General features: G+C 38.3%; 63 protein-coding genes and 1 other RNA gene (2 of these 64 running past the window's edge). 30 read left to right on the forward strand and 34 right to left on the reverse strand.

Annotated elements, in window-relative coordinates; genetic code table 11:
- A protein-coding gene (locus AC1M9N_RS00935; RefSeq protein ID WP_481954102.1) for a DUF2971 domain-containing protein crosses the window boundary here: on the forward strand, positions 1 to 128 show its final stretch. 823 nt of this gene lie to the left of the window's left edge; only the last 128 of its 951 coding nucleotides appear in the window; its start codon lies beyond the left edge, outside the window; its stop codon occupies positions 126 to 128.
- Between the two features lie 184 nt (positions 129 to 312).
- Here AC1M9N_RS00935 and AC1M9N_RS00940 read toward each other — a convergent pair whose 3' ends face one another.
- Genes AC1M9N_RS00940 through AC1M9N_RS00975 form a run of 8 tightly spaced genes read right to left on the reverse strand, consistent with a single transcriptional unit; the run spans position 313 to position 4,068 of the window.
- Positions 313 to 576: a hypothetical protein gene (locus tag AC1M9N_RS00940; protein ID WP_481954103.1), complete on the reverse strand. Its 264-nt coding sequence runs from the start codon at positions 574 to 576 to the stop codon at positions 313 to 315.
- Positions 573 to 1,001 (reverse strand): hypothetical protein, encoded by a 429-nt coding sequence (locus tag AC1M9N_RS00945; protein ID WP_481954104.1) that lies wholly within the window; start codon positions 999 to 1,001, stop codon positions 573 to 575. Before AC1M9N_RS00945 ends, AC1M9N_RS00940 begins: the two co-directional genes overlap by 4 nt.
- 11 nt (positions 1,002 to 1,012) lie before the next feature.
- Entirely contained in the window at positions 1,013 to 1,528 is a 516-nt protein-coding gene (locus AC1M9N_RS00950; protein ID WP_481954105.1) for a RusA family crossover junction endodeoxyribonuclease, read from the reverse strand.
- Positions 1,525 to 1,776, reverse strand: coding sequence for a hypothetical protein (locus tag AC1M9N_RS00955; RefSeq protein WP_481954106.1), 252 nt, complete (start codon positions 1,774 to 1,776; stop codon positions 1,525 to 1,527). Before AC1M9N_RS00955 ends, AC1M9N_RS00950 begins: the two co-directional genes overlap by 4 nt.
- On the reverse strand, positions 1,773 to 2,516 hold the full coding sequence (locus tag AC1M9N_RS00960) for an ATP-binding protein (RefSeq protein ID WP_481608502.1): 744 nt from the start codon (positions 2,514 to 2,516) through the stop codon (positions 1,773 to 1,775). Before AC1M9N_RS00960 ends, AC1M9N_RS00955 begins: the two co-directional genes overlap by 4 nt.
- On the reverse strand, positions 2,513 to 3,490 hold the full coding sequence (locus tag AC1M9N_RS00965; protein WP_481954107.1) for a hypothetical protein: 978 nt from the start codon (positions 3,488 to 3,490) through the stop codon (positions 2,513 to 2,515). The genes AC1M9N_RS00960 and AC1M9N_RS00965 overlap by 4 nt, the downstream gene beginning before the upstream one ends.
- 16 nt (positions 3,491 to 3,506) lie before the next feature.
- Positions 3,507 to 3,824 (reverse strand): hypothetical protein, encoded by a 318-nt coding sequence (locus AC1M9N_RS00970; protein WP_481954108.1) that lies wholly within the window; start codon positions 3,822 to 3,824, stop codon positions 3,507 to 3,509.
- Between the two features lie 10 nt (positions 3,825 to 3,834).
- Complete coding sequence (locus AC1M9N_RS00975; protein WP_481954109.1) at positions 3,835 to 4,068, reverse strand: hypothetical protein; 234 nt, start codon at positions 4,066 to 4,068, stop codon at positions 3,835 to 3,837.
- A gap of 121 nt (positions 4,069 to 4,189) precedes the next feature.
- Here AC1M9N_RS00975 and AC1M9N_RS00980 point away from each other — a divergent pair, with 121 nt between their 5' ends.
- The 7 genes from AC1M9N_RS00980 (at position 4,190) to AC1M9N_RS01010 (ending at position 10,452) form a co-directional block, all read left to right on the forward strand.
- On the forward strand, positions 4,190 to 4,933 hold the full coding sequence (locus AC1M9N_RS00980; RefSeq protein ID WP_481954110.1) for an XRE family transcriptional regulator: 744 nt from the start codon (positions 4,190 to 4,192) through the stop codon (positions 4,931 to 4,933).
- A gap of 51 nt (positions 4,934 to 4,984) precedes the next feature.
- Positions 4,985 to 5,506 carry a hypothetical protein gene (locus AC1M9N_RS00985; protein ID WP_481954111.1) on the forward strand — a complete coding sequence of 174 codons (522 nt, stop codon included), beginning with the start codon at positions 4,985 to 4,987 and terminating at the stop codon, positions 5,504 to 5,506.
- A gap of 55 nt (positions 5,507 to 5,561) precedes the next feature.
- Positions 5,562 to 5,888, forward strand: a complete 327-nt coding sequence (locus AC1M9N_RS00990) for a hypothetical protein (protein WP_481610554.1) — start codon at positions 5,562 to 5,564, stop codon at positions 5,886 to 5,888.
- Positions 5,889 to 6,432: 544 nt separating this feature from the next.
- Positions 6,433 to 7,398, forward strand: a complete 966-nt coding sequence (locus AC1M9N_RS00995) for a YqaJ viral recombinase family nuclease (RefSeq protein ID WP_481954112.1) — start codon at positions 6,433 to 6,435, stop codon at positions 7,396 to 7,398.
- Positions 7,399 to 7,414: 16 nt separating this feature from the next.
- Positions 7,415 to 8,569: a recombinase RecT gene (locus AC1M9N_RS01000; RefSeq protein WP_481954113.1), complete on the forward strand. Its 1,155-nt coding sequence runs from the start codon at positions 7,415 to 7,417 to the stop codon at positions 8,567 to 8,569.
- A gap of 130 nt (positions 8,570 to 8,699) precedes the next feature.
- Positions 8,700 to 10,145, forward strand: a complete 1,446-nt coding sequence (locus tag AC1M9N_RS01005; RefSeq protein ID WP_481954114.1) for a DNA cytosine methyltransferase — start codon at positions 8,700 to 8,702, stop codon at positions 10,143 to 10,145.
- Positions 10,146 to 10,230: 85 nt separating this feature from the next.
- Positions 10,231 to 10,452 carry a hypothetical protein gene (locus AC1M9N_RS01010; RefSeq protein WP_481954115.1) on the forward strand — a complete coding sequence of 74 codons (222 nt, stop codon included), beginning with the start codon at positions 10,231 to 10,233 and terminating at the stop codon, positions 10,450 to 10,452.
- Here the strand turns inward: AC1M9N_RS01010 and AC1M9N_RS01015 are convergent.
- Entirely contained in the window at positions 10,362 to 11,663 is a 1,302-nt protein-coding gene (locus AC1M9N_RS01015; protein WP_481954116.1) for a tyrosine-type recombinase/integrase, read from the reverse strand. The two genes, AC1M9N_RS01010 and AC1M9N_RS01015, sit on opposite strands and share 91 nt — an antisense overlap.
- Before the next feature lie 217 nt (positions 11,664 to 11,880).
- On the opposite strand from AC1M9N_RS01015, the gene AC1M9N_RS01020 reads away from it, so the two are divergent.
- From AC1M9N_RS01020 to AC1M9N_RS01035, 4 genes are all read left to right on the forward strand, one after another.
- Entirely contained in the window at positions 11,881 to 12,573 is a 693-nt protein-coding gene (locus tag AC1M9N_RS01020) for an HAD-IA family hydrolase (protein WP_481954117.1), read from the forward strand.
- Positions 12,557 to 12,997, forward strand: a complete 441-nt coding sequence (locus AC1M9N_RS01025; protein ID WP_035263651.1) for an RNA-binding S4 domain-containing protein — start codon at positions 12,557 to 12,559, stop codon at positions 12,995 to 12,997. Before AC1M9N_RS01020 ends, AC1M9N_RS01025 begins: the two co-directional genes overlap by 17 nt.
- Positions 12,998 to 13,143: 146 nt before the next feature.
- Positions 13,144 to 14,187, forward strand: a complete 1,044-nt coding sequence (recA, locus tag AC1M9N_RS01030; RefSeq protein WP_035263652.1) for a recombinase RecA — start codon at positions 13,144 to 13,146, stop codon at positions 14,185 to 14,187.
- Between the two features lie 119 nt (positions 14,188 to 14,306).
- Entirely contained in the window at positions 14,307 to 14,882 is a 576-nt protein-coding gene (locus AC1M9N_RS01035) for a regulatory protein RecX (protein ID WP_481951834.1), read from the forward strand.
- Positions 14,883 to 14,909: 27 nt separating this feature from the next.
- On the opposite strand, the gene ffs is transcribed toward AC1M9N_RS01035, so the two are convergent.
- Positions 14,910 to 15,006, reverse strand: an RNA gene (ffs, locus tag AC1M9N_RS01040) — signal recognition particle sRNA small type.
- A 285-nt stretch (positions 15,007 to 15,291) separates the two neighbouring features.
- Here ffs and AC1M9N_RS01045 point away from each other — a divergent pair.
- Positions 15,292 to 16,125: a YbgF trimerization domain-containing protein gene (locus AC1M9N_RS01045; protein WP_481954118.1), complete on the forward strand. Its 834-nt coding sequence runs from the start codon at positions 15,292 to 15,294 to the stop codon at positions 16,123 to 16,125.
- 46 nt (positions 16,126 to 16,171) lie between these two features.
- Here the strand turns inward: AC1M9N_RS01045 and lpxA are convergent, their stop codons facing one another.
- The 12 genes from lpxA to rimO all read right to left on the reverse strand — a co-directional run bounded on the left by lpxA (position 16,172) and on the right by rimO (position 28,483).
- Positions 16,172 to 16,960 carry an acyl-ACP--UDP-N-acetylglucosamine O-acyltransferase gene (gene lpxA / locus AC1M9N_RS01050; RefSeq protein WP_035263657.1) on the reverse strand — a complete coding sequence of 263 codons (789 nt, stop codon included), beginning with the start codon at positions 16,958 to 16,960 and terminating at the stop codon, positions 16,172 to 16,174.
- Positions 16,957 to 17,439 (reverse strand): 3-hydroxyacyl-ACP dehydratase FabZ, encoded by a 483-nt coding sequence (fabZ, locus tag AC1M9N_RS01055; RefSeq protein WP_035263658.1) that lies wholly within the window; start codon positions 17,437 to 17,439, stop codon positions 16,957 to 16,959. Before fabZ ends, lpxA begins: the two co-directional genes overlap by 4 nt.
- 1 nt (position 17,440) lies before the next feature.
- Positions 17,441 to 18,511: a UDP-3-O-(3-hydroxymyristoyl)glucosamine N-acyltransferase gene (gene lpxD / locus AC1M9N_RS01060; RefSeq protein ID WP_092766345.1), complete on the reverse strand. Its 1,071-nt coding sequence runs from the start codon at positions 18,509 to 18,511 to the stop codon at positions 17,441 to 17,443.
- 3 nt (positions 18,512 to 18,514) lie between these two features.
- A complete protein-coding gene (locus AC1M9N_RS01065; RefSeq protein ID WP_179998091.1) occupies positions 18,515 to 19,003 on the reverse strand; it encodes an OmpH/Skp family outer membrane protein in 489 nt (162 codons plus the stop codon).
- A 29-nt stretch (positions 19,004 to 19,032) separates the two neighbouring features.
- Positions 19,033 to 21,555, reverse strand: a complete 2,523-nt coding sequence (gene bamA / locus AC1M9N_RS01070) for an outer membrane protein assembly factor BamA (protein WP_481588191.1) — start codon at positions 21,553 to 21,555, stop codon at positions 19,033 to 19,035.
- Between the two features lie 41 nt (positions 21,556 to 21,596).
- The gene (gene rseP, locus AC1M9N_RS01075) at positions 21,597 to 22,952 is read right to left on the reverse strand and encodes an RIP metalloprotease RseP (protein ID WP_481592675.1); all 1,356 of its coding nucleotides are present in this window, start codon (positions 22,950 to 22,952) and stop codon (positions 21,597 to 21,599) included.
- A gap of 1 nt (position 22,953) precedes the next feature.
- The gene (ispC, locus tag AC1M9N_RS01080) at positions 22,954 to 24,150 is read right to left on the reverse strand and encodes a 1-deoxy-D-xylulose-5-phosphate reductoisomerase (RefSeq protein ID WP_481954119.1); all 1,197 of its coding nucleotides are present in this window, start codon (positions 24,148 to 24,150) and stop codon (positions 22,954 to 22,956) included.
- Positions 24,151 to 24,975 (reverse strand): phosphatidate cytidylyltransferase, encoded by an 825-nt coding sequence (locus AC1M9N_RS01085; RefSeq protein ID WP_481954120.1) that lies wholly within the window; start codon positions 24,973 to 24,975, stop codon positions 24,151 to 24,153.
- Positions 24,976 to 24,977: 2 nt separating this feature from the next.
- Entirely contained in the window at positions 24,978 to 25,724 is a 747-nt protein-coding gene (gene uppS, locus AC1M9N_RS01090; RefSeq protein ID WP_481587503.1) for a polyprenyl diphosphate synthase, read from the reverse strand.
- Between the two features lie 8 nt (positions 25,725 to 25,732).
- Positions 25,733 to 26,287, reverse strand: coding sequence for a ribosome recycling factor (gene frr, locus AC1M9N_RS01095; RefSeq protein WP_035263669.1), 555 nt, complete (start codon positions 26,285 to 26,287; stop codon positions 25,733 to 25,735).
- Between the two features lie 76 nt (positions 26,288 to 26,363).
- Positions 26,364 to 27,092, reverse strand: coding sequence for a UMP kinase (pyrH, locus tag AC1M9N_RS01100; protein WP_035263670.1), 729 nt, complete (start codon positions 27,090 to 27,092; stop codon positions 26,364 to 26,366).
- A gap of 47 nt (positions 27,093 to 27,139) precedes the next feature.
- On the reverse strand, positions 27,140 to 28,483 hold the full coding sequence (gene rimO, locus AC1M9N_RS01105) for a 30S ribosomal protein S12 methylthiotransferase RimO (RefSeq protein ID WP_481954121.1): 1,344 nt from the start codon (positions 28,481 to 28,483) through the stop codon (positions 27,140 to 27,142).
- Positions 28,484 to 28,844: 361 nt separating this feature from the next.
- Here rimO and glnL point away from each other — a divergent pair, with 361 nt between their 5' ends.
- The 3 genes from glnL to AC1M9N_RS01120 all read left to right on the forward strand — a co-directional run bounded on the left by glnL (position 28,845) and on the right by AC1M9N_RS01120 (position 32,189).
- A complete protein-coding gene (gene glnL / locus AC1M9N_RS01110) occupies positions 28,845 to 29,954 on the forward strand; it encodes a nitrogen regulation protein NR(II) (protein WP_481954122.1) in 1,110 nt (369 codons plus the stop codon).
- Positions 29,941 to 31,431 (forward strand): nitrogen regulation protein NR(I), encoded by a 1,491-nt coding sequence (gene glnG / locus AC1M9N_RS01115; protein ID WP_481591044.1) that lies wholly within the window; start codon positions 29,941 to 29,943, stop codon positions 31,429 to 31,431. The genes glnL and glnG overlap by 14 nt, the downstream gene beginning before the upstream one ends.
- Positions 31,432 to 31,535: 104 nt before the next feature.
- Positions 31,536 to 32,189, forward strand: a complete 654-nt coding sequence (locus AC1M9N_RS01120) for an aminotransferase (protein ID WP_481588197.1) — start codon at positions 31,536 to 31,538, stop codon at positions 32,187 to 32,189.
- A gap of 32 nt (positions 32,190 to 32,221) precedes the next feature.
- On the opposite strand, the gene prpC is transcribed toward AC1M9N_RS01120, so the two are convergent.
- Together prpC and prpB are read right to left on the reverse strand one after the other, a co-directional pair.
- Positions 32,222 to 33,352 (reverse strand): bifunctional 2-methylcitrate synthase/citrate synthase, encoded by a 1,131-nt coding sequence (prpC, locus tag AC1M9N_RS01125; RefSeq protein ID WP_481954123.1) that lies wholly within the window; start codon positions 33,350 to 33,352, stop codon positions 32,222 to 32,224.
- Positions 33,353 to 33,356: 4 nt separating this feature from the next.
- Entirely contained in the window at positions 33,357 to 34,241 is an 885-nt protein-coding gene (gene prpB, locus AC1M9N_RS01130) for a methylisocitrate lyase (protein WP_035263679.1), read from the reverse strand.
- Positions 34,242 to 34,460: 219 nt separating this feature from the next.
- Here prpB and AC1M9N_RS01135 point away from each other — a divergent pair, with 219 nt between their 5' ends.
- Together AC1M9N_RS01135 and argF are read left to right on the forward strand one after the other, a co-directional pair.
- Positions 34,461 to 35,114 carry a TetR/AcrR family transcriptional regulator gene (locus tag AC1M9N_RS01135; protein ID WP_092766355.1) on the forward strand — a complete coding sequence of 218 codons (654 nt, stop codon included), beginning with the start codon at positions 34,461 to 34,463 and terminating at the stop codon, positions 35,112 to 35,114.
- Positions 35,115 to 35,232: 118 nt separating this feature from the next.
- Positions 35,233 to 36,153, forward strand: coding sequence for an ornithine carbamoyltransferase (gene argF / locus AC1M9N_RS01140; protein ID WP_092766356.1), 921 nt, complete (start codon positions 35,233 to 35,235; stop codon positions 36,151 to 36,153).
- 49 nt (positions 36,154 to 36,202) lie between these two features.
- Here argF and AC1M9N_RS01145 read toward each other — a convergent pair whose 3' ends face one another.
- The 8 genes from AC1M9N_RS01145 to rpiA form a co-directional block, all read right to left on the reverse strand.
- Positions 36,203 to 37,495, reverse strand: a complete 1,293-nt coding sequence (locus AC1M9N_RS01145; RefSeq protein ID WP_092766357.1) for an MFS transporter — start codon at positions 37,493 to 37,495, stop codon at positions 36,203 to 36,205.
- A gap of 215 nt (positions 37,496 to 37,710) precedes the next feature.
- Positions 37,711 to 38,064: a YnfA family protein gene (locus tag AC1M9N_RS01150; RefSeq protein ID WP_481954124.1), complete on the reverse strand. Its 354-nt coding sequence runs from the start codon at positions 38,062 to 38,064 to the stop codon at positions 37,711 to 37,713.
- A gap of 61 nt (positions 38,065 to 38,125) precedes the next feature.
- Complete coding sequence (gene clpA, locus AC1M9N_RS01155) at positions 38,126 to 40,402, reverse strand: ATP-dependent Clp protease ATP-binding subunit ClpA (protein ID WP_481954125.1); 2,277 nt, start codon at positions 40,400 to 40,402, stop codon at positions 38,126 to 38,128.
- 9 nt (positions 40,403 to 40,411) lie between these two features.
- Entirely contained in the window at positions 40,412 to 40,825 is a 414-nt protein-coding gene (gene clpS / locus AC1M9N_RS01160) for an ATP-dependent Clp protease adapter ClpS (protein WP_035263688.1), read from the reverse strand.
- 16 nt (positions 40,826 to 40,841) lie between these two features.
- Positions 40,842 to 41,591, reverse strand: coding sequence for a DUF6776 family protein (locus AC1M9N_RS01165; RefSeq protein ID WP_035263690.1), 750 nt, complete (start codon positions 41,589 to 41,591; stop codon positions 40,842 to 40,844).
- Between the two features lie 76 nt (positions 41,592 to 41,667).
- On the reverse strand, positions 41,668 to 42,717 hold the full coding sequence (gene argC / locus AC1M9N_RS01170; RefSeq protein ID WP_481589944.1) for an N-acetyl-gamma-glutamyl-phosphate reductase: 1,050 nt from the start codon (positions 42,715 to 42,717) through the stop codon (positions 41,668 to 41,670).
- A gap of 648 nt (positions 42,718 to 43,365) precedes the next feature.
- Entirely contained in the window at positions 43,366 to 44,049 is a 684-nt protein-coding gene (locus tag AC1M9N_RS01175; protein WP_481954126.1) for a M48 family metallopeptidase, read from the reverse strand.
- A 112-nt stretch (positions 44,050 to 44,161) separates the two neighbouring features.
- Complete coding sequence (rpiA, locus tag AC1M9N_RS01180) at positions 44,162 to 44,833, reverse strand: ribose-5-phosphate isomerase RpiA (protein ID WP_481591051.1); 672 nt, start codon at positions 44,831 to 44,833, stop codon at positions 44,162 to 44,164.
- Between the two features lie 104 nt (positions 44,834 to 44,937).
- On the opposite strand from rpiA, the gene ilvA reads away from it, so the two are divergent.
- The 4 genes from ilvA (at position 44,938) to AC1M9N_RS01200 (ending at position 49,051) form a co-directional block, all read left to right on the forward strand.
- A complete protein-coding gene (ilvA, locus tag AC1M9N_RS01185) occupies positions 44,938 to 46,476 on the forward strand; it encodes a threonine ammonia-lyase, biosynthetic (protein ID WP_481595349.1) in 1,539 nt (512 codons plus the stop codon).
- Between the two features lie 114 nt (positions 46,477 to 46,590).
- Positions 46,591 to 46,938 (forward strand): hypothetical protein, encoded by a 348-nt coding sequence (locus AC1M9N_RS01190; protein ID WP_481587510.1) that lies wholly within the window; start codon positions 46,591 to 46,593, stop codon positions 46,936 to 46,938.
- A gap of 107 nt (positions 46,939 to 47,045) precedes the next feature.
- The gene (locus AC1M9N_RS01195; RefSeq protein ID WP_035263698.1) at positions 47,046 to 47,702 is read left to right on the forward strand and encodes a potassium channel family protein; all 657 of its coding nucleotides are present in this window, start codon (positions 47,046 to 47,048) and stop codon (positions 47,700 to 47,702) included.
- Positions 47,702 to 49,051: a TrkH family potassium uptake protein gene (locus AC1M9N_RS01200; protein ID WP_481954301.1), complete on the forward strand. Its 1,350-nt coding sequence runs from the start codon at positions 47,702 to 47,704 to the stop codon at positions 49,049 to 49,051. Before AC1M9N_RS01195 ends, AC1M9N_RS01200 begins: the two co-directional genes overlap by 1 nt.
- Before the next feature lie 241 nt (positions 49,052 to 49,292).
- On the opposite strand, the gene AC1M9N_RS01205 is transcribed toward AC1M9N_RS01200, so the two are convergent.
- Positions 49,293 to 49,616: a hypothetical protein gene (locus tag AC1M9N_RS01205; protein ID WP_481587511.1), complete on the reverse strand. Its 324-nt coding sequence runs from the start codon at positions 49,614 to 49,616 to the stop codon at positions 49,293 to 49,295.
- 187 nt (positions 49,617 to 49,803) lie between these two features.
- On the opposite strand from AC1M9N_RS01205, the gene AC1M9N_RS01210 reads away from it, so the two are divergent.
- From AC1M9N_RS01210 to AC1M9N_RS01230, 5 genes are all read left to right on the forward strand, one after another.
- A complete protein-coding gene (locus tag AC1M9N_RS01210; protein ID WP_180027793.1) occupies positions 49,804 to 50,703 on the forward strand; it encodes a LysR substrate-binding domain-containing protein in 900 nt (299 codons plus the stop codon).
- An 86-nt stretch (positions 50,704 to 50,789) separates the two neighbouring features.
- Positions 50,790 to 51,875, forward strand: coding sequence for a tRNA (uridine(54)-C5)-methyltransferase TrmA (gene trmA, locus AC1M9N_RS01215; RefSeq protein ID WP_481954127.1), 1,086 nt, complete (start codon positions 50,790 to 50,792; stop codon positions 51,873 to 51,875).
- A gap of 242 nt (positions 51,876 to 52,117) precedes the next feature.
- Positions 52,118 to 52,351 (forward strand): hypothetical protein, encoded by a 234-nt coding sequence (locus tag AC1M9N_RS01220; protein WP_035263705.1) that lies wholly within the window; start codon positions 52,118 to 52,120, stop codon positions 52,349 to 52,351.
- Positions 52,352 to 52,465: 114 nt separating this feature from the next.
- A complete protein-coding gene (locus AC1M9N_RS01225) occupies positions 52,466 to 52,702 on the forward strand; it encodes a hypothetical protein (protein ID WP_481954128.1) in 237 nt (78 codons plus the stop codon).
- A 147-nt stretch (positions 52,703 to 52,849) separates the two neighbouring features.
- Positions 52,850 to 53,437, forward strand: a complete 588-nt coding sequence (locus tag AC1M9N_RS01230; RefSeq protein WP_051586486.1) for a lecithin retinol acyltransferase family protein — start codon at positions 52,850 to 52,852, stop codon at positions 53,435 to 53,437.
- 218 nt (positions 53,438 to 53,655) lie between these two features.
- Here the strand turns inward: AC1M9N_RS01230 and AC1M9N_RS01235 are convergent, their stop codons facing one another.
- Positions 53,656 to 55,377: a glutamine--tRNA ligase/YqeY domain fusion protein gene (locus AC1M9N_RS01235; protein WP_035263709.1), complete on the reverse strand. Its 1,722-nt coding sequence runs from the start codon at positions 55,375 to 55,377 to the stop codon at positions 53,656 to 53,658.
- Between the two features lie 165 nt (positions 55,378 to 55,542).
- Here AC1M9N_RS01235 and AC1M9N_RS01240 point away from each other — a divergent pair, with 165 nt between their 5' ends.
- The 3 genes from AC1M9N_RS01240 to AC1M9N_RS01250 all read left to right on the forward strand — a co-directional run.
- Positions 55,543 to 56,052, forward strand: coding sequence for a peptidylprolyl isomerase (locus AC1M9N_RS01240; protein ID WP_035263711.1), 510 nt, complete (start codon positions 55,543 to 55,545; stop codon positions 56,050 to 56,052).
- A gap of 116 nt (positions 56,053 to 56,168) precedes the next feature.
- On the forward strand, positions 56,169 to 56,900 hold the full coding sequence (locus AC1M9N_RS01245) for a UDP-2,3-diacylglucosamine diphosphatase (RefSeq protein WP_035263713.1): 732 nt from the start codon (positions 56,169 to 56,171) through the stop codon (positions 56,898 to 56,900).
- Positions 56,901 to 57,035: 135 nt separating this feature from the next.
- On the forward strand, positions 57,036 to 57,397 hold the 5' portion of the coding sequence (locus AC1M9N_RS01250) for a hypothetical protein (RefSeq protein WP_035263715.1). 58 nt of this gene lie beyond the right edge of the window; only the first 362 of its 420 coding nucleotides appear in the window; it begins with the start codon at positions 57,036 to 57,038; its stop codon lies beyond the right edge, outside the window.

Genomic DNA, 57,397 nt, shown 5'->3' on the forward strand with positions numbered 1-57,397 from the left:
CTAATCTAATTTTATCAAAAGTTCAAAATGCTAATAGAGTCAATGGAACCAATATCCAAGTTTATCAATCTCGTATAAATTCACTTGAATATAAAATTGATTTTAAACATCCTTTAATTGATATGTAAAAAAATAACCCCTAAATTTAGGGGTTATTTTATTCTATAACTAAATTATCTCTCCCGAAATTTATTATAAAAACTAGCTGGCTTCTGACCTACATACTGAATCCAACCAAAGCCATCACGCCAAAAGAACCACTCGTTATTTTCGTTCTTCCACGGCGTGCCGTCATTCTCGATGTGGGTGTAGTCAGGTGGCATCATAATTCTTCAACCTCTCTTCTAACTCACATCCAAAATTGAAAGCATGCAGACGATCAGATAATCCAAGTGAAGTACTTGAGGTACGATCTTTCCATTCTGACGCCAATTGTTTAATAGATTCTAATCGCTTGTTTAACTCATCTATCTTGGCTTGTTGGTGATCCCATGCTTGCTCGGCACAGTATTCTTCTGGGCCTAAAACCACATCTGAAGAAACATAATCTTCCCAATACTTCTCAAATCCACTCACAACCCTAACTCCCGATCCAACTCATCAATTACCTGGTCACATAGACCACCATCTTCAAAAATATCTAACTGACCTAGCTTGTATTTGTAGGTCTGCCATTCCCCTTCACGCGGATAGCGCTCAATGCCTGTTTCCGTTTGCCACAGCTCGATAAATGCCGCGCCGTTGTCATAGTTTGGAATTCCACCTCTCGCCCATTCTGAGACTGTAGAAGCACCAGACACGGGCAAAATGAATGCGATCTTTTCATGCGTCCAACCAAAGTGATTGCACAAATCTAAGATCATACGGTTGAAGTCTGGACGCTTATATCCACGCTGTTTAACGCGAAATTCCTTAACCGTCTTTTTATTTTTTTGATTAATAAAACGCGCGCGCGCGCGAGGATCAGTGGCAAACGCTACAGAATCAACCGTCATATCCATATTTATTCCCCTTAAAGTTCCCAGACTTTCAAACGAATTAAGCCACCCTTAACGACACTTCCACGCTTGACATGAAGTTCATCGAACTGCTCATCGTCCTCACAAAAACCGCACTTCACTAAAGAATCGATAGTTGCTTTCAAATGGTTATCGATATCTCGTTTCTGATTGGTTGGAAAATGAAACGTCACTTCTAATTTCAAACGTGTGGAAAGTCTTAATGCTGGGATGAGTGCATTGACTACGGCGTGAAACTGACGCGCTTTATCGCTCAATTTCATGCCTTTGCCGTTACGCTCCCAGTAGTGATTCACACTTGGTGGAGTTGCAGCGATTTCACAAAATAAAACTTGCTTATCGTCATAGTCTGTATTTCGCTCTAAATTCGCTTGTATTGCGTTTTTCTTAGCTTGCTGTACCTTTGCTTGATTTTCTTGTTTAAGACGCTCACGCGCTAAACCTGATCGATTCTGATGTGCTTTCAGATGCGCTTGTAACTGTTGTTCGCTCCATCGAAGTGTTGTCATAAGCCCACTCCAAATGTTTGTTTCGCTTTCAGTGTTGGCACAAATCCTTGTGGTTGTTTGCAATCACCTTGAACATATCCATGTTTCTGCAATGAATTTAAATACCTTTGGACTGTTCTAGGACTTACTTCGGTTACGACATTTTCCATAATGTCTCGAACATAGGTTTTGTTAGGTCTACATGTGATGAAAAGTAAAATTTCAATCGTAAGTTCAAACATGTAGCCGTGAGACTGAGTAATGCTCATACAGCACCTCCCAAACGATGGTCATTCCAACCGCATTCGATAATGGTCAAAACGCCTTGTTGGAAACGTGACCAGAGGCGATCCCCAAGATCTTTTTTCAATTCACTCAATGGCATGTTCGATATCAGCATAGTCGGCTTCAATCGGTCATAACGTGCATACAAAACCTTGTGAACTAATTCACGGCGCTTATCACGGTCATGCAATCCATACTCATCAATGATCAGCAAGTCGTACTGCGAAAACTCATAAATCACCGACTTTTCAGTTTCATTCGGAGCATCCCATGCATCCATTATCTTTTGTGCTAAGTCTTCACTGGTGATGTAGCGTGTGTATTTACCCTTCTTGAGCAATGTTTTAGCCGTTGCACAGCTCAGATGAGTTTTACCTGTACCTGTACGACCTGCCATGATCAGGTTGTTTTTATCGCCGTTCAGAATGCTTTTCGCATAATTCACGGTTTTGTCTAACGCATACTTGTGGCCTTCATGCTCGACCAGATAGTTTTTAAAACCTGATTCAGCGTGACGTTCTGGAAGCATTGCACCTGTCATGTGTTTAACTCGTACCATCTCGTCTACAGATTTTTGATGGTTAGCGTTTGAGTTATTCACTGATTCCACTGCGCATTTCGGGCATGTTGTAAATGGACCTGCTTTGACCATTGCAACGTTGTGGATCTGACAAACTTGAGCAACGGTGTTGAGATCAAAATTGATTGATGACATCGCATTCATAGAAAATCCTCCGGTATGTCTACAGGTGCAGAAACTGGCTGATACTCAGCTTTTTCCCATGCTGCATTCACATCAAGATTAGTTTTCGGTTTTTGAGATTGTTTTGCTTTGCGTTGTTGAAAAGCCTGTTCCTCTGCATCGGTTTTAAGGTTTTTCATGAACGTGGTTAACCAGATCGACATCCACTTTTGAGGTGTATGTTTCCCCTTGTCTAACGACCATTGCGCCATGGTCTCGAGATTTTTATAAATTCGATCAACTGAGTGATTTGGAAAATTGGTTCTTGCCTGGTCTTGAAAATCGACTTGTGCTGGATATTTTTTGCAAAGGTCTTTGAAAGAAATGAAGTCGCTGTCTTCAGGATGATATTCAACGAAATTCAATGGGCGATTTTGAGCCGTGAATTTCTTATTATCTTTTTCTTTAATATTTTCTTTTAAATATATTTCTTTATCAGACCCACATGCCATGTAGGTACTACTACCAGCATGCTGTGTAGGTACACCACCCACATCAGATGTAGGTACTTCTTGTGTAGGTGCATGCAAAGTACCTACATGCTGTGTAGGTAGTCGGTCTTCAAAAGTAAGAAAATAGACGTTGCTTTTACCCTTCTCTTTTTGGATCTTGATCAGTTGGTATTTGGCCAGCTTAGACATATATTTTTGAACAGTACGCCCGTCTTTAATGCCAGTGATCTTCTTGATCAAAGTCTCAGACATTCCTTTGCTATTTAGATGAAAGCCATGAATATAACGGTTTAAGAACACTAGGCACTTGACAGCATCCCCATCAAGAACAGCCAGATAGCCCTCATCACAAATAAAATTAGGCAGCGGCGTGAAGCCGTCTTCATTTTTACGCGTATCCACGATCGCCTCTTGAATTAATGAAGGCTTTGGGAAGGCAATAACTTGAGCACCTCCCCCACTTTTGTCTTTTATTTGGTACATGTTCTGTGCTAAATTCGACATGGTTTACTACCTTCGTTTACTTGTCTGAGTGAACGGCAATAAGGCTCAACTGATCGCAACAGTTGGGCTTTTTTTGTGCCTGGGGTTTTATTGATGGTTCAGGTGTGAGCTCAAAAAATGGCGTATGCACTGTAGACACTGTATTCATAGCCAGGTCGAACTCTTTTGCTAGACAATGCAGATATTCCTCAGTTGCAGAAATATCCTTAATGAGCAAATCACGTAAATATTCAGATATTGAATTAAATTTTTTTACCCGAGCTATGGCTTCGCCCTTGCTCTTTTCTTCAAAAGAACAGCGCAAGGTTGCAACAGCATTTAATTTTTCTGACATTGATCAGCCCCTACTTTTCACTTGGCTGTTTTGGTTTTGCGGTCTCTCTCAACCAGTCTGCTGTAAAAACTCCATTACTATTTTCAGCAAGAATTTCCGCATACCGGGTCTCGCCGGTGTATTCAGTACGCGGAAGAGTTCCTCTAGTCTCCATCTTGCTAATCGCCATATAAGATCGATTAAGAAGTTTCGCGGCTTTTGTTCGGCCGCCAACAGATTCAAGTGCAAATTTAATTGGATTCAATTTAAGTATTCCTTATAGATTTCCACTTAAAATTAAATCATAGGTTTAACATTAATACAATCTATGGTTGCTTCTTATTTTTTCAAAAAAACTTAAAATTTAAACCAAAGGTTTTATTTGCATGTTATTAATTATGGATTCTTTAGTTGGACGTATTCAGAAAGCATTGGATCATGCGGGGGTGGCTTGGTCATCTGCCGCTGTACAAATTGGGTTATCAGCTCAAGCTGCTACAAATTGGAAAAAAGGGAAAATAGGTAAAGAGACCCTTAAAAAGTTAGCTAAATTGACTGGTGTAAATGCTGGATGGTTATTAGATGGCAATGGATCAATGCTTAATACCACAGAAGCAAGTGCAGAAATAACAGATATAGAAGTTATTACTTATGAAGATGGGGATCCCATTCCTGATGGATATGTAGCAATTGATTATTATGATGAAGTATTTGTAAGTGCAGGTGGCGGATATTTAAACATACAACAGCCCAGCACTAAAAAAATGTTATTTCCTATGTATTTAATTGCGGAATGCAATGTAAATACAAGTACTACCAAGGTTATCCGAGTGCGTGGCGAAAGCATGCGTCCAGTCTTCTCTGATGGGCAGCCAATTTCAGTTGATATGTCAGCAACTAAAGTTTACGACGGTGAAATATATGCTTTTCAGGTAGGTGAAGATACTAAGGTAAAGTACTTATTTAATTGGAATGATCAAGGGTTTGGCGGATTTAAAGCCGTCTCCCGCAACGAGGATAAAATTCAATACCCTGATGAATATTATTCGCCAGCCCGTATTGAGGCTGAAGGCATTCATATTATTGGTCAGTATTGGTGGAAAGCAGAGACAAGAAAAATTAGACGGTAGTAAGAGGCCTAATTCATTACCGAAATTCAATCACTTAAGGCTCTTCTGTTTATGGAAATATTAATCTACATATTGGCTATTTTGGGTTTTATTTTTATTATTTCTTTTGTTTGGGTATTGAAGATTTACTCTAACATTAAGAAAAAAAAGAAAAATAAAATAGAAGTCATGCATTTCAAGGATAATGATGCTGCATTTGAAATGGTATGTAAGTTCATGGATACAGACATAGCGCAAGATAAGCCAATTGTCGCTATATCTATGCAAGATATGAAGAGACCATCTGAGCCAATCATGATAAAGGTGGCCGGTGATCCTCCATTTTACGCTCACACTGCAACCCATTACACAGGGGATCACTTGATAAAAAAGGGAGATTTACTTGGCGTTGTACCTTTTGAAAAAACTGAATATATAACAAGCTATATGGAAAATGACGAAAGGAAGCAATGGCTTTTTTATGTGGCCTCTGAGCTAAATCCATCCTTTCATTCAAAAAAACAAATGTGGTCTATCAGGAATAACTTTTTGATGAAAGCGGCTGCACAGGAAAAGATACGATCGCATGGATAATTCAAGAAAATAAAGCCGCAACCCGAGCGGCTCTTGGATCGGGTGGAGAAGAACGATGAAGGATAAATTTCTACAAGCCATAGATAATAAACAAAAGATAAAAGTAACCTTTTATTCTAAAGATGATGGCCATGAGATTGAGCGCATATGTGCTCCAATGGACTTTGGCCCAAGCAGAAGATTTAAAGATGGGATTGATAGATACCATTTGTGGGATTATTTTCCAGACCAGGGAAAAAAACCCCACCCCATCCCACTTGAACCAAGATTTTTAAGAAATATTGTTGTGCTTGATGAGTTTTTCAATCCTGGTGACTTTATTACTTGGAATGTAAGTACTTCTCCTTGGCACTATCCAAGAGATTGGGGTCAATATTCATAATTCTATCTAATAACCAAAAACACTGCTCTTGGGTCAATTCAATAGCGTCATTTTCATCTGGATTCGGCCCATTAAAAGACAAATTCCAAACCGTTCCTTCTGTTTCAATGGACTCAATAACCAATGGCGGTGATGAATTTTTTATTGTTCCTGTCATCTTAACAAACTCCAAACAACCCATCCCTGTGATGGGTTTTCTTTTGTCTATTAAATCCTAAATATAAAAATAATTCAATCTATGGTTTAACAACCTATTGCAATGAAATTAAATCTAAGGTTTAATTAAATCACAGATAGTAAAAAGCCCGCAGGGACTGGAAAATCTAGCGGGCTTGCAATTAAGCGAGATAAGTATGAACCAATTAAAACCAAATAGTCAAACGTCTAAGCGTTTGCACCAACACCCTACCGAAGCGGAAATGACGACTCCACGTCTTGCATATATCCGCGCCAACATAAAAGAGTTCTCAGTATTTGCTGTAATGGCTGTGCTCTGCTGGCTATTGGTCAGCTTCTTAATTTCTTTGATATTCGGAGGTTGATCATGAATGCATCTATCTCAACGGAACATAAAGCTTGGTTGGAGACACGTCGCCAAGGTATTGGAGGTTCTGATGTAGCAGCCATCTTAGGTTTGAGTAAATATAAATCCCCTTACCAGTTATGGCTTGATAAAACAGGTCGTTCAGATATTGAAGAAACTCAAAGTGAAGCATCTTATTGGGGTAACACCTTAGAGGATATCGTTGCTAAAGAATATGCGAAAAGGAATGGCGTTAAGATTCAGCGCGTAAATGCAACTTTTAAAAACCCTGAAAATGATTGGATGATTGCAAACATTGATAGAGCAATTATTAATCCAGAAATATCAGGAAATGTAAGGATTAAAGACGGCAAACTTACGACTGATCGCATACTGGAATGTAAAACTGCGAATCAATATTTATCGAAGCTTTGGGGTGACGAGCAATCTGAAGAAGTGCCTGATTACTACCTCACCCAAGTACAGTGGTACATGGGCAATACAGTTACTTCAATGTGTGGACTAGGCGTTCTAATCGGTGGGCAGAAATTCAGAAGCTATGAAATTGCTTATGATCCTGAGTTGTTCGAAATGCTTAAAGATGAGTGCTCTAAATTTTGGCATGAGCATGTCCTAGCCGATGTACCGCCAGCACCAACCACTTTTGATGATGTGTTGCATCGTTGGTCTACTCACAATCCTGATCAAGCTATTGAGGCAGATGAAGAACTTACCAACCTTGTTCATGAGTACAAAGACCTAAATAAAACCATTAAAGAAGCTGAATCTGAGCTAGATGATTTAAAACTGCAAATTTGCACACGTATGGAAGATGCAGAAATGATCATTGCAGAAGAAAAGCGTCTAGCCACATTCAAACATCAAACTCGTAATACATTGGATAGTAAAGCGCTCAAAGCTGCTCACCCAGATATTTACGAACAATTTCTAAAAACTTCAAGCACTCGTGTTTTACGCATAAATTGAATTAGGAATAAATAAAATGAATACTCAATTTTCTCCAGCTACAACTAATACCGCAGTTAACTTTTTAACTCCAACTAATTTACAAGAGGCTATGCAAATAGCTGAAATCCTTGCTAGTTCAGATATCGTACCCAAGGACTACCAACGGAAACCTGGCAACATTCTAGTAGCGATGCAATGGGGTGCAGAAATTGGCTTGCAACCACTACAGGCTATGCAAAATATTGCTGTAATAAATGGACGTCCTTCTATATGGGGTGATGCCATGTTAGCCCTTGTTCGTGGATCTGGTCTTCTTGATTTAATTAAAGAGGAAATTACCGAAGATGGATTAAAAGCGATCTGTACGGTTAAGCGAAAAGGTGAAGAACCTGCTGTTTCTGAATTCAGCATGGAAGATGCCAAACGTGCTGGACTTGCTGGAAAACAAGGTCCATGGACTCAGTACCCTAAGCGAATGATGAAACTACGTGCAAGATCATATGCTCTACGTGACGTGTTCCCCGATGTACTTAAAGGTATGGCTATTGCTGAAGAAGAGCAAGATAAGGAAATTGACGTAACCCCTGAAAATGGAAATGGAGAATCAAAACCTAATTCAGGTGCATCAGCACTTAAAAGCCGTTTAAAAAAGAAAACTGAAGCTGTTGATTCGGTTGCTAAGGAAATAACTTTTGATGTTAGCGCATGTCTAAAATCGATAGAAAATGCACAAAGTTTAGAGCAATTAAAGGAGATTGCTTCAGGAATACCTTCTGATTTAGGTGAGCCTGATATTAGTACGATTAATCAGGTTTATAAATCAAAAAAATCTGAACTAGGGGCTCAAACTCCAAACTTAATTTCTTTAATCAACGCAACTACAGAATTGAAAGCACTTGAGCAATTAAAGTCTTCAATTGATGCTGCGAAAACAACTAAAGCTGAAAAGCAATTACTTTTAGACACATATCGAGATCGTCATTTTACTTTAAGCCAAGTTGATATTTTTGCAGAACAATCAGAAAAGTCATCATTTGTAGATTTAATTATTGAGCGTATCGAAAATGCTACGTCTCAAGACGAAATAAATGCTGTATTCATGGACCCTGCTCTTGAGGAGCTATCAGATGCAGATCGTCAGTTAGTAAATGATGCAGCTGCCCAACGCGAAGCTGAAATTACAGGCTAATCACAAGCGCCCTTCGGGGCGCAATCCAAGGAGTGGATCGTATGAAACGTGAATATTTTTATGGGTGTGTGATGTTAATTATTTTTGGTTTTTCGGCTGCGATAGTAGCGATATGGGAAAAGGTGGCGTGATGGATTTATTGCCTCATGAATTAATAATAGATAACTTTGCAGGTGGCGGTGGAACCAGCACTGGTTTAGAGCAAGCGTTTGGACGTCCGGTTGATATCGCAATTAATCATGATCCTAAGGCTCTAGCAATGCATCGTATCAATCACCCTAATACTAAACATTATTGTGAATCAGTATGGGATGTTGATCCAGTTGAAGCGACAAGCAATCAACCAGTTGGTTTGGTGTGGCTCTCGCCTGATTGTAAGCATTTTTCAAAAGCGAAAGGCGGCAAACCAGTAGAGAAAAAAATACGTGGTTTAGCTTGGGTTGCTTTGCGATGGGCTTCTAAAACACGTCCTCGAGTAATCATGCTCGAAAATGTAGAGGAATTTAAAACCTGGGGTGATCTAGGTGCTGATGGTAAGCCATGTCCTAAAAATAAAGGCCGCACTTTTAATAGCTTTGTTAATGCACTCAAAAGACAAGGTTATGTTGTTGACTGGCGTGAACTAAGAGCATGTGATTATGGATCACCAACAATCCGTAAACGCTTCTTCTTAATCGCACGTCGTGATGGGCTAAAAATTCAGTGGCCAGAACCCACGCACGGTCACCCCGATTCAATCCAGGTAAAAAAAGGTATTTTAAAACCTTGGCGTACTGCTGCTGAATGTATTGATTGGTCTATTGAATGTCCGAGTATTTTTTCTCGCAGTCGACCATTAGCTAAAGCAACTTTGGATCGTATCGCTGCAGGTATTCATAAATTTGTCATCAATAATGAATCACCATTCATTGTTAACAATATGGCACCTGTTTTAACCGAATGTGCTAATGCATCAAATAAACGTTCGATGCCTGCAGATGAGCCATTAAGAACGATCTGCGCTCAAACTAAAGGCGGTCATCATGCATTAATTTCAGCACATATAGCTAAGAATTTCACTGGAGTTATTGGTAGTGATATCAAACATCCTATACACACCATTACAGCAAAAGATCATAACTCTTTAGTTGTAAGTCATTTGCAGGTAATGAAAAAAAATAGTGTTGGTCAACATATTGATAAACCCTTGAATACTTTAACTACCGTTAATGCATTTGCAGAAGTTCGTGCTTTTTTAACCGCTTTTTATGGGAATGAAAAAGATGGGAATAGTGTAAACAGACCTCTGCGTACAATTCCAACACGTGACCGTTTTGGTCTTGTGAAAGTTAAGGGACAGGACTATCGAATTACTGATATTGGCTTTCGTATGCTTCAACCAGTTGAGTTATTCAGAGCTCAAGGCTTTCCTAAAAATTATATATTTGAGAAAGGCATTGATGAAGATGGTAATGAGATCCGACTAACTAAAACCGAACAGACGCGAATGGTTGGCAACTCTGTACCACCAGATCTTTCATATGCTCTGGTTGTCGCTAACTTTAAACATGAAGTGAAATTTAGAGGCGTAGCATGACTGAATACTGCTTTATTTGTAAGAAATTTACCGTTCATTGCGGCGTGTTTTGTTCAGTATGCGGATTTAAATAGGAGTAATTTATATGGCGATTTTTATTACAACTCCAGAATTATTAAAGCGTTATCAAATTTGTGAAGGGACTTTGATCAACTGGCGCAACAATAAAGCTTTCCCACAACCAGTGATCAAAGCACATGGTAGATCACATAGCCGTTATGGCATCAAAGCGGTGGCATCTTGGGAAAAAAGTAGCGGATTGCTTGATAGTTTAGATATCGAACCGCTTCTATCAAATCGTTCATGATTATCTAATATGGCACAAAGCTTATCGAACCATTTCGAATAAGCTTGTGCCTGAGCTTCTAAATACTCATTCAAATCATAAGTTCCCCAAATTTGCGGTAAAGCGTGTCCAAGCATAATTTCACAAATATGCGGTGGTGCTAAATCTGATATATGCGTTCGCATAGTTCTTCTCAAATCATGAATAGACCAACTTGGCATATCAGCACCAAATATTTTCTTAATATTATTATCAATGTAATACGGTATGGTTGTTTGAAAGCCTTTAGTCAATTGCGTGTACTTTTTCCCATTCACGTTCGGAAAAACATATGGACATGAATCTGGTGTCATCGCGAATACAGATTTCAAAAATTCCTCAATTTGAGGAATCAATGGGCGAACGATCCCCTTTCCGTTTTTACGACCAGTCTTATGGTTTTCTACAGGAATATTCCAAACGTGGTTTTCAAAGTCAAAATCTGATTTTTTTGCTAAACGAAGTTCACCCACTCGACAACCGAAATGCAAGAGCATCAGAATAAGTGCTTTATTTTTTGAAGGCATATTTCTAGATTGCATTGAAGCATGTACAACCCAAAATATTTCTTGTTCAGTTAAAAATCTATTTCTAACAGTCTTTTTAATATTTAAATCTGCAGCTCTCAAATGCTGTAACGGTTGATTTATTAATTTTCCGTGTACACATCCCCAGCGCATAATTAGCTTTAAATTGCCAAGAACTTTAACAGCTACAGTACGAGCATTTTCAGCGATTGAAAACAGGAGCTGTGACCATTCCTGCAATCCAACCTCATCGCAAATTCTTTTGCCAATTACAGGATATACATGAAGCTCAAAGGCTCTTGAATCATCTTTCATGGATACCTTGGATACTGCAACTTTATTGAACCACTCTGTACAAATCTCTTTGACTGTAGGTTGGCTAAAATAATTCTGTTCTGTTTTTAATTTTAATTGATATGGATCTTTGCCCTGGTCTAATTGAGCCTTAAATAATAAAACTTGATTACGTGCATCTTTTAAGCTCATTAAAGGATACGTTCCAACATCGAGCCTTTTACTTTTTCCGTTGAATCTGTAGCGGTACTGGAAAACAATTTTTCCCTTTGGTGAAATGCGTACAGAAAGTGAATCACGGTCAGTAACGACTTCAACTTTATCTCTCTCTTTACCATTATTCGATTTCAACCATGAATCACTTAAAGCCATGAAGCCCCCACACTATTCCGCTATAATGGACACGAATTTGTACAAACTAAAAATATGTACACAGTTTTGTACATAATTTTGCTTGAAAGGTAAATATTTTTGTTCAAGTTTGAAAATATTTTATTTGAGTTAATTTTAATTTAAACATCCAAAATCTATGTAAATATTGAAATTTTCTCATTGATTTTAAAGTTTGAAAATATTTGAGGAATCTTGAATGGACAAACCGATCATCATGTTTGACATGGATGGAACCCTACTCGATCTTGCTTTTGACGATTTAATTTGGAATCACAAACTCCCTGAGCGACATGCCAAAACTCATCAAATCAGTTTAGAGCAGAGCAATCAAATTCTATTTAAATTTTATCAAGATCATAAGCACACGCTCGATTGGTATTCTACGCGCTTTTGGACAGCCAAAGTCGGCGTTGATACTTTTCAGCTTCAACACGATCACAAAGAATTCATCAAGCCGAGACAGGGATGCATTGCGTTATTATCAAGCCTTAAGCAAGCTGGATACCGAATATGGTTAGTCACCAATGCTGATGAAAGAGGTTTGGCATTGAAAATGAATCAAGTTGACCTCACCTCTTATTTTGAAGTGATGATCAGTAGTGAAACAATCGGTTTTGCTAAAGAGCGTTTTGAATTTTGGGATCAATTACAGCAAATGCACCCATTTAAACCTCGTCACTGCGTTCTCGTTGATGATACTGCGGTTGTACTCGAAGGTGCTAAATCTTTTGGTATTGAGCATCTAATCACAATTACCCAACCATCTAGCGTTCAACCTGAGCGCGAAAGGTCTAAACTTCAGTATCCTGCAATTAATGATCTAAGATCATTAATCCCCTATTTAGACCAAATTAACCATGAGAAAGAAATGAATGTCAAAACAGCATGAAACTAAAATCACTGATTCAATGCGAATTGATAAGTGGCTTTGGGCAGCACGCTTTTTTAAAACCCGCTCAATTGCCAAAGCAGCAATCGAAGGTGGTAAAGTTCATCACAACAATGATCGTGTTAAAGTTTCCAGAGAAGTACGTGTAGGAATGGAGTTAACGATTCAGCAGGGATTTGAAAAGAAAACCGTCATAGTGAAAGCATTATCATCTGTACGAGGCGGGGCACCTACTGCACAATTACTCTATGAAGAAACTGAAGTCAGTATCGCGCGTCGTGAGTTGCTTTCTGCACAAAGAAAATTGCATAATCTTGCACGACCAGATCATCGACCAAGCAAAAAAGATCGACGTGATATTACAAGATTCCGTCAACAAAATGGTCAGCAATATGACGAAGTTTGGTCATACGATGATGAATAAGTTAAAGCGACAAATACTGTCGTTTTGAAGTTTAAAATTATAGAACAGTTCGATTTTTTCTGTCACTATAAATGCCGTGGACATTAGACTTAATTAAAGACATCCACTTAAGTTATCAGTGATTTACATCGTTTTGAGGTTATGAGATGGATGATAATAAAAGCAAAGCACTGAGTGCTGCTTTAAGCCAAATTGAAAAACAATTTGGTAAAAATACGGTAATGCGCCTCGGTGACAATACTGTTCAAGCTGTAGAAGCTGTATCTACAGGCTCTCTTACATTGGATATCGCACTAGGTATTGGTGGTTTACCTAAAGGCCGTATTATTGAAATTTATGGTCCAGAATCATCAGGTAAAACCACCATGACACTTCAAGCGATTGCGCAATGTCAAAAAGCTGGTGGTACTTGTGCATTTATCGATGCTGAGCATGCTTTAGATCCTCAATATGCTCGCAAACTTGGTGTTGATATCGATAACTTATTGGTGTCACAACCTGATCACGGTGAACAAGCACTAGAAATTGCAGATATGCTGGTACGATCTGGCGCTATCGACTTAATTGTTGTCGATTCTGTAGCAGCCTTAACCCCTAAAGCCGAAATTGAAGGTGAAATGGGTGACTCTCATATGGGTCTACAAGCACGCTTGATGAGCCAAGCATTGCGTAAAATTACAGGTAATGCAAAGCGCTCCAACTGCATGGTGATCTTCATTAACCAAATTCGTATGAAAATTGGTGTCATGTTTGGAAGTCCAGAAACCACTACTGGTGGTAATGCGCTCAAATTCTATGCTTCTGTACGCTTAGATATTCGCCGCATTGGTCAAGTGAAAGAAGGCGATGAGATTGTTGGTTCTGAAACACGCGTTAAAGTGGTGAAGAACAAAATGGCACCTCCTTTCCGTGAAGCATTATTCCAAATCATGTACGGTAAAGGTACAAATCAGCTTGCTGAATTGGTCGATCTTGCTGTACAACAAGAACTTGTTCAAAAAGCTGGTGCTTGGTATTCATACCAAGGTAACAAGATTGGACAAGGTAAGAACAACGTGATTCGTCATCTTGAGGAAAATCCTCAACTTGCACAAGATCTTGATCGCATGATTCGTGAACAGTTGTTAACCACAGCGACTCCAGCTCCAACCGAAGAAAATGACGAAGAAGCTGATTTATTTGAGGTATAATTTTTCAAAAAATTTGAAATCGAAGCGCCCAAATTATGGGCGCTTTTGTTTAAGAGCATGGATTTAAAATGTCAGAGAAGTTTCCCAAGTTCATTCATTATGAGGACTTAAAATCAATAATGAATGAAGATGAACCTCAACATCTCATCAATGATCAACATGTGGCTAGCCAACACCCGAAAAATCAAGCATCAGATGAATGTGATTTAGATGACAACCATTCATCAGCTCTAGCACAAAATAAAGGCTTAACAGGAACTCGTTTGAGATCGTATGCATTTGCAGTCTTAACTCGCAAAGAATACTCAAAAAAAGACTTAATCGATAAACTTGCTTTGTATGCACAAAATAAAGAAGAGGTTTTGAGCTTAGTTGATGAGCTAGCGCGAGAAAATTATCAAAGTGATGCTCGCGTTGCAGAAATGACGGTACGCAGCCAATTACGCAAAGGAAAAGGTCCAAATCGAATAATGCTAGCGCTTAAAAGCAAACACGTTGATAAAGCCTTGGCTGAACCAGAAATGGAAGAAATAGATTGGTATGAACAAGCATACTTATTGAAAGTCAAAAAATATGGCTATGAAGTTGCTCAGGACGCAAAATTAAAAGGAAAACAAATTCGCTTTTTACAATATAGAGGCTTTGAAATGGATGCGATTATGAAAGCTATAAAACGAAAAGAGAATGAAGAATAAGAAATAAAATTATTATAATGGTGGCAACCCTACTAGCAAAACTCCGGCACATTATAGTTCTGATACCGTTGCTACCTTCCGGTCCTGGCGGGGTTCTCAGAGTACAATTGCGAAGCCACCAGCAGGGCTACCATTGCAAGAACAGAGTATAGAGATTTTTAACGATCTTGCAAGACCATAATGGGCTTTAAAGGCACTAAAAAAGTTCAAGTGAATATTTACTAATCTATTAACAACAAACTTGATATTTTTCATCTAAATAACTTCAACTTAAATTTCTTCATTTATACAGTTTCATTGTAAATTTATATTGATTTTAAATGCTATGACGTTTTTAATGATCTGATTATTAAGAATTGAAAATACTCAAAGTTCAAATTTGAGTATGGATACAAATGGAATAATGAACATGCTCAATAAGCGTACTTTTCTTGCACTAGCATTGATGAGCTCAACATCAGTTTTTGCCAATATTCCTATCGAATCAAAAGGATTAAGCCAAAATTCGAGTTTGAACCAAACAGCAGTCGCAGCGAATAACACCGCTACAGCCCCTACCAACACCAGTTGGCATCTTATCCAACAAAATCAACGCTTAGAAAATCAAATTCGTGCACTTCAAGGCAAATTAGAAGAACAAGAACATCAAATTAATCAACTGACCAACGAATTAAAAAATCGCTATACAGATCTAGATCAAAGATTAGAACTCCTTCAACAAAAAATTGATCCTGTGGAGGAGTCCAATGCCGAAGATCCTAATACTGCACCACCCATTCCTAATGAGCCAACTGCACCAAGCACTAGCACTAGCACTAACTCCAATACCACAGCATCACAAAATGCAACGAACTTGAATCAAACCAACCAACAAGAACTTGATAAAGCAGCTTATACAGTTGCCTTAGATGCATACAAACAAGGTGGCGCAAAAAAAGCCATTGCACCTATGCAAAACTTTGTACGTAACAATCCAAATAGTGTGTATACAGGTAATGCCTATTTTTGGTTAGCTGAATTCAATTTAGCAATTGAACCACCCAATTATGAAGAAGCAAGAAAACACTATGAAACTGTCGCTTCGAAGTTTCCAAATTCAGGAAAAGCACCGCGATCTTTATATCAGCTGTATAGCATCGCGAAAGATGTAAATAAAAACGCTCAAACTGCTGAAATTTATAAAAATAAACTATTAAGCACCTATCCTGACTCAGAAGAAGCTGGATATTTCAAAAAAAGTTAAATAAAAAAGACATCATAAGATGTCTTTTTATTGCTAGCAAAAGCTCTTAACGAACAATACCGCGCTTAGATTCATTTAGAGAATCTATGAGGAGCTGAGCTTCAGAAACATTTGGTAAAATTTCAGCAGTAATCTGCTCAATGGCTTGTTGTGTCGTCAGACCACTTTTATAAATCAACTTAAATGATTCTCGTAAACCATTGATCACATCTTTGGACCAACCCTTACGACGCATACCTTCTACATTCATTCCAAATGCATGCGCCGGATTACCAGACACCATCACATAAGCAGGAACATCCTTCAAAATCAATGATGCTCCACCAATCATGCTGTATGAGTCGATTTTACAGAATTGATGAATACCGGAGTTGCCACCGACAACAACGAAGTCACCAACATGCACATGACCTGCGACACCAACATTGTTTGCAAAAATGTTGTTATTACCCACCACACAGTCATGCGCAATATGTGTATTGACCATCAACAGATTATTACTACCAATTTTAGTAATACTTTGATCCTGCACTGTACCGCGATGCAGACTGCAATGCTCACGAATTTTGTTGTTGTCGCCAATCTCAAGCCAAGTTTCTTCACCAGCATACTTAAGATCCTGACACACCTCACCCACACTGGCAAACTGGAAAATTTCGTTTGATTTACCGATGCGGGTATATCCACCAACCACCACATGAGAATGTAACACTGTCCCACTATCAATCGTCACATGAGGACCAATAATCGAATAAGGACCAATTTTTACATCAGAAGCAATCGTTGCCGTAGGATCAATAATTGCTGTAGGGTGGATTAAATCACTGTTACTCATGCTTGCTCTAATTTCTGATGAGAAATAATAATTTCAGCTGTCGCTGCAATTACACCATCAACGCTCGCACTACAAAGATACTTGTAAATACCACGTTTCTGCATTACAAGCTCTGATTTTAACACGAGTTGATCACCAGGAACGACTTGTTTTTTAAAACGAACTTTTTCAGCACCAGCGAAAAGAAAAAGTGAACCCGGTTTGGGTTTTTCATTGTTCATAATAAAGCCAAGAACGCCAGAAATTTGTGCCATCGCCTCAACGATTAAGACACCCGGCATGATTGGATAACCTGGAAAATGACCTTGCATAAACTCTTCATTTATGGAGACATTTTTAAATCCGACAATTCCATTCTCAGTCACTTCTGTAACACGGTCTACCAATAGAAATGGATAACGATGCGGCAAATATTCACGAATTGTTTGAATATTCATCGGCAATTCAGGAATTGAAAAAGATAAAGTAGACTCTGTCATATTATTTACGCAATTTTAAAGTTGATTCGATTGACTCTAACTGAGCCTGCATATCATCTATTTGTTTGACTAATTTGGTCAATGGCACATCTGCTAATTGTCTTAGACGAACAACTGTTCGTTTCCAACGAGAATTTTCGAGCAATCCCATTCCTGAAGAATATGTACCAGCTTCTAAAATGCTACCTGTGACCATTGACATTCCAGTTAGCGTCACATTATCTACAATTTTTAGATGTCCTGAGATACCACAAGCACCTGCAAGGATACAGTTTTTGCCAATCACAGTACTGCCTGCAATACCGCATTTTGCAGCAATTGCAGTATTTTCACCGATTTGAACGTTATGTGCGACTTGCACAAGATTATCAATAATCACACCATCATGAAGTATAGTGTCATCCAAAGCGCCACGATCAATACTACAGTTGGAACCAATTCTGACATCATTTCCAATTTGAACAGACCCGAGTTGAGCAATTCGGTTCCACTTACCTTGATAAGGAGCAAAGCCAAAACCCTCTCCTCCAATTACGGTATTCGCATGGATACGAACACGTTTAGCAATTTTAGATCGACCCGTAATCGTGACATGCGAATCAATGAAACAATCCTCACCGATTTCAACATACTCATCAATTTTAGTTTGCGAATGAATGACTGTATTTGAACCAATCACGGCATGCGGGCCAACCACCACATAATGTCCAATATATACATTATCCCCTATCATAGCACTCGGATCGATTACTGCGGTGGCCTCGATACCACGTTGCACAGTTTTAGATTCGAACACATGAGTTAAAATCGCGAAAGCAAGATACGGATTTTGTACGACAATAAAATTATTATGCTGATTAAGCTGAGCCTGCATCTCAGAAGTGACAATTAAGGCACCTGCTTGAGATGAAATCGCTTCGTCTAAATACTTATCAGAATTTACAAAAGAAATTTGGTTTGAGTTCGCTTGAGTTAAACTTGCAAGACCCTCTAGCAACAGATCTGCATCACCAATAACTTGGCCTTGTACAAGTTTGGCCAAGTGATCGAGACGAAATTGATTTGATTTCATTGACTATTTGATTGCATTAACCTTTTGAATCATTTTAGCAGTTAAATCGTATTTTGGGTCATATGCCAAGGCAGCATTTTTATTTAAAACTAAATCAAGATTATTTTCTTTGCGCAATTGTTCAGCAACTTGTTTAATTCTTGAGTCAAAAACTTTGTTTGTATTTTGAATGGTGCTTTGAACACGTGATTGAACAGTCTGTTGCAAAGATTGAAATTCGTTCATCTTCGTTTGATATTGAGAGGATAGTTGCTGGGCATTCGATTGATTGGCTTGAGCTGATTTAGCCAAAGCTTCAATTTCTTTACCTAACTGTTCCAACTTTACCGTTTGCGGTTTAATTGTCTGCTCAAGCTGAGCATTCTGCTGCTTTAAATACGTGCTATTTTCAACCACTTTTTCTAAATCGATTACCCCATATCCTGCTGCATGTGCAAAGCCAACTACAGATGTGAGTAAAGCCGTTGATATCATTGTTTTAAATATATTCATTATTATTCCTTTTAAGGCAAAAGGCCGTACTAGAAAGTACGACCAATTTCAAATTGAACAGACTTAGTTTCATCACCAGGCTTATCATTCAGTGGGTACGCATAGCTTAATGATAGTGGACCAATCATCGTAATCCATGTGAAGCCTACACCAACACTATAACGCATATTTCCGGCATCGAAGCCAAAGTTATCTTTACAGTACTGTCTAGCATCGAATGCCGTCGGGTTGGTTGCGCCAAAATAAATATTTCCAGTAGGTACGTCACATTGAGTGTCGAACACTTGAGCACCTTCAGCAAAAATAACAGGACGGACCTGTCGCGCCCAGTCGCCTTTAAAAGGAACTGGTAAGATTAATTCAGTGCCAAATTGAACTAATGCATTACCCCCCACCTCTTCAGGGTTTCTATCTTCTCTAGTTAGAGCAGCATCTGTAATACTCGGATATTTTGGACCTAATGTACTATTATCATAACCACGAACAGACCCATAACCACCAGCGTAATAGTTTTTATAGAATGGTAAATCATTACCGAAACCTACCTTACCATAACCACGCCATACAAAATCCTTTCCTAAAGGAATAAAGGCTTGAGTATCGTATGTTACCTTCTGATATTCAACATCACTGCCCGGCAATGCAATCTCTGCATTAACACGATGAGACATACCCGACGTTGGGAAGCGTGGATTATTTAATGTGTTATAAGACCAACCTAAATTTAAACTATAAGTAAAGAAATCACCTTTAAACTCATTACCGTACTCAACTTCAGGTTCAGAGCAAGGTTCATAACCAATTACATTACCGTTATCATCTTTAATTGGCTCTAAGTCGACTGGACAATACTTACCAGTACTTGTTTCCCTACCCCCATTGGCAAGTAAATAATCACGCACATAAGTAGAAACAAATGGACCAGTCGTTACTTCAGTTTGATCAATATTAATACCAGCACTTAAGCTCTGATTCTCATCAATTGGGTAACCAAAGCTCAGACCACCACCAAAACTATCCGTAACATAGTTGTTAACGTTATAGTCTTCGTCTAATTTCGTCTTACGATAATAGAGATTGTAACCACGGCTGACACCATCAATTGTAAAGTATGGATCAGTAACACTTAGGTTATAATAATCTTGTGTCTCAGAACGAGAAAGATCAATCGCTACACGGTTACCTGTACCTAAGAAGTTAGTTTGACTTAAGCCTGCTTGGAACGTAATACCCCCGTTTTGCGAATAACCAACAGCTAAAGTACTTGATCCTGAGTGTTGTTCTTCAACAGCGATATTCAAATCGATTTGATCAGGCGCTCCTGGAACACGTACCGGCTTAACATCAACTTTGCTGAAAAATCCAGTACGCATCAAACGGACTTTTGAAAGATCAATTTTTTCATTACTCGCTAATGCACCTTCCATCTGGCGCATTTCACGACGTAAAACTTCATCAGCAGTCTTGGTATTACCTGTAAAATTAATACGTCTAACCGTAACTTGCTGACCCGGATTGATGTAATAATTCAAATTAACTTTTTTTGTTTCATTGTCAATTTGAGGCACAACATTAATTTCCGCATAGTAATAACCAGCATTACCATACTTACGCTGTAACAACTGTTTTACTGCATTCACCAACTCTTGTGAGTAAGTTGCATCATCTTTATAAATCTTTAGTGCACGAAGATCTTCGTCTTTATATAAAGCATCACCTAAAAATTTGGTTTCACCAAATTTAAATTGCTCACCCTCATTCATTGAAACTTCAATGAAAATATTTTTTTTATCTTCACTGATATTCAAATTAGAGTTGGTAATTTCAAAATTGATATAACCTTTATTAAGGTATAAAGCTCTTAATGCTTCAAGGCTTGCTGCCATTTTTTCACGCGCGTAGCGATCATTTCTGGAAATGACAGATAACCATCCGCTTTCCTTAACAGCAAAGACTTGCTTAATTTCATCGTCTTTAAATACAGTATTACCAATTAAATTAATTTCAAAAACTTTAGCTGGTTTACCTTCAATGAAATTAATATTGACATCTACACGGTTATTGGCTTTTGCAACAGTTTCAACCTGAATATCCGCATTGTAGCGACCTTGTTGTGAATACTGTTGTTCAAGCTCGGTTTCTAGCGTCTGAAGTGCAGATTTAGTGAGCACCTCACCTTCAGCTAGACCCATTTTCTTCAAGCCCTCTTCCAAGGCTTCTTTTGGAATGAGCTTATTACCCTTGAAATTGATTTTAGAAATAATAGGACGTTCAACGACTTTAAAAACCAAAACATCGTTTTCTTTGAAAGCTTGAATATCATCAAACGAATTAGAGGCATACAAAGCACGAATCGCATTCGCAATCACTGGATCATTAATGCGATCCCCAGCATTCACCGGTAACATTGCGAGTACATTAGCCTGCGTTAGTCGAACTAATCCATCAACACGCACATCCCGCGCGATAAACTCGTCTGCTGCATATACTTGTTGTACTGCTGCCATTGCGCTAACGAGTGCCAATGGCATAAATAAATGTTTGTGCTGCATGCCTATTGTTTTCCAGTAAGTTAATTATCCATCTATAACGCTTATAAACGCATAAAATCATTAAATATTGCGAGAAACATCATACTTCCCAGCAACACCATACCAATTTTTAATCCAACCAATTGTATTTGTTCAGAAACAGGTTTACCACGAATTAATTCAATTATGTAATAAACTAAATGCCCACCATCCAACATCGGAATCGGAAGCAAATTTAATATCCCCAAACTTACACTCATTAATGCCATAAATGAAATGAAAGTTTGCCACCCCATTTCAGCACTTTGACCTGCAACTTTAGCAATCGTAATTGGACCCGAGAGATTATCCAACCCAATCAATCCACGAATCATTTTGACAATTGAGCCAAGGATCATAGAAGATAATTGACCCGTTTTTTCAACCGCAACCACAAAAGCTTCCGCTGGATTATATTGAATTGTATGCTTATATTCAGCAGGAATATTGATCTGACCAGATTGAGCTTGCACTCCCAACATTCCTGTCGTATTGCCCATATTGTCACGCTTTCCTTGCGGCATGACCTTTAATTGAACAATCTCGCCTTGACGCATCACTTCAATATTCAATAGTTTTTCTGGTGATTTTTGTACTATATCAACAACTTCAAACCAATCGTTAATTTTTTTATTATCAATCGCGACAATTACATCACCTTCTTTCATCCCTTGGCGTATAGCAGCGCCATCTTCAGATAATTTATGAACCACTGGTTGAATATGAGGTCGATATGGTAAAAACCCCAAGACATCCAAAGGTGATTGAGACTGATCTTTTAGAAATTGCTGAATCGGTAAATTAAAAGTTTGTACCTGACCATCACGATCAGCTTGAATTTGAATCGTACCAGTTTCACCTACGCGATCAATCAGCGCATAATTCAATTTTTCCCAAGTTGGCGTCGCAGTTCCATCCACTGCTATGATTTTATCACCAGAACGCATCTCTACTTGTGCGGCTGGCGTATTTTCAATCACTTTACCAACTCGAGTGTTTAATTGTTCCTGAGCTGGTAAGAACAGAATCCAAAAAAGTAAAACAGCAAAAATTAAATTAACAAGTGGTCCCGCAGCAACGATTGCAATTCGTTTTAAAGGAGATTGCCGATTAAACGCATAAGGTAAATCTTCTGCACTTACATTACCTTCACGCTCATCTAGCATTTTTACATAACCACCTAAAGGTAATGCAGAGAGCTGATATTGAATGCCTGACTTTTTAGAGGTCCACTTTAGAACTGTTGGACCAAATCCAATTGAATACACAAGAACCTTAACGCCAAGTTTTCGTGCTACCCAGTAATGTCCAAATTCATGAATTGCAATCAATGGACCTAGAAGCAAAATAGCCGCGACGATAATGAAAAGTATATTCATCTTAGGTACTCAGTGAATTCGTGAGTTGAATAGCATAGCGACGTGCAAGCGCATCAGTCTCTAAGATCAGCTCTAAAGAATCAGCATTTGAATTTTGAACATGATTCAAAGTGGATTCAACAACTTTAGGAATATCTAAAAATTTGATTTTATCTTTTAAAAATGCTTCAACCGCGATTTCATTTGCAGCATTTAAGATCGCAGGCGCCAATCCTCCAGATTTCATTGCTTCACGAGCCAATTGCAGCGCTGGAAAGCGCACAGTATCAGGCTGCTTAAAATTAAGCGTATCGTTTACAAATAAATCTAGCGGAGGAACATGTGTTTCAATTCGATTTGGCCATGCAAATGCATGTGCAATCGGCGTACACATATCAGGATTACCCATTTGAGCCAAAGTACTACCATCAACATACTGAACCATTGAGTGAATAATACTTTGTGGGTGCACAACCACTGTAACAAAATGTTCTTGAATTGAAAATAAATGACAGGCCTCGATCAACTCGAGACCTTTGTTCATTAGCGTTGCCGAATCAACTGATATCTTCTGCCCCATAGACCAATTAGGGTGCTTACAAGCCTGTGCAGGTGTCACCTTACTGAGCTCATCTAGCGTATGATGCAAAAATGGCCCCCCAGAAGCAGTCAACAAAATTTGTGAAACACCTAACTGGGGTTTACCACCTGTATCTAATTGTAAATAATTTTGAGGCAGGCACTGAAATATTGCGTTATGTTCAGAATCTACAGGTAATAATAAGGCTTTATTCTCTTTAGCGGCCTTCATCATGATGTCACCAGACATCACCAACGATTCTTTATTTGCTAGAAGAACACGCTTACCAGCTTGAACAGCAGCGAGTGTTGGCAATAATCCTGCCGCACCCACTATCGCCGCCATCACGATATCAACCTGAGGATGCTCAGCAACAGCGATTAAACCCGACTCATCAGAGAGAATTTCGGTTGAAGTGATATTTTTTAATTTGAAAAATTGATGTAGTTCATCCACCTTGCCTGAAGGTACAACAGCATACTGTGGATGATATTGTTGACATATTTCGCTTAACTGCTCTACACGACTAAATGCAGATACCGCAAAAACATTGTACTTCTCTGGATGTCGATCAATGACTTTTAAGGTACTTTGTCCAATTGAACCCGTTACACCTAATATACATACTGATTGAGACATCTATAAATCTACACCAACAAGTTTTAAAACAAATATTCCCGCAGCAAAAATAGGTGCGGCAGCAAGCAATGAGTCAATGCGATCTAATACACCACCATGACCAGGCAAAATACGACCTGAATCCTTAATACCTGCACGACGCTTAATCATTGATTCAAATAAATCACCTTGAACTGAGCTAAATACTGTCAGCACAGATAGGAGTAAAAATAGAATATGCTCTACTGCGGTTAAATCTAAATAACTAAATTGTACAAATAAGATAACAATGATGACTGTAATTACACCACCGATTAACCCTTCAATAGATTTATTCGGGCTCACCTCAGGTGCAAGCTTACGCTTACCAAGCTTCCTACCTACAAAATACGCCCCACTATCAGCACCCCACACTAAGAGGAATAGATACATGAGCCACCAAGGTGAACTTATCCAGACTTCGTATATTGCCGATACTGCAGCGCTAATAATCACTACACCAATCCAATTCAGTGAAGTGTTATACCACGCATCATAAAGAGGATATTGCTTAACCCAATAAATGGTAATAACCCAAGTAATAATCGAAGCACTCCACAACAGCAGTACTAGATCATCAAAATAAAGCGCAATTGCAGAAAATACCGCAGTGATTACACCAAAGCATCCTGCTTTAAATTTATTCACTTGATCAGTTTGACGAGGCATGAGTTTAAACCACTCATAGCCAGCCCCCCCGGCAGCGATAATCATTAACGCTAACATTGGATAAATGGATGTAGTTGCAAACATACAGCTCAAGACTACAGCCACTAAAATCAATGCGGTAATTATCCGCTCTAACATTATTAGTTCTCTATTTTCTCTTGTTGGACCTGCTCAGAGGTTTTTCCAAAGCGCCTTTCACGCCCTAAAAACACACCAAAGGCATGATCCAATTCTTCTGTTGTGAATTCTGGCCACAACGTCTCAGTAAAATACAACTCAGCATATGCAGATTGCCATAATAAAAAATTAGACAATCGATAATCACCACCAGTACGAATCAATAAGTCGACTGGAGGTAAGTCACCTAAACTGACATGCTGAGCAAACAAATCAACATCAACTTGATCAACATCAATTTTTTGTTCTTTGACGAGTTGTGCGATTGTTTTAGCAGTTTGTGCGATATCCCACATTCCACCATAGCTCACAGCAATTGTGAGCGTCATTTCTGTGAAAGTAGCAGTCCTTTGTTCTGCTTGCAACATTAATTGTTGCAATTCTGGCGATAAACGAGAGCGATCCCCGATGAATCTAAGCCCAATCTGAAACTTTATCATTCGAGGAATTTGTTCATTAATCGTCTCTTCCAACAGTTTCATGAGCAAATCAACTTCGTACTGAGGTCGATTCCAGTTTTCACTTGAGAAGGCATAAACAGTAAGTGCTTTTACACCCACTTTACGACAATGCTCTACAATCGGATCAAGGACATTTTTTCCTTCACGGTGTCCATCACCTTTTTGTAGATGTTTCTTTTTTGCAAAACGATTGTTGCCATCCATAATGATGGCAACATGTTGAGGCAGAAGCTCTGCTGAGATGGTCATTATATAGCTTAGACCTTCATCAACTCTGCTTCTTTTGCTGCTAAACGCTTTTCAACTTCAGCAACAAATTTATCTGTGATTTTTTGGATTTCATCGCCAGCACGACGCTCATCGTCTTCAGAAATTTCTTTTTCTTTCAGCAACGCTTTAATATCACCTAATACATCACGGCGAATATTACGAATCGCAACTTTTGCATTTTCAGCCTCGTTACGTGCCACTTTTTGCATATCACGGCGTGTTTCTTCAGTTAATGCCGCCATTGGTACACGAATTGAATCAGCAGTAATTGGGTTCAAACCTAAATCTGACTCACGAATTGCTTTATCAATTGCAGCAACCATGGTGCGCTCGAAAGGTTGAACAAGCAATGTACGCGAATCTTCAACACCAATGTTAGCAACTTGGTTTAATGGCACATCAGAGCCATAGTAAGGAACCATTACGCCGTTAAGAATTGATGGATGTGCACGACCTGTACGAACTTTAGCAAAACCATGCTCTAATGAGTCCAATGATTTATTCATGCGCTCTTCAGCATCTTTTTTAAGATCGTTAATCATGTGATCTTCCTTACCTAATTCTCAAAATTTAAATCAAAATAGTGTTTAGTATAAATAGCTTTGAAAGCCACGTACATCAATTAGTAACGTGAGTACCTTCTTTTTCACCCATAACCACTGACAATAACGCACCTGATTTATTCATATCGAATACTTGAAGTGGAACATTATGGTCACGGCATAAGCAAATCGCGGTTAAATCCATTACACCAAGTTTCTCATCTAAGACTTGGTCAAATGTTAATGCATCATATTTAACAGCATCTTCGTATTTGCTTGGATCTTTATTGTAGACACCATCTACCTTCGTCGCTTTAAGAATTAAGTTGGCCTCAATCTCAATACCACGTAAGCAAGCAGCGGTATCTGTCGTAAAGAATGGATTACCAGTACCCGCCACAAACACACAAACTTCACCATTATTTAAATGACGAATCGCATCACGGCTAGAATATGATTCTACAACTGTACCGATTGGTAATGCTGACATTAAACGGGTTTTAATATTACGACGTACCAATGCATCTCGTAGCGCCAAACCGTTCATCACAGTTGCTAGCATACCCATTTGATCACCTGTTACGCGACCAACCAAACCATCTTGCTGTAATTGGCTACCACGATAAAGGTTACCACCACCCACAACGATACCAACTTGCACACCTAGACCAACCAAGTGAGCAATAGATAAAGACATTTGATCAAGCACTTGTGCATCAATACCCATATCTTTATTGCCTGCTAGCGCTTCACCCGAAAGTTTTAGCAGAATACGACCAAAGCGTGGTTTTTTAGAATCTAACATCACAAACTCCAATATCCGAATTCATTTATAAGTATTACTTCAAACAATTATGCGGTTTTAATTTCAATCAATTCTGCATAAAGGTCGTATTCATCCGCATCAGTGATTTTAACAACCAGTAAATCACCTGCTTTAATCATGCTCTTATCAATATCTTCAACAAAGACATTTCCATCAATTTCAGGGGCATCTGCATAAGAACGCGCCACTGCAACTGGAAACTCTTCTTCTAGATCATCAACCAGCACAGTCATGATTTGACCAATACGCTTTTGTAGTTTTGCAGCAGAAATTTCTTGCTGAACCTGCATAAAGCGTTCGTAGCGTTCCTGTTTAATTTCTTCAGGCACATGATCTGGCAGATCATTTGCAGTTGCACCTTCAACTGGAGAGTATGTAAAACAACCAACGCGATCGAGCTGAGCTTCTTTCAACCAATCTAGAAGTTGCACGAAATCTTCTTCAGTTTCACCCGGGAAGCCAACAACAAATGTTGAACGAATGACTAAATCAAGACACTTTTCACGCCAAACTTTTAAACGCTCTAGCGTGTTTTCACTATGCGCTGGACGCTTCATTAGTTTTAAAATTTTAGGGCTAGCGTGTTGGAATGGAATATCTAAGTAAGGCAAGATCTTACCCTGTGCCATCAAATCGATAACCGCATCAACATGTGGATATGGGTAGACATAATGCAGACGCACCCAAATACCCAATTGACCTAATGCTTCACACATATCATAGAACTTAGTTTTTACAGGCTGACCATTCCAAAAATCAAGCTTGTATTTTGTATCTACACCATATGCCGAAGTATCTTGAGAAATAACCAAGACTTCCTTTACACCAGATCGTTTTAAAGCCGCCGCTTCTTCTAATACAGAACCAACTGGGCGAGATACCAGATCGCCACGCATACTTGGGATAATACAGAAGGTACAACGATGGTTACACCCTTCAGATATCTTCAAATATGCATAATGTTTTGGTGTTAGTCGAATACCTTGTTCTGGTACAAGATCAATAAACGGATTGTGTTTAGGGGGTTCAGGAACATATTGATGCACAGCTTCCATTACTTCTTGATAAGCTGCTGCACCAGTAACTTTAAGTACGTTTGGATGCATTTGACGAATTTTTTCTTCATCTTTACCCAAACAACCTGTTACGATGACGCGACCGTTCGCACTCATCGCCTCGCCAATCGCGTCTAATGACTCTTGTACTGCAGATTCAATAAAACCACAGGTATTAACAACAACTAAATCAGCACCGTCATAATCCGACGCTACATCATAACCTTCAGTTTTTAACTGAGTAAGAATTCGCTCGGAATCTACCAATGCCTTAGGACAACCTAAAGAAACAAAACCGACTTTGGGGGATTTCATGAATCTGCGCTCCACTAGAATCCGCGTATTGTATGTCTTTTCAATTCATAAAAACAGTTGAAAACCCCACTCTTTGCATAACGCACCAAAATATTCCTATAAATTTTAAAAAATATTGCAATCGCACCAATATGATGCATTATTAAATAAACCCAACTTTGCATGAATATTTTGCAATCGCTTCGCGCTTTTTTTCTTAATAAATGAGTTCATTTTAGTTGTATTTAACGATTTCAAACAAAGTTGGCTCATATTTTGCTTTATTTGAGGACGTTAAAATTAAATAACTCCCTCTTTGTGAGCAGTGATGGAAAAACTCATAGATGCAATTGCTCTATTTTAAGACAGGATTTTGAGGTTAATGAATCAACAACCAACGATTGATTACCGTTTACTCGTAGACAACTTGAGCACTGCGATACTTTTAGTCGATAGTGAATTAAATATTTTTTATTTAAATTCCTCATGTGAAGCACTCTTTGATATCAGCTTATTAAGAGCATCAGGTCAATCTGTGCTCAGTATTTTACAATCTCCAGGTGATTCATTTAACACAGAAGAAGCACTCACGAATACATTACTCACGGGGCAAGCTTATACCCGCCGTGAAGCGACTATTATTGTGAACTTTAAAGATGTACATGTTGACTATTCTGTTGCCCAACTTAACACTGGCAAAAGTTATCACCCCCTCCTTCTGATTGAACTCAATCCAATTGATCGAATGTTGAAAATTTCTAAAGAAGAAAATTTTATTCAACAACATCAGGTCGCACGCCAATTAATCAGAGGTGTCGCGCATGAGATTAAGAATCCATTAGGGGGCATACGTGGCGCAACTCAATTATTGGCACGTAGTTTAATTGATCCTGAATATAAAGAATTTACGGACATTATTATTAGTGAAGTAGATCGCCTGAGAAATCTTGCTGACACAATGCTCGGTTCTCGGCAGTTACCAAGCTATGAACCTGTAAATATTCACGAGCCCTTGGAACGCGTTCGTTCTCTGATTGTGAACCAAACAAAAAAGAAAATTAAAATTACTCGTGATTATGATCTTTCTTTACCTGATGTTGAAGCAGATCGGGATCAACTTATTCAAGTGATGTTGAACATCAGTGTAAATGCTATTCAGGCCATGACTGAAAATAAAGAGTTTTTTCAAGACACTCAACCTGAATTAACCCTGCGTACACGTATTCATCGCCTTGTCACGATTAACGGAACTTTACATCGCTCAACTGTTCGAATTGATATCGAAGATAACGGCCCTGGCGTTCCAGAGGAAATTTTAGAGTCCGTATTTTATCCATTAGTCACAGGACGCGCTAAAGGAACAGGCTTAGGTCTGAGCATCGCACAAAATATTATGCATCAACACAATGGAATGATTGAATGCCAATCTGTTCCAGGCAAAACCGTATTTAGTCTTTATATACCTTGGGAGTTAAACCATGTCGCGAAATAAAATTTGGGTAATAGATGACGATCGCGCCATGCGTTGGGTTCTAGAAAAAACATTTAAAGAAGAAGGTTTAGATGTTACCAGTTTCGAAGAAGCTCAATCTGCACTGGATCAGTTACTTGATGATACACCTGATGTAATTTTGACAGATATACGGATGCCAGGAATTGATGGTCTTACCTTTCTCGCTAAAGTCAAAGGTCATTATCCTGATCTACCTGTGATCATCATGACGGCACATTCGGATCTAGAGTCAGCAGTATCAAGCTATCAAACGGGTGCTTTTGAATATTTACCAAAACCATTTGATATTGATGAGGCTTTAGCACTTGTCAATCGTGCCATCATGCACATTAATAAGCTCCAACAACAAGAATCTGCGAAATCATCCGTACAGCCAATTCAATCAACTGAGATCATTGGAGAATCTCCTGCAATGCAGGAAGTCTTCCGAGCAATTGGACGTTTGTCGCAATCACACATTACGGTATTAATTAATGGTGAGTCAGGTACAGGTAAAGAGTTAGTCGCTCATGCATTGCATCGTCATTCACCACGTAGCAGCAAGCCATTTATTGCGCTTAATATGGCTGCCATTCCGAAAGATTTGATTGAAACTGAATTATTTGGTCATGAAAAAGGTGCATTCACTGGCGCTAATACTCAGCGACAAGGTCGTTTTGAGCAAGCCAATGGCGGTACATTATTCCTTGATGAAATTGGGGACATGCCATTCGAAACCCAAACGCGTTTATTGCGTGTTTTAGCTGATGGCGAGTTTTATCGCGTCGGTGGACACATTCCAGTGCGTGTTGATGTCCGCATTGTCGCTGCGACTCACCAAGATCTAGAAAAATTAGTACATGATGGACGCTTCCGTGAGGATCTTTATCATCGTCTGAATGTAATTCGTATTCATATTCCTAAACTTGCTCACCGCTCGGAAGACATTCCGATGCTCGCACAACACTTTCTCGCACGAGCAGGTAAAGAACTTGGTGTAAGTCCAAAGATTTTACGTACAGAAACTATTGAATACATGAAACAGTTGCCTTGGCAAGGTAATGTACGTCAACTTGAAAACACATGTCGCTGGCTGACAGTGATGATTACTGGAAGAGAGGTTTACCCAGAAGATCTTCCTTCTGAGTTAAAACAACTACCAATCCAAAAATCTGATGATCCAAATCATCCACACAATCAAGCAGATCGTATCGCTATTCAACATTGGGATGAGTTGCTTAGTCAGTGGGCTGTACAAAAACTCAAAAATGGCGAAATGAAATTATTGGATATCGCCACGCCTATGTTTGAACGCACCTTAATTAATGCTGCACTACAACAAACTCGAGGAAGAAAACGCCATGCTGCTGAGCTTTTAGGTTGGGGTCGCAATACCTTGACTCGTAAGCTAAAAGAATTAGGAATGGATACTGCTGAAGATGATGAAGATGAAGTTGTAAGCACTACTGCCGAGTAAACTTCTAGATTTAGGTTAATCAACACATTTGATTAACCTATTCTTCATCATAATTCTAAAATTTTAAATCATGCTCAATATAAAATACAAAAAGATGAGTCCAAATGAACAATAATCACTTAAAGCATAAAACTTATCTAGGTATCATCTTCTGCCTTATTTCTTCACCCTCCTTTGCCACAGTCGGCGGTCCGGAGACAATAGAAGTACTAGGTTCAGATATTAAAGATCAGAAAATATATTATTTACGCCATTACCATGATGAATCTGGTCGACTACCAACACTTTATTATTATTTGCTCAACAGCAGAAACCCACATAAAGCGATTGAGGTTCAATCCATTTATACCCCATTAAATAGCCGAAATCACATTACTGAAACTCAGCATACGCTTCGCAAAATTCAAAGTATTCAAGCTCGCCTTGTCAAACCAGCGCCATTAAGCCCTAAGACTGCTAACCTAAAATTAAATAAACAAAGAGAACAGACTGGAAATTTTTGGTTAAACGTGCCTGAAATTAAAGTAAGTAAATTCCAATCTCAGGTACAACTCAGCCAAAGTTCTAAACCTTCAATGTATAAAAGCCAACAATTCGAGAATATTCGATATCATCGTAATTTACCTCAGATCAAAAAACTTTACGCATTTCCTCACACTTTCCCCAATTATCGCGTTGCAGTTATTAGTTATATGGGTATTCCTACTGAAACAGGCTACGAAAAACAAGATGCCATTTTACTCTGCTCAACAAAATAAAAAGCTCCCGAAGGAGCTTTTTATTATGCTTTTCAAGCACGCTGTTCAATTGGTACAACTTTGCGTAATTCAGGTCCTGTGTAATCTGCACTTGGTCGAATAATACGGTTGTCCGCACGCTGCTCCATCACATGTGCCGCCCATCCTGTTGCACGAGACATCACAAAAATTGGCGTGAATAGCTTCGTTGGTATACCCATAAAGTGATAAGCAGAAGCATGGAAGAAATCAGCATTACAGAATAATTTTTTCTCTCGCCACATGACTTCTTCACAACGTACTGATACTGGATATAAAACAGTATCTCCTACGTCCTTAGCCAAGCGCTCAGACCATACCTTAATAATCCCATTACGTGGATCATTGTCTTTGTAAATTGCATGACCAAAGCCCATGATTTTTTCTTTGCGTTCGAGCATACCCAGCATTTCGCGCTCAGCTTCTTCAGGAGATTTCCATTGCTCAATCATATCCATTGCCGCTTCATTTGCACCGCCATGCAGTGGACCACGCAAAGAACCAATCGCACCTGTAATACACGAATGTAAATCTGATAACGTCGAAGCACACACACGTGCCGTAAATGTTGAAGCGTTAAATTCATGTTCTGCATAGAGAATTAAAGAAACATTCATGACTTGTTCATGCAATTCATTAGGTTTTTCGCCACGCAATAAATGCAAGAATTGAGCACCAATTGAGTCGTCATCAGTATTTTCTTCGATACGAACACCATCATGGCTATATCGATACCAATAACAAATAATGGCTGGCAATGTTGCCAAAATACGATCAGCTATATCTTGCTGTTCACCAAAGGACTGTTCTGTTTCTAAGTTACCCAACATAGAAACACCTGTACGCATAACATCCATAGGATGTGAATCTGCTGGGATACGTTCAAGCACTTCTTTTAATGCTTGCGGTAACGCTCTCAGTGATTTTAGTTTTGCTTTATAGTCCGCAAGTTGTTGCGCCGTAGGTAGTTCACCAAAGAAAATTAAATATGCAACTTCTTCAAATTGGCAATTTTCCGCCAAATCCTGAACATCATAACCACGATATGTTAAGCCTGCACCACTTTTCCCAACGGTTGAAAGTGCTGTTTTACCTGCGACTTGTCCACGCAATCCTGCGCCAGTCAATACTTTTCCTTCAGCCATTTTTTTATTTCTCCTGAGTGAATAGCTTATCTAGTGTGTTTTCGAAAGTATGATAATCAAGGAACTCGTATAATTCTTTTCGTTGTTGCATTTTATCAATAACATTCACTTGCGTGCCGTCTTTACGAATTGAATGCATCACTTCTAATGCTGCTTTCTGCATCGCACGTGTCGCAGACAATGGGTATAACACCATTGAAATCCCCTGTTCTGCTAGCTCTTCGGTAGTATAATAAGGGGTATCACCAAATTCAGTGATATTCGCTAGCACAGGCACACCTACAGCATCACAGACTGTTTTATACATCGTTATATCAGTCATCGCTTCCGCAAAAATAGCATCAGCTCCAGCTTCAACACATGCACATGCACGATCAATGACGGCTTGAAGCCCTTCTTTTTGCAGCGCATCCGTACGTGCCATGACCACGAAATTAGAATCAGTTTTTGCATCAACAGCAGCCTTAATACGGTCTACCATTTCTTGTTGTGACACAATTTCTTTATTCGGACGATGTCCGCAGCGTTTTTGCGCAACTTGGTCTTCAATATGAACAGCAGCAGCTCCAGCAGCGATCATTTGCTTGATACTTCGTGCGATATTAAATGCACCGCCCCAACCTGTATCAATATCCACAAGCAAAGGCGTATCTACACGTTCAGTGATACGACGAACATCTTCAAGCACATTATCTAAACTCGTCATTCCCAAATCAGGAAGACCATAGGAATAGTTTGCAACACCTGCGCCTGATAGATAAATTGCTTTATAGCCAACTTGTTTTGCCATCATTGCTGCATATGCATTTACAGTTCCGATGATTTGTAATGGCTTTTCCACTTCTAATGCTTGTCTAAATCTTAAGCCTGCAGACGATTGTTCTGTCATATTCCTTTCCACAGTGTTTACTATAATTATCGAGTTTTTAGTATATCTATAAATTTAGTTTGATATATGACCGTTTAGTATTTTTGCTCTAAAACTTTAGTCATATAAAAATGAATTATCATTCATTTTTTGATTTTGTTATTATTTTGAGTGTCAGGCGTTAAGTGCTTTAATTTGTTATACTCCATCTTCAATTTCATTTTTCGCTATTGTTACTGCATGCAACATCCATTTCCGCATATTGAAACTTCTGGTTGTGATATGCCCCATACTCGCCGTGGTCAAGAACGACGTTTAGCATTATTGCTAAGCGCCAATACGCTATTCTTGGAACGTGGCTACGATGCTGTGTCTTTGGATGATATTGTTCAACATGCTGGAGGCTCCAAAGCATCTATTTATAAATATTTTGGCGGCAAAGAAGGCCTTTTTACTGCTATATGTGATTATCGACGTGAACTCTTTTTTAAAGATATCTGTGTTGCATATGATCCAGATCATGGCGATTTTAGATCTTATCTGATACATACACTACTTAACTTTCATCGCCACATTAAAAAAGAAGATCATACTGCCTTTATGCGCCTCGTGATTGAGCAATCCCAAAAAAATCCAGAACTTGCTCTTTATTTGCACGAAAAAGGCCCTAAACATATCCAGTTAGCGATCGCAAATGCATTAGAAAATGCGCATAAACTTGGTGTGTTAAAATGTGAAAATCCTTTATTTTCTGCTCAATTATATTTTGGAATCTTAAGAAATTTAGAATGGAAAATTTTAATGGGGATACCAGTACTTGAAACCGATCAAGAAACCATCGAATACATCAGCTATTCTGTCGATCGCTTCCTAGATGGGCACCAAAAAGTCTAGTTTTTTTGCAATTCTCTTTACATATAGTATATTAGTCGATTCTCGTTTTTTTTCATCAACCAACAATTATTGGTCGTCTCATTCACTATTTTGACGAAACAATGATTGTGGAGTAACCATGGCTCTACGACATTTTCTTACTTTACGTGACCTTTCAACTGCAGAATTAAATCGCATTATTGATCGTGCTATAGAATTAAAACGCATGCAGCATAATCATGAAGTCTACCAACCCTTTGTTGGTAAAGTAATGGGAATGATTTTTGAAAAATCGAGCACACGTACCCGTGTTTCTTTTGAAGCTGGTATGACCCAATTTGGTGGTAGCGCAATTTTCCTCTCGTCCCGGGATACGCAATTAGGTCGCGGCGAACCGATTGAAGATTCAGCTCGCGTTATTTCAAGCATGCTTGATATTGTGATGATTCGTACTTTTGGCCACGATATTGTCACACGTTTTGCAGAATATTCTAAAGTCCCAGTTATTAATGCACTGACCGATGATCACCACCCTTGCCAATTGCTTGCTGATGTTCAAACATTCGTAGAACACCGTGGCGCTATCCAAGGCAAAACCGTTGCGTGGATTGGTGATGGTAATAATATGTGTAACTCTTATATCGAAGCTGCACATATGTGGGGCTTTAAACTTAAGATTGCATCACCAAAAGGTTATGAACCAAAACCTGAATTTCTCTCTGAATTCGCGCACTGCGCCGAAGTTGTAGACTCTGCTGAAGATGCTGCAGTGAATGCCGACCTTATCGTTACTGATGTTTGGGCCAGCATGGGACAAGAAGAAGAGCAAAAAATTCGTGAAAAAGCTTTTGCTGATTTTCAAGTCAATGAACGTCTAATGGATCTTGCTCATCCAGACTGTTTATTTATGCACTGTTTACCTGCCCATCGCGGTGAAGAAATTTCAGAAAATATGCTCGATCACAAAAATGCTGTGGTATGGGATGAAGCTGAAAACCGCCTTCACGCTCAAAAAGCACTTGTTGAGTTCCTCATCAATGAAAGCTTAAAAAAAGATTAATTTCATCCACTAAAAAAGCACCCTCGGGTGCTTTTTTATTTTCTAAATCTTAATGATCATCTTTTAAATATTTAGGTTCTTTGGGAAGTTGCCAACTACAAAAGAAACATACGATTAAAATAATGATCACGTAAATAAAAAATGAATTTTCAATTCCTGCGGCCTTAAACTGCAAGGCAACAGAAGGTGCAGAACCACCAAATACGGCATTACCTATCGCATAAGAGAAACCTACACCCAACGCACGTACATGCGGAGGAAACATTTCAGCTTTTACAATACCGCCAATAGAAGTATACAAACTAAGCAATAGCATCAGGAAAATCAGTAGCATCGCGACAATGAATGGAGTTTCGCTAAAATATCTCATCCCGATTGCCATGACTGGATAGATAAATATAGCCATCAGACCACTAAATAACAGCATAGAATTTCTGCGACCAATACGATCTGACAATGCACCAAAGAATGGTTGCGCCACCATGAGTACAAAAATGCAGGCTGTCATCATCAACCCTACCGTTTTAGGATCTATTCCAATATTGGTAAGGTAAGTTTTTGAGTAAACTGTAATCACATAGAAACTAAGAGAGCCTGCTGAAGTATAACCAACCACCAAAAGGAAAGTTTTCCAGTGATTTTTAAAAAGCTCACGAAGTGTACCAGAATCTTCTTTATCACTTTCATCACTGGATAAAGTCTCTTCTAATCTACTTCTCGCTAATAAAGATAAAATTGCTGCAACACCACCAATAATAAATGGAATTCGCCATCCCCCATCATAAAGCTGCTGTTCAGACATAAAAGCTAAGAATATTACACCCAATAAACTTGCAAGGAGTTGACCACCCGTGAGCGTTACGTATTGAAATGATGAAAAAAAGCCACGTTGCCCTTTTAAACCCAATTCACTCATATAAGTCGCCACAGCACCATATTCACCACCAACGGATAAGCCTTGAAGCAATCGAACCATTAATAATAAAAACGGTGCAGCCATACCCACTTGCTCATACGTTGGTAACGCTGCAAACATGAAAGAACTTATAGCCATCAATATAATTGAGATGACCATTGATTTTTTTCGACCGTGTTTATCTGCAATTCGACCAAAAAGCCAACTACCGATGGGTCGCATAAAAAAGCTTGCTGCAAATACACCCCACACATAGATGGCTTGGGTAGAACTATCCATATCTGGCGCAGTTAAAGCTTGGGTAAAATATACAGCAAATACTGCATATATATAAAAATCAAACCATTCAACTAAATTACCAGAAGCTGCACCAATAATTCCTTTGATACGGCTGGTTTTTTCTTGCTTGGAATATGTTGTAGACAAATGAAAAATCCTTATTCTAATTACATTGTTTATTGTCGAATAATGATGAAACTCTGAAGTATTTCAAAATTATAGGCGGAAAATATATGCCTATTTCATGCCAATTTAAAAAGCCTTTATGTAAATTTTATTAAATAGGCTTCTAAATTTTTATCAAAAATATTCAAGGTCGATTTATTATTAATTTAATTAAACAGACTTTCTCCTATAACAACTCACCGAATTAAGCCTTGTGGCTGTAAAATGATAATCAGCGCCCCGAAAATAACCACTCCGCCACCAATGATATCCCATTTAGTAAGATCCATTTGATCCACAAACTTTAACCACACCAATGCCGAACAAATATAAATACCTCCATATGCAGCATATATTCGACCTGATGCTGCTGGATGCAAAGTCAATAACCACACAAAAGCAGCGAGTGCGACAAAAGTGGGTAGCCACAACCAATGCGAACGCCCTTGATTTAGGATCAAATATGGAAAGTAACACCCTAATATTTCCATCAGTGCTGTCAGAAAAAATAAAGCTGTCGTAGATATTACTTTTGTAACTTGTATGTCCATACTTTCACCCAAAAATTAAAGCCCGTTTAAATAAACGGGCTTTAATACAATTAATAACACACTATGCTGGTTCAGCTGCAGAATCTTCAAATACTTCCAACTTTAATCCAACAGCTTTGCCATCTTCTTTTTTAACTGTTACTGCTACATTACCGCCGTTTTCAGCCAGCTCACCAAATAAAATCATTTCAGCAAGCGGCTTTTTCAAATGCTCTTGAATCAAACGCTGCATTGGACGAGCACCCATCAGACGATCATAACCATTTTCACTTAACCAATCTCGTGCAGACTGATCTACTTCTAAAACAACTTTTTTGTCATCAAGTTGAGCTTGAAGTTCTGTAAGGAATTTATCTACTACAGAATCGATTACTGTCGTAGGTAGAGCTTTAAATTGAATAACCCCATCTAAGCGGTTTCTAAACTCTGGTGTAAATGCCTTCTTCATTGCTTCCTGATTATCACGACTATTATCTTGCTCTGTAAAACCAATACTTGTACGGGAAATACTTTCAGCGCCAATATTCGTTGTTAACACTATAATGACATTTCTGAAGTCTGACTTACGACCATTATTATCAGTTAATGAACCATGATCCATGACTTGCAGCAATAAATTAAACACATCAGGATGTGCCTTTTCAATCTCATCCAATAACAATACACAATGTGGATTTTTATGTATTGCGTCAGTCAGTAAGCCACCTTGATCAAAACCAACATAACCTGGAGGTGCACCAATTAAACGTGAAACCGCATGGCGTTCCATATATTCAGACATATCAAATCTGACTAGTTCAACACCGAGTAGTTTTGCAAGTTGTTTTGTTACCTCAGTTTTACCTACACCAGTAGGTCCTGCAAATACAAAACTACCAACTGGCTTATCTGGTGCTTTAAGCCCAGCTCGTGACAATTTAATTGCAGAGGATAATGCGGTAATCGCCTCATCTTGACCAAATACAACTCGTTTAAGATCACGCTCTAAGTGCTCAAGTACAGATTTATCATCTTTAGACACAGTTTTAGGTGGAATTCGTGCAATTTTCGAAACAATATCTTCAATATTTTCAACTGTAATCAAAGTGTTATCTTGATCAGCTCTCAAACGTCGTTGTGCCCCTGCTTCATCTATTACGTCAATCGCTTTATCTGGGAGGAAGCGATCATTGATAAATTTAGCCGATAACTCAACTGCAGAAACAAGAGCTGCATCATCATATTGAACTTTATGAAATTCTTCAAATTTAGACTTGAGTCCACGAAGAATATCAATTGTTTCATTAATTGATGGCTCATTAACATCAATTTTTTGGAAACGGCGTGATAATGCATGATCTTTTTCAAAAACTTGACGATATTCTTGAAACGTTGTTGAGCCAATGCAACGTAAAGTACCATTTGCCAATGCAGGTTTGATTAAATTCGATGCATCCATAGTGCTACCCATACTTGAGCCTGCACCAATGATCATATGAATTTCATCAATAAACAAAATTGCTTCGGGCTTCTTCTTTAGGGCATTTAACAATTGCTTTAATCGTTTCTCAAAGTCACCACGGTATTTTGTACCTGCAACAAGTGCACCGATATCTAAACTATAGATTTCCGCATTCAGCAGTGGCTTTGGTGCTTTATGGTTAACAATCAGCCAAGCCAAACCTTCTGCTATGGATGTTTTACCCACACCTGGATCACCCACCAAAAGCGGATTGTTTTTACGACGTCGACATAGAATTTGAGCTGCACGCTCAATTTCTTTTTCACGACCAATCAAAGGATCGGTTTTACCCTTTAAAGCTTCTGCATTGAGATTTAGGGTATAAAGTTCTAATGGACCTGCATTTGCTGAGGCTGAGTTTTCACCATCTAAGTCATCCGTTTCTTCTTCAGCTGGAACATCTTCCTTACGCGCACCGTGTGAAAGATATTGAGTTAAAGTAAGACGATTGATTTGGTGGCGTTTTAGCAAATAAACCGCAAATGAATCTCTTTCTGAGTACATTGCAACCAGTACATCTGCACCTTCAACTGTCCGATCTCCACCACTAGACTGAACATGGAAAATTGCACGTTGCAATATACGATCAAAGCTTTCTGTAGGATGAGGCGCTTGCTCAGTATTATCGCCTAATTTAGGCGTATGTTGCTCTACATACTCTTCAAGTTCTTTACGCAAACTGACAATTTCTGCACCGCAGGCTTTTAGTGCATTCACGGCAGAATCATTATCTAAAAGTGCGAGTAACAAATGTTCAACTGTAAGAAACTCATGTCTCTTTTGACGAGCCATGCTAACAGCCAAACGCAGTGATACTTCTAATTGACGACTGAGCATGTGATCCCCTTATTCTTGTGGCTCGATCTGGCAAAGCAATGGATGACTTTGAGAGCGCGCATAATTGTTGACTTGATTCGCCTTGGTTTCAGCAATGTCTCTAGGATAGACACCTGCGATACCTTTCCCTTGATAATGTACTGTTAGCATTACTTCGGTAGCTTGGTCAAGATTCAATGCAAAGTATTGTTGTAAAATTTCAATTACAAAATCCATTGGCGTGTAATCATCATTCAACAATACCACATTGTATAAGGGAGGTCGCTTAAATTGCGGTGGTGCTGTTGCTACAGCTAAATCGCCATCGGCTTCATCATTTTGTGCATCACTCAATCGTGGATTGAAGTGCCAATCCACCAATCCAGATTGTTGAAATGATAATTTAATGTCATTGAGACATTTATGACGTTTATTACTTCGCATAGCACTCTATAATCTATTATTGAGAATTTGCCGCAGCTTGCGGTACTTCAGCTGCAAATGCAGCAGTTGATTCGATTGCTTCACCACGTTGCCAACTAAAGCGCTTGGTTTGAGCACTTGAGCCTTTTACACGGATTTCAATAAATTGGGGCGTAAAGCCTTTTGGCATCGTCCAACGACCAGTTAATCGCTGATAATGGTCGAAATTGAATGATTTTTCTGAAATTGGAACAACCAAGACTTCCGTACCTTGAATTAATCTGATTTCAATTTCACCAGATGCTTTACGTTTATTCGGACTGACTTGAACTAAATCAACCTGATATTCATATACATTTTCTGGAAGCGACTTAACAGCTAAATTTTGCACTGTTAAACTTAATCCACCACGTTGTCTCAGCACTTCTCGGAAAATCGCACTCTGACCTTCAATTTGAAGTTTTTCAGCGTTGGCTTGATTTAATGCAGCATACATATCATTTGAGTTAGTTACAGCAACATCACGTTCTTGAACTGAGGTATTTAATTTCTTATTCAGCTCAGATAATTCTTTTTTTTGTTTTTCGACAACTTCAACCAATTGTTCCGCGTCAGCATCATAACCAACTACAGTTAGACCTTGACGATGACCAACCGTATAGCCCAGAAGTAAACTGCCTGCACATAAGATGATTCCACCCGCCATAAGGGGTTTATTCGATTGAAAAAAACCGATATTTTTTTCATCTTTATGCTGTGACGTATTATTTGATTCTGAGTTTTGCATCGTCATCTCTAATTTATAAAATCAAAACACACATTTAACTGCAAAGTTAAATGTGTGTGAAGTCAAAAAAGGTTTTTTATGGTAATAAACCAATCACGTTAAGGCCTGCATTTTCCGCAAATCCAAACATTAAATTCATGTTTTGAACAGCTTGTCCTGCTGCACCTTTCACCAAGTTATCTTGGGCAACTAAAATGACTAACTTTGTTGGTTGTGGTTTATACAACGCAATACGTAAATCATTTGATCCACGAACAGAACGAGTTTCTGGTGAACTTCCTGCCGGCATAACATCAACAAACTGCTCGTTTTGGTAGAACTGTTCGTAAATTACTTGCAAATCGGCTTGCTGACCTGCTTCTGTTAAGTCGATATATATTGTAGATAACATGCCACGAATCATCGGCACCAAATGCGGAACAAAAAGGATATTGTCAAATACACCTTTCTGTCCCGATATATTTTCAAGCGCTTCAACAATTTCAGGATGATGGCGATGCCCTGCAACACCGTAGGCTTTGAAGTTATCAGCATTTTCAGTATAGATCATGCCTAAACTTGCTTTGCGTCCAGCTCCAGATACACCAGATTTTGCATCAATAATAATACTTTCAGGTTTTACCAATACTTCTGAAGATCTCAGTACAGGCGCCAAACCAATTTGAACTGTCGTTGGATAACAACCAGGATTACCAATCACTTGAGCTTGTTTAATTTTTTCACGATTGAGCTCAGAAAGCCCATACACTGAATTTTTAAGTAGATCTGGACAAGCATGCTCCATACCGTACCATTTTTCAAATTGCGCTAAATCCTGCAAACGAAAGTCAGCAGCTAAATCGATTACTTTTGTATTCGCTGCTACTAATTCTTCAGCGTGTTTCATCGCTACACCATGTGGTGTCGCAAAAAACACAACATCGCAAGACTTTAATAAATCTAAGCTTAAATCTGAAAACTCTAGATCGGTATGACCACGTAAACTTGGAAACATATCATCGACACGACGACCAGCCTCAGTACGAGAAGTCAGTGCTTTCACTTGAACATTTGGGTGTCGCAGCAAAAGACGCAAAAGTTCAACGCCTGTATATCCTGTACCACCAACAATACCAACTGAAATCACGATATCTACCTCTAAATGACTGTATTCGTTACAGGCAGTAGTATGACAGGAACTTGTGACTTTCTGAACCCTTTCATATGGGAATGCTGTTATTTTATAAGTTTAATAATTTAGATGGCTCTGTTAAGCATCTAATAAAGTCTATCATGTGACTTCATTGATTTACCTGCCAACTCAAATAGCATAAATACAGTGCAAATATAAACCCTGGGAGAGCAAGAAATACGATCGGATCCTGTTTCACAACAAAAGGAGTTACTCCCCATACCGAACATAACCCTCCACTCACGGAAAGCAATTTAGAAATCTTTTTTTTGATTTATCTATAAAATTGCCATGATCAATAATATCAACCACGCTATAGCCCCGCCAAAAAGCGATAAATAGTTCGTCCAATGAAAGTGAATAGGATTACTCGGGTTCAGTAGAATATACATGAGGATGCTATAAAGCATTAAAGCAGGTACAGACAAAATTAGAATCAAAAAAACACACACCAATTCGTCTTATGAGCATATTAGAGACAAACTAACCAAACAGAGCAATCATGATAGCCAAAATTTAGAATACCAGTCGCCAGATCAGACTAATTGACTAGCGCTAAACAATTGATTTTTTAATATCGACAAAGCAATCCCAGCATAATAATTAATTATGCATCCACCAATATGGCAACGGCGTTATTTTTAATTTTTTTCGGTTAAGTTTAAAATCCGGATCATACTTCGCCACTTCCGCCCAAAACTGAGCACTATGATCAAAATGCTTTGTATGTGCTAATTCATGCACACAAACATAGCGTGTTATTTCCTGAGGAAAAAGCACCAAAGCACTATTCAACATAATGTCATGACGTGCTGTACAACTTCCCCACCGCGTTTTTGGCTGACGAATCTTACAGCCATGATAAGCTAAACCACACTGATCAGATACTTGAGCCAGATATACAGGCAGATGCTGTTTAGCATAATCAATAACAAAGGCTTTTAAATATTGTTGAGGCTGACGATCACTCACACTCAGCTCATTCATCACTGAATCAAACTTATAGTTTAATTTCTGCTGAATATATTGAATTTTAATAGAATTTTCTAAATTAAATAACTGTAAAGATAAAGGTAAAACGCGATCAATCTGTTGAATTTTACTTTGTTGTGCCTGCCAAGTTTGAACGATCCAAGCTTCTGAAGCTTGAACAAACTGTTGTATTTGTTTATGGGTACAAAACCATGGCGCAGTCACACGAATTGACGTTCCATCTATACGTAGACGTAGTCTTTTCGATCGAATACTTTTGGTGATTTCAATATCAGGAAGGTCGGATAAAGTCATTGTTATTCTTTAATTATTAAATCCCCATCTCCCCCTTTAAGAAAGGGGGAAGAAAAGCCCCTCTATTTAAAAAGAGGGAGTTTAGGGAGACTAGCTCGTCAAGGAGTTAAAATTAAATCGCTGTACGCTCTTCAATACCGTTGTTGGTCGCAACAATCGCAATGTCTGCTTTATTCAAAGCAAAGATACCGTTGCATACCACACCAGGGATATCATTCAATGTTTTTTCAAGCTCAAGTGCATTTAAGATATTTAAGTTATGCACGTCTAAAATCACGTTACCATTGTCGGTCACTACACCTTCACGGTACGCTGGGTCGCCACCTAAAGAGACAATTTTACGAGCAACAGCAGAACGTGCCATTGGAATCACTTCAACAGGAAGTGGAAAATCACGCCCCAACTGATCTACCCATTTAGAATCATCTACGATACAGACGAATTTTTTTGCAATCGATGCCACGATTTTTTCACGTGTCAATGCCGCACCACCACCTTTGATCATGTGCATATGACGATCAATCTCATCTGCACCATCTACATATGCATCAAGACCACCCACTGAGTTCATATCTACCACTTCAATACCCAGCTTCTTCAAACGCTGCGCAGTCGCTTCCGAACTTGCAACTGCAGCTTCTAATTGAAGTTCAGGAAGTAAATCAATCAAAAAGTTAACAGTACTGCCTGTGCCTACGCCTAAAATGCCCCCTTTCGGTAAGTGTTTTAAAGCTGCTTGTGCTGCTGCTTGTTTTTTCTCATCTTGGGTTGCATATAGACTCATGACTTCACTCAACTAATTTGGACTTTTGCAGTTATTTTAAACCGCTAAGCCTTATGGTTTGTTACAATAAGCGCCTATTTTAAACTGTTAGATGGAAAATTAACATGCTGTCTCGTTTGGTTCGACAAATTTTACAAGCAACGGTATACGACGTTGCTATCGAAACCCCACTCGAAGCGGCACCACGAATTAGTGAACGTCTTAACAATAATATTCGTTTTAAACGTGAAGACCTACAACCCGTATTCTCCTTCAAACTCCGCGGTGCCTATAACAGAATCAGCCAACTTCCTAAAGCTCAACTAGAACGAGGTGTCATTACCGCTTCTGCTGGTAACCATGCTCAAGGTGTAGCACTCTCAGGAAAAAAATTAGGAATTCGCGCGATTATTGTGATGCCTAAGACAACACCAGACATTAAAGTCCAAGCTGTAAAGCGTTTGGGTGGTGAAGTCGTACTTCATGGTGATTCTTTTGACATCGCAAATAAATACGCAATTCAACGTGCGCAAGAAGAAGGAATGACTTTTATTCCGCCTTATGACGATGAACTCGTTATGGCTGGTCAAGGTACAATTGCCAATGAAATTTTACGTCAATGGCGAGATGTGGATTATGTATTTGTTGCCGTTGGTGGTGGAGGTTTGATTGCAGGTGTTGCTGCTTACCTTGGTGATGTAGCACCGCATGTCAAAGTTATTCCTGTGGAATATGACGAGTCAGCTTGTTTAAAAGCTGCTTTAGAAGCAAATGAACGTGTGATTCTGCCTTCAGTTGGTTTATTCGCCGATGGTACAGCTGTGGCGCAAATCGGTGAAAAACCTTTTGAAGTGATTCGTCTGCAAAAATCTGACAATTCAGGTCCAATCGTAGAACCAGAAGTTGTTCTTGTGAATACTGATGAAATATGCGCAGCAATTAAAGACACCTATGATGAATGCCGTAGTATTGTTGAGCCGTCAGGTGCGATGGCACTTGCAGGGATTAAAAAATATGTGGCTGAGCACGGCTTAGAAGGTAAAAACATCGTTTCAATTGTATGCGGTGCAAATATGAACTTTGACCGTTTACGTTATATTGCAGAACGAACTGAATTAGGTGAACGTAAAGAAGCTATTTTTGCTGTCACGATTCCTGAACAAAAAGGTGCATTCCTCAATTTCTGTCGTGCCCTTCAAGGTCGAAATATTACTGAATTCAACTACCGTGCAAGTAGTGCGACTGCAGCGCAAGTATTTGTTGGAATTAGTTTAAAAAGCGGCGAAAAAGAACGTCAAGAAATATTCGAGACATTAAAGTTTCAGTATGATGTGGATGACTTATCTGACGATGAAGTTGCCAAATTACATATTCGCTACCTGATCGGTGGTCATGCTGATATTGAAAATGAACGTTTATTCCGCGTTGAATTTCCTGAACGTCCAGGTGCATTATTAACATTCTTGGAACGTCTTGGTCCAACGCATAACATTACCCTGTTCCATTATCGTAATCATGGTGCGGCTGAAGGTCGTGTATTGGTTGGACTCGAAGCTGAAGATGCACAACAAAACCCTGATGGTTTAGTTGAAACGTTAGAAAGTATCAATTATCCATACGAAGAAATTACCAATAATCTTGGTTATCAACGTTTCCTCAAATAAAATCAATACAGCCTGTCATTTTGACAGGCTTTTTTAATTCAATAATTGATATACAATTAAAATCGAAAGATAGAAAAAACGATCACTTTAAAATTTTAGATATTAAGATAAATCATGCAAATATGGTTCAGTTTTGTAGTAATTCCTTTTCTCATGTGGATCATCTTTTCCGCACTTCTGTTTATTTCGAAATATCTATATCCTGAAGTTACCACCTTAAGCAAATCCCTCGAAGTTTTTATTTTTTTAGGTTATGCAGCACTCCCCTATATCATGTTGGGATTAGCACCTATTTATCGTTATCGTATGACGTTGATATATATGATGGCAATTGTGCTCATGACAAGTTTCGTTCATGCTAACTTTATGATCGATCATATTCATTTAACTTATATTTACTTAGCACTTTCATGGACATTGATTTCAATTACGATTTACTATTTTTATAGTGATCACAAATAATCCTCAACAAATGAATTGAATCAACTCAGATCAACAAGATAAACTCAATCGAAGCGAAATTAAAATCAAATCATTACTTTCTGATCTTTAAAATTTTAGGATATTCAATGGCGCTATTTGCAGTAATTGGCTTAGGCAGCTTTGGTGGTACAGTTGCATTAGAACTCACTCAATTAAAACATGATGTGATTGGAATCGATACTGAAAAAAAATACGTTGAAAATATCTCTGATAACATCAGTCATGCTGTCATCGCCGATGCCACAGATGAACATGTACTTCGAGAACTGAATGTACAGAATTGCGATGCCGTCGTTGTCGCAATTGGAGAAGATATTGAGGCCAGTATTCTATGTGTCCTCAACCTCAAAAATTTAGGCGTAGAAAAAATCCTAGTAAAAGCAAAATCGAAAGCCCATCATATGATTTTGACGCATCTCGGTATTGGTCAAATTATTCATCCAGAAGAGGACATGGGGATTCGCGTTGCACAATCATTAAGCTATCCAATGGTCAGACGCTATATGGCGTTGAATGATGACCGTTATATTGTCAAAGTGGAAGTGGGTGAAAAACTACAAGGTGTAGAATTTAAAGATATCATGGAGCACAGCGACGGCGTACAAACATTACTATTACAACGTGGCACACATGTAATTTATGACATCGCACCTGGTACATTGCTGCAAAAAAATGACATTTTAATTGTTGAAGGTCCTGTCAATCTTTTACGTAAACTCTCATCGAGATTTATTTCGAAATGATGAAATTTTATGATCAATTAATCAATAAAAAAACGCAAAGTATTAATTTGAGTCCACCAAGTTTGCTGGCTTTGGGCTTTCTCAGTTTTATTATCATTGGAACATTACTGCTAAAACTTCCCTTTGCACACGAAGGAAATGTCTCTTGGCTAGAAGCCTTATTTACCGCCACGTCTGCTGTGACAATTACGGGACTTTCTGTGGTCAATATTGGCGAGGCATATACGACTTTTGGTCAGTTCATCATTATGCTACTCATCCAATGTGGTGGCTTAGGATTCATGACCTTCGCAATTTTGGCTGCTTTGAGCCTTTCTACTAAACTTGGTTTAAAGCAACAAGTGATGGCTCAAGAAACAATTGGTCAAACCAGTTTAGCAAGGGCCTCGTTCACTGTTAAAGCCGTCTTATTGTATTCTCTATTTTTCGAAGGGATTGGAACATTCATCCTGACATTTACGTGGCTTCAATACTACGATTTTAACGATGCTCTGTTTTATGCAGCCTTTTACAGTATCTCAGCATTTAATAATGGTGGTTTCTCTCTTTTTCCAGACAGCTTAATGAGCTTTTCAGGTCAATATGCTGTAACTCTAACCATCAGTATGTTGTATATCATTGGTGGAATAGGTTTCGTGGTACTTATGGATATCAAACGCGCTCATAAGTGGAAAAAACTCTCAACCAACAGCAAACTCATTCTTTCTACTATCGCAGGACTCAATCTATTTGCCTTTATTATGATTTGGTGTTTAGAAGCAAATAATCCATTGACCCTCGCCCCAATGTCAATTGGAGACCAAGCATTAAATGCTTGGTTTCATGCCACAGTACCACGATCCTCTGGATTTAATAGTATTGATATGGCCAGTATGAGTGATCCAGCAACCTTGGTGACTATGCTATTAATGTTTATTGGAGGCGGATCTTTAAGTACTGCTGGTGGTATTAAAGTAGGTACATTTATTATTGTTGTATTGAGTGTGATCACGTTTTTGAGACGAGCTGACGAAGTCACTGTTTTTAAACACTCGATTCCCGCAACGGTCACCTATAAAGCTCTTGCGGTCATTAGCATAACTGCTATGCTCATTTTCATTGGTTTCTTTACGCTGTTAATTTTAGAGCCTAATAAACGTTTTCTAGATTTACTATTTGAAGCTGTTTCCGCGGCTTGTACAGTCGGATTATCTAGAGGTATTACTTCAGAATTACAACCTGCAAGTTTATATATGCTCATGATACTGATGTTTGCGGGTCGTCTCGGTCCTTTGACATTAGCATATTTAATTGCAACCCCTAAAAAAAGCAGGTTGAGTCATCCTAATGCTGAAATCCAAGTGGGTTAGATAGAATTCACTTGGATCTAAGGTGAAGTTGATCGATAAAACACGAACCAATCCAAAAGTAGATCAGATGTTTATAGCCATAAGTGCATTTTATGATAGCCGTGATTTATTAATTCAAAGCATTGAACTTATCATGAATTAACACAAACTTAGAACTTTGCAATCAGTATCAAAATACAATGAAATTAAAAGACTCAAGGAAACCCCAAGTCTTTTCACCATATGCGTGTGATTAAAAAAATTATGATTGGAAACCAATATAACGATTGAGGTTTTCGACACCCAATGCAACTTTATAAATTTTAAACTGAGGTAAATCAGAACGTGTAATCTCAGTAAACACATCCGAGTTTTCATCATCTGCATGAATTTCATCTACTGTGCGAGGCATAGTTGCTTCAAATTCATCTGAAATAAATTCAAATCCCAAGTCCATAGCAATAAACAATGTATGCTCACAAGGTTGAATATATTGCTCTTCATTCCAGTCGATAACAGCATGTTGACAATGCGGGCACTGTACATTTTCTTGAGGATCTTGAAGTTCAATTGTTGTATAAGCCATGTCAACCTTAAGTATTACGCGCTATAAAACATAAGTTTAACCATAGCTTTTAGATTTTTAAATAGTCCTCTTTATTCATTACTAATTATAACAATCTTAGATTTTAGAGAAAACACAGCAACTCAATTGACTATTCAGAACAATAATGTATTTTTTTAACAAAACGTTGCATATATGGAATGAGTTCATGCTTTCAGATTTAGATGATTTTTATTGCTTTGCCCTTGTTGTCGAACATGGCGGTTTTAGCGCTGCTGAACGAGCAACCGACATTCCGAAATCAAAATTGAGTCGACGTGTTTATAATTTAGAAGAAAATCTCGGTGTAAGGCTTATTCAACGTAGTTCACGTCATTTTGCTGTCACTGATATTGGGATGAACATTTATCGCCATGCGCAAGTAATGATGAATGCTGCCCAATCTGCTCATGATCTGGTAGATCATTTAAGTGAACAACCAAGAGGCTTAATTCGTGTTAGTTTACCCGTATCAATTGCCCAGCATGAAATGACCAAAATACTGCCAAATTTCCTTAAGCAGTATCCTGAAATTAAAGTTCAATTGATGGTTACTAATCGACGTGTCGATATCATCAATGAAGGAATTGATTTAGCGCTTCGTGTTCGCTCAAGTTTGGATGATGACCCAAGTTTGGTCATTCGAAAATTTGAAAATATTGAACAACATCTTTTCGCCAGCCAGGCTTATCTTAATGAGTTTGGATCTATCAAAAAACCTGAAGAACTCTCAAATCATCGAATATTAAGTATGGTTGATGAACATACTGATCAACAACTCGTACTACATGATTCAAACAACAAATCGACTAAAGTCAAAGTGAGTCCAGTCGTGATGGGCTCTGATTTACTTATGCTTGCACAACTTGCAAGTGACAATTGTGGGGTAGCATTACTCCCAGACAGTATTGTTGTAGATTATATTAAAGATGGGCGTCTAGTTAAGGTTCTGCCTGACTGGAATGCACCACACGGTATTTTTCATGTGGTTTACCCTTCTCGCCGTGGTTTATTACCAGCTGTACGAGTGTTCATCGACTACTTAGTTGAGCACCTCACCAAAAGATAGTCACAACAGCATAAACATTTAGAAGAATGTTGGCTTATTATTTGCTACCATTCACTCTGCTTTGTGCTAGTTTTTTTTTAGATTTTATGACTTCTATTTATCAACAACAACTTGATGCAAAAATTGAACGTATCCGCAATCAATTTGCTGAATATCAACCACCTGAACTAGAAGTTTTTTCATCTCCTGAAAAACATTTCCGTATGCGAGCTGAGTTCCGTATTTGGCATACAGAAGATGATATGTTTTATGCCATGTTTGAACGCACGGAAGATGGTATTCAAAAGAAAGTTGTACGTGTTGATGAGTTTCCAATCGCGGATAAATCTATTAATGATTTAATGCCAGTTCTCCTGTCTGAACTAAAATCAAATGCAGTGCTCTATAAGCGTCTGTTTGAAGTACATTTTCTTTCAACGTTGAACGGTGAAATGCTGGTTTCATTGATTTATCGTTGTCCGCTTGATCAAGACTGGGAACAACTAGCAAAAAATTTATCTTCAAAACTCAATATTAAGATTATTGGTCGCAGCCGTGGTCAAAAAATTGTATTGACGGATGAATATGTAGTTGAAGAATTACAAGTATTTGACCGTAAATTCAAATATAAGCAAATTGAAAGTAGCTTCACGCAACCTAATGCGCAAGTTTGTCAAAAAATGCTGGAGTGGGCATGTAATGCAGCTCAAACCAGTGATAAAGATCTTTTAGAGCTTTATTGCGGTAATGGTAATTTTACCCTTCCATTATCGCTAAAGTTTAATCGCGTTCTAGCAACAGAACTGGCTAAATCATCAGTTTATGCAGCGCAATGGAATATTGAGCAAAATCAAATTAATAATATTCAAGTTGCTCGCCTTTCAGCTGAAGATTTTACCTTAGCATTCAATGCAGAACGTGAGTTTAGACGTTTACAAGAAGCCAATATTGATATTCAAAGTTATGACTTCGATACTGTATTTGTAGATCCACCTCGTGCAGGCATTGATGATGATACCTTGAAGCTGCTTCAACGCTTTAACCGTATTATTTATATTTCATGCAATCCAGATACTTTGCACGACAATTTAAAGATGTTATCGGAAACTCATAAAATCACTAAATTTGCGCTGTTCGATCAATTTCCTTATACCCACCATGTCGAGTCAGGCGTTCTTTTAGAGAAAATTTAAACAATTTATTTCTTACTAAATGGACAGTTCTTACACTGTCCATTTTTTATGCTTTTTGAATTTCACTTAAAAATCATATGAATAAAGAAAAATTTAATTTTTCAATGTCATAATTTCGTTAAACTTTAGGTTTATCATCGAAATATTTATTTTAAAATGTGCCTTAAATCACGATTACAAACTTGCATTAAATTTTAAATCGACTATATTTCGACCTATCTTTGGTTGCAAATGAAGGCTCTATGAGTTTTTGGCAAAAGCTGTTTTCATCAGATTCGCAGCAGAACGAGCATAAAAATCAAATTGCTTGTGTTGAAAATGATTGTTCATGTAAGACTAACGATCAGTTGATCGAGGCTTTACAAAAGGCATCAGATGAAGATGTAATCCGCGGAATCAAAAAAGTTCTTATTTCGCGTGGCTATTCAAAAAAAGATCTTACTGATTTATTGAGTAACAAAATCACCCTTCAGTAAAGAAAAAAAGCACTGCATAGACAGTGCTTTTTTTATGATAAATTTTCTGTTCAATTTAAAAATGTTCAATTAAGATAAGCTCATAGGATAATTAAAAATACATTTGGGGATTCAATGAAAAATATTCTATTCATTATTTTAGGGGCGACTTTCATATCGCTTAGTGGTTGTAATAAGCTACCTTCAGCATGTGAGGAAGTTTGGGGCAACATTGAAAAATTAGCGAAAGAGAGCGGTATTCCTCAAACTGCCATAGATCGTCAAAAAATCGAGTTTGAAGAGCAAATTAAACAGCTTCCTAAAGAAGATGCAATTAAAAATTGTGAAACACAAAATACTTTCTTCTCATAACTTCATTTGAGTTGAATAAAAAATTTAGGCACCTTTTTTAGAGTGCTTATATTGTATTTATACCTCATTATTTATTTCCAATTCGGTTATACTGTGGACTCTCTTTCAATAAATGTACATCTGTAAAGTTATTGGAATATTTTATAAATGCGGCATAAACACGTCAAAACATTCCCTCTTGGTGCTCACTTAATTGTTAAGCATTTTGGTTATTCACATCATGGTATTTATGTGGGTAAGGGTCGTGTTATTCATTATTCAGGTTTTGCTCATCTCTTTAAAAAACATCCGATCGAAATTACATCTCTGCAAAAATTTGCACATGGCAAAAAAATTACGATTCGGCATTATAGCACCCCCAAATATTCAGGTCGTGCTGTCGTAAGACGAATGCGCTCTCGAATGCATGAAAATAACTATCATCTCATTATTAATAATTGTGAACACTTATGTTCTTGGGCGATCACGGGCATCGAAAGTAGCCCACAAGTCATCAAAATGATGAATAGACTCACCACTATTGGTTATATCAGCTCACTCATGAGCTACTTAAATAGTCTTCTTTTAACTTTAGCAACCACCTGTTTTGCTTTGGTATTTTATATTAAGAAAAAGTTAAATGATCAGCGCAAACTGAAAGGCCCTGTGTATATCGCTTTACAGCAACATCAGAAACTAAAGCAAAAAAAAGCCCCGCTTAAGCAGGGTTTCGAGGAAAACAAAGTTTCAAATTAACCTTTCGGTTGAATTAAATATGCGCTTGAAAATCCAAATAGTCAAATATATATTTGAAATATAATGTTATTTTAGTTTTTATTTATAACTTATTAAATTATTCTTAAATACTCACCTTTATCTAATCATGTGAATTTAATCACAAAAATTATTTATTAACCTAAATTTGAATAAAAAAAAGCCTGAATCAATCAGGCTTTTTTTGATATTACCAAACTTTATTTTGCAGGCTTAAAACTATCTTTTAAATCCAAAATACGGTTAAAGACAGGTTTTTCAACAGTATGATCAAATTGATCAGCGACAAAATAACCTTCACGTTCGAATTGGAATCGATCTTCAGGTTTCGCTTGAGCTAAAGCAGGCTCAATTACCGCTTGAACAATTTTTAGAGAATCTGGATTTAAATTCGCTAAGAAATCATCGTCCGCATCAGGTGCGGCTTCAGTAAATAGACGATCATAAATACGAACTTCAGCAGGAATCCCTTTATTTGCAGATACCCAATGAATAACACCTTTGACTTTACGACCTTCTGGATTCTTACCTAAAGTATGCGGATCGATAGAGCATTTAAGTTCAACAACTTCGCCATTTTCATCCTTAATCACTTCATCACATTTAATCACATAAGCATGACGTAAACGGACTTCACCACCAGGAATTAAGCGTTTAAACCCTTTAGGCGGCTCTTCCTCAAAATCTTTACGATCAATATACAATTCAGAAGTCAGTGGAATTACACGATCACCCATATCAACATTTGGATGGCGTGCGTGTGTTAAATCCATATCCTCTGGAAGGTTGGTCAATGTCACTTTAAGAGGATTCAATACCGCCATACCACGTGCAGCAGTATTTTCTAATGATTGTCGAATGCAGAATTCAAGCATTGCAACATCGACAATACCATCAGTTTTAGATACGCCAACACGCTTACAGAAATCACGTAAGCCTTCTGGAGTAAAGCCACGACGACGCATTCCCACGACTGTAGGCATACGTGGATCATTCCAACCATTGACGTAACCACCTTCGACCAGCTTACGTAATTTACGTTTTGAGGTGATGGTGTAATCAACATTCAAACGGCTTGATTCGTACTGGCGTGGAACTGCTGGAGAATTTACCTTAGCGACAACCCAATCATAGAACGGGCGATGGTCTTGGAATTCAAGCGTACATAACGAGTGCGTAATGCCTTCAATCGCATCAGACAAAGGATGAGCATAGTCATACATTGGATAGATTTTCCACGTATCGCCTGTTTGATGATGCTCAGAATGTAAAACACGGTAAAGAATTGGATCACGCATATGTACGTTCGGTGATGCCATATCAATCTTGGCACGAAGTACTGCTTGGCCTTCTCCAAGCTCACCATTACGCATTTGTTCAAAACGTGCTAAGTTTTCTTCAACCGTTGCATCACGTTGCGGAGAATTTTTACCTGGTTCTACAAAATTTCCACGATTCAGCTTAATTTCTTCAGGAGATTGCAAATCGACATATGCATCACCTTGTTTAATTAATTGAATCGCCCATTGATACAATTGATCAAAGTAACTTGATGCGTAGCGTGGTTCACCATTCCAGTCGAAACCGAGCCATTTAACATCGTTCGCAATACCATCTACATATTCTTGTTCTTCTGCATCTGGATTTGTATCGTCAAAACGAAGATTACATAAACCAGAAAATTCTTCTGCAATACCAAAATTCAGGCAAATCGCTTTAACATGTCCAATGTGTAAATAACCATTAGGCTCTGGTGGAAAGCGCGTCACGACTTTATCTGTACGCCCTGCTGCAAGATCTTCTGTAATTACTTGACGTACAAAGTCTAAGCCCGGTTGTTGTTCTTGCTGCGCAGCATCGACTGATGGATTGTTAGTCGTCGGGGTATTTGGCAGGGATGAAACAACATCATTCGGCTTCATAGTTGATAAATCACTTCTATAAGATAAAATAGGATAATTAAAACGCTATCTTCATATTATTAACAAAGAAAATAACGTTTTTGCTTGCCTTGTAGTTTACAGTTTGCTTATGCTTCTCTCAACCACAAACCCATGGCTTTTTGTCCATGATCAGGAGATTATAGAATGAGTTTTCCTCAAGTCGAATTAAACACCAATAAAGGACGTATTGTTCTAGAGCTTAACTCTGAAAAAGCACCTAAAACTGTTGCTAACTTTTTAGAGTACGTTCGTGATGGTTTTTATGATGGCGTAATTTTCCACCGTGTAATTGACGGTTTCATGATCCAAGGCGGTGGCATGGATGAAAACTTCAAAGAAAAAGCAACTCGCGATTCTATTGAAAATGAAGCTGACAACGGTTTAAGCAATGACGAAGGTACGATTGCCATGGCACGTACTCAAGCTCCTCACTCAGCATCTGCACAATTCTTCATTAACGTGAAAAACAATGCTTTCCTTAACCATACGGGTAAAACAGCTCAAGGCTGGGGTTATGCAGTATTTGGTAAAGTTGTAGAAGGTATGGACGTTGTTAATGAAATCAAAGGCGTTCGCACTGGTAACCGTGGCTACCACGCTGACGTTCCACTAGAAAACGTTGTGATCGAATCTGCTAAAATTATCTCTGAATAAAAAACCTACCCCTTAACTTATTAAGTTTTCAAGCACTGCTTTAAAACGAATATCATGTTCAAGGGATTTTTCCCCATCTAAAGTTGATGGGGATGTAGGCAAATAAGGAATATTAAGTGACCTATCTGTTTATTTCAGATTTACACCTGTCACCTGAACACCCTCGACTCGTTCGAGGGTTTTTAGATTTATTAGATCATTATCAAGACCAGCAAACCCAACTCTATATTTTAGGTGATTGGTTTAATGCATGGATTGGTGATGACTATACAGCTCCTTGGCTCGATGAAATCGTTGAACGCTTAAAAAGATTTACTGCTCAGGGAAATCAAGTTTTATTTTCTGTCGGCAATCGTGATTTTGCGCTGAATCAAATTTTTTTAAATAAATTTGGTGGCATCTTATTGTCCGAAGTCTCTAACTTAAAAATAAATGACGTCCAAATTCGTATAGAACATGGTGATTCACTGTGTACAGACGATGTCGCCTATCAACGTTTTAAAAAAATAATCAGAAATCCACTCATCATTTGGATACTGCGGAATACCCCACTTTCTTTTCGTACTCAACTTGCAAATGGATTTAGAAAAAAAAGCCACGAATCAAAAGAATTTAAATCTTATGATGTCATGGATGTAAATCAAGATGCTGTCCACGATGCATTGAAAGAAGTTGATTTACTAATTCATGGTCATACGCATCGCCCTCAAATCCATATCTCTCAAGATAAAAGAAGAATTGTTTTAGGCGACTGGCGTTTGGATCAAGCTCAAATTTTGGAAATTAATCAATCGAAATTCTCTAAGCAGTCAATCAATGATCTGACACTGAAAACATGGTCTTATTAGTTCCTCTATTTTTATAATGATCTCATCAACCTTTAAATTGAAATTTCACTCAATGTTTGAATATTAATCAGTATGTTTTGCTTTAAGTTTTTTTGCATATGATAATAACGACTCAATTCAATTCGTGAGTTTGTCATGTCTAATTTCAGCAATATTACTGTTCAACACCATGAAGATGATAAAGTGTCATTATTAATCGATGGTAAAGCAATCTCTGAACGTTATGATGTACGGCTAGATGCCACAATTATTGATGAACTCAAAAATCTTGCTGATGGCGCCGCATTGACAATCTTTGAACAATTTATATTTTCCCATCAAGATCTCAACTTTGAGCATTCATATCAATATGTGACTAACATCGTAAACCATAATAACGATTACGAATTGATCACCCACCTTGTCTACAAAATTAAGGCCGCAGACCAAGCACCGATCGAACATAATATCAGCAAGAATGGTCAACCTATGACTGAAGAAGATGTGCGCGCATTTAT

Source organism: Acinetobacter sp. ANC_7655, assembly GCF_056784015.1.

Excerpts from the sequence above, each read along its gene's own strand:
- AC1M9N_RS00945 (WP_481954104.1), bottom strand. The coding sequence starts at position 1,001 with ATGGATATGACGGTTGATTCTGTAGCGTTTGCCACTGATCCTCGCGCG.
- AC1M9N_RS00950 (WP_481954105.1), bottom strand. The coding sequence starts at position 1,528 with ATGACAACACTTCGATGGAGCGAACAACAGTTACAAGCGCATCTGAAA.
- AC1M9N_RS00955 (WP_481954106.1), bottom strand. The coding sequence starts at position 1,776 with ATGAGCATTACTCAGTCTCACGGCTACATGTTTGAACTTACGATTGAA.
- AC1M9N_RS00960 (WP_481608502.1), bottom strand. The coding sequence starts at position 2,516 with ATGAATGCGATGTCATCAATCAATTTTGATCTCAACACCGTTGCTCAA.
- AC1M9N_RS00965 (WP_481954107.1), bottom strand. The coding sequence starts at position 3,490 with ATGTCGAATTTAGCACAGAACATGTACCAAATAAAAGACAAAAGTGGG.
- AC1M9N_RS00970 (WP_481954108.1), bottom strand. The coding sequence starts at position 3,824 with ATGTCAGAAAAATTAAATGCTGTTGCAACCTTGCGCTGTTCTTTTGAA.
- AC1M9N_RS00980 (WP_481954110.1), top strand. The coding sequence starts at position 4,190 with ATGTTATTAATTATGGATTCTTTAGTTGGACGTATTCAGAAAGCATTG.
- AC1M9N_RS00985 (WP_481954111.1), top strand. The coding sequence starts at position 4,985 with ATGGAAATATTAATCTACATATTGGCTATTTTGGGTTTTATTTTTATT.
- AC1M9N_RS00990 (WP_481610554.1), top strand. The coding sequence starts at position 5,562 with ATGAAGGATAAATTTCTACAAGCCATAGATAATAAACAAAAGATAAAA.
- AC1M9N_RS00995 (WP_481954112.1), top strand. The coding sequence starts at position 6,433 with ATGAATGCATCTATCTCAACGGAACATAAAGCTTGGTTGGAGACACGT.
- AC1M9N_RS01000 (WP_481954113.1), top strand. The coding sequence starts at position 7,415 with ATGAATACTCAATTTTCTCCAGCTACAACTAATACCGCAGTTAACTTT.
- AC1M9N_RS01005 (WP_481954114.1), top strand. The coding sequence starts at position 8,700 with ATGGATTTATTGCCTCATGAATTAATAATAGATAACTTTGCAGGTGGC.
- AC1M9N_RS01010 (WP_481954115.1), top strand. The coding sequence starts at position 10,231 with ATGGCGATTTTTATTACAACTCCAGAATTATTAAAGCGTTATCAAATT.
- AC1M9N_RS01015 (WP_481954116.1), bottom strand. The coding sequence starts at position 11,663 with ATGGCTTTAAGTGATTCATGGTTGAAATCGAATAATGGTAAAGAGAGA.
- AC1M9N_RS01020 (WP_481954117.1), top strand. The coding sequence starts at position 11,881 with ATGGACAAACCGATCATCATGTTTGACATGGATGGAACCCTACTCGAT.
- AC1M9N_RS01025 (WP_035263651.1), top strand. The coding sequence starts at position 12,557 with ATGTCAAAACAGCATGAAACTAAAATCACTGATTCAATGCGAATTGAT.
- recA (WP_035263652.1), top strand. The coding sequence starts at position 13,144 with ATGGATGATAATAAAAGCAAAGCACTGAGTGCTGCTTTAAGCCAAATT.
- AC1M9N_RS01035 (WP_481951834.1), top strand. The coding sequence starts at position 14,307 with ATGAATGAAGATGAACCTCAACATCTCATCAATGATCAACATGTGGCT.
- AC1M9N_RS01045 (WP_481954118.1), top strand. The coding sequence starts at position 15,292 with ATGCTCAATAAGCGTACTTTTCTTGCACTAGCATTGATGAGCTCAACA.
- lpxA (WP_035263657.1), bottom strand. The coding sequence starts at position 16,960 with ATGAGTAACAGTGATTTAATCCACCCTACAGCAATTATTGATCCTACG.
- fabZ (WP_035263658.1), bottom strand. The coding sequence starts at position 17,439 with ATGACAGAGTCTACTTTATCTTTTTCAATTCCTGAATTGCCGATGAAT.
- lpxD (WP_092766345.1), bottom strand. The coding sequence starts at position 18,511 with ATGAAATCAAATCAATTTCGTCTCGATCACTTGGCCAAACTTGTACAA.
- AC1M9N_RS01065 (WP_179998091.1), bottom strand. The coding sequence starts at position 19,003 with ATGAATATATTTAAAACAATGATATCAACGGCTTTACTCACATCTGTA.
- bamA (WP_481588191.1), bottom strand. The coding sequence starts at position 21,555 with ATGCAGCACAAACATTTATTTATGCCATTGGCACTCGTTAGCGCAATG.
- rseP (WP_481592675.1), bottom strand. The coding sequence starts at position 22,952 with ATGAATATACTTTTCATTATCGTCGCGGCTATTTTGCTTCTAGGTCCA.
- ispC (WP_481954119.1), bottom strand. The coding sequence starts at position 24,150 with ATGTCTCAATCAGTATGTATATTAGGTGTAACGGGTTCAATTGGACAA.
- AC1M9N_RS01085 (WP_481954120.1), bottom strand. The coding sequence starts at position 24,975 with ATGTTAGAGCGGATAATTACCGCATTGATTTTAGTGGCTGTAGTCTTG.
- uppS (WP_481587503.1), bottom strand. The coding sequence starts at position 25,724 with ATGACCATCTCAGCAGAGCTTCTGCCTCAACATGTTGCCATCATTATG.
- frr (WP_035263669.1), bottom strand. The coding sequence starts at position 26,287 with ATGATTAACGATCTTAAAAAAGATGCTGAAGAGCGCATGAATAAATCA.
- pyrH (WP_035263670.1), bottom strand. The coding sequence starts at position 27,092 with ATGTTAGATTCTAAAAAACCACGCTTTGGTCGTATTCTGCTAAAACTT.
- rimO (WP_481954121.1), bottom strand. The coding sequence starts at position 28,483 with ATGAAATCCCCCAAAGTCGGTTTTGTTTCTTTAGGTTGTCCTAAGGCA.
- glnL (WP_481954122.1), top strand. The coding sequence starts at position 28,845 with ATGAATCAACAACCAACGATTGATTACCGTTTACTCGTAGACAACTTG.
- glnG (WP_481591044.1), top strand. The coding sequence starts at position 29,941 with ATGTCGCGAAATAAAATTTGGGTAATAGATGACGATCGCGCCATGCGT.
- AC1M9N_RS01120 (WP_481588197.1), top strand. The coding sequence starts at position 31,536 with ATGAACAATAATCACTTAAAGCATAAAACTTATCTAGGTATCATCTTC.
- prpC (WP_481954123.1), bottom strand. The coding sequence starts at position 33,352 with ATGGCTGAAGGAAAAGTATTGACTGGCGCAGGATTGCGTGGACAAGTC.
- prpB (WP_035263679.1), bottom strand. The coding sequence starts at position 34,241 with ATGACAGAACAATCGTCTGCAGGCTTAAGATTTAGACAAGCATTAGAA.
- AC1M9N_RS01135 (WP_092766355.1), top strand. The coding sequence starts at position 34,461 with ATGCAACATCCATTTCCGCATATTGAAACTTCTGGTTGTGATATGCCC.
- argF (WP_092766356.1), top strand. The coding sequence starts at position 35,233 with ATGGCTCTACGACATTTTCTTACTTTACGTGACCTTTCAACTGCAGAA.
- AC1M9N_RS01150 (WP_481954124.1), bottom strand. The coding sequence starts at position 38,064 with ATGGACATACAAGTTACAAAAGTAATATCTACGACAGCTTTATTTTTT.
- clpA (WP_481954125.1), bottom strand. The coding sequence starts at position 40,402 with ATGCTCAGTCGTCAATTAGAAGTATCACTGCGTTTGGCTGTTAGCATG.
- clpS (WP_035263688.1), bottom strand. The coding sequence starts at position 40,825 with ATGCGAAGTAATAAACGTCATAAATGTCTCAATGACATTAAATTATCA.
- AC1M9N_RS01165 (WP_035263690.1), bottom strand. The coding sequence starts at position 41,591 with ATGCAAAACTCAGAATCAAATAATACGTCACAGCATAAAGATGAAAAA.
- AC1M9N_RS01175 (WP_481954126.1), bottom strand. The coding sequence starts at position 44,049 with ATGACTTTATCCGACCTTCCTGATATTGAAATCACCAAAAGTATTCGA.
- rpiA (WP_481591051.1), bottom strand. The coding sequence starts at position 44,833 with ATGAGTCTATATGCAACCCAAGATGAGAAAAAACAAGCAGCAGCACAA.
- ilvA (WP_481595349.1), top strand. The coding sequence starts at position 44,938 with ATGCTGTCTCGTTTGGTTCGACAAATTTTACAAGCAACGGTATACGAC.
- AC1M9N_RS01190 (WP_481587510.1), top strand. The coding sequence starts at position 46,591 with ATGCAAATATGGTTCAGTTTTGTAGTAATTCCTTTTCTCATGTGGATC.
- AC1M9N_RS01195 (WP_035263698.1), top strand. The coding sequence starts at position 47,046 with ATGGCGCTATTTGCAGTAATTGGCTTAGGCAGCTTTGGTGGTACAGTT.
- AC1M9N_RS01200 (WP_481954301.1), top strand. The coding sequence starts at position 47,702 with ATGAAATTTTATGATCAATTAATCAATAAAAAAACGCAAAGTATTAAT.
- AC1M9N_RS01205 (WP_481587511.1), bottom strand. The coding sequence starts at position 49,616 with ATGGCTTATACAACAATTGAACTTCAAGATCCTCAAGAAAATGTACAG.
- AC1M9N_RS01210 (WP_180027793.1), top strand. The coding sequence starts at position 49,804 with ATGCTTTCAGATTTAGATGATTTTTATTGCTTTGCCCTTGTTGTCGAA.
- trmA (WP_481954127.1), top strand. The coding sequence starts at position 50,790 with ATGACTTCTATTTATCAACAACAACTTGATGCAAAAATTGAACGTATC.
- AC1M9N_RS01220 (WP_035263705.1), top strand. The coding sequence starts at position 52,118 with ATGAGTTTTTGGCAAAAGCTGTTTTCATCAGATTCGCAGCAGAACGAG.
- AC1M9N_RS01225 (WP_481954128.1), top strand. The coding sequence starts at position 52,466 with ATGAAAAATATTCTATTCATTATTTTAGGGGCGACTTTCATATCGCTT.
- AC1M9N_RS01230 (WP_051586486.1), top strand. The coding sequence starts at position 52,850 with ATGCGGCATAAACACGTCAAAACATTCCCTCTTGGTGCTCACTTAATT.
- AC1M9N_RS01235 (WP_035263709.1), bottom strand. The coding sequence starts at position 55,377 with ATGAAGCCGAATGATGTTGTTTCATCCCTGCCAAATACCCCGACGACT.
- AC1M9N_RS01240 (WP_035263711.1), top strand. The coding sequence starts at position 55,543 with ATGAGTTTTCCTCAAGTCGAATTAAACACCAATAAAGGACGTATTGTT.